Origin of the sequence: Devosia sp. YR412, assembly GCF_900110945.1 — a bacterium.
Lineage (GTDB): Bacteria > Pseudomonadota > Alphaproteobacteria > Rhizobiales > Devosiaceae > Devosia.
The window spans coordinates 566,625-622,571 of record NZ_FOFL01000001.1 but is presented as its reverse complement, the minus strand read 5'-3'; the positions used below and the strand labels follow the sequence as shown (position 1 = coordinate 622,571).

Below are 55,947 nucleotides of genomic sequence, written 5' to 3'. Positions count from 1 at the left end.
GTGCGAGATAGGCGGTCAGTCTCTTCATGCGCGTGGGTCTAGGGCTCCAATGCGGCCGGACCTTGGTGCAGTTCGCTTTGCCACACAAGCGCACAGCCTCTTGTGCACGGATTTGCGTGGCGGCTGTTGCGGGATTGACGCGCCGGACAAAGCCCTCAATGTAAAAGCCACCTTCCAATCGCTTTTTCCTGCGCCCAAGGCCCTTTATGTCCCAGTCCCTCACCATCCGCACGGCGCCCTTCGGTGCTGTTTCCGCCATGACGACCATTGTCTATGCCTTCGAGGATGCCGCGCCCGCTGGCGCTGCTGCCGAAGCCTGGTCGGCCACCGGTCTGGTCTGGGCCGAGACCGCCGCCGCCGGTGGCTTCAAGGGCAAGCAGGGTCATGCGCTCGACGTGCTTGGGGCAGGGGGCAAGCGCCTCATCGTCCTCGGCAGCGGCAAGGCCGGCGCGGAACCGCCGCTTAATGGCTGGACCGACCGCGGCGGCTCGCTGCTGGCCAAGATTGCCGCCAGCCGTGCCGAAACCATTGCCGTCATTCTCGATGAAGCCGGCGCTACCCCCGCCGCCATCGGTGAACTGGCCGCCGGCCTGCGCCTGCGCCACTACAGGTTCGACAAATACAAATCGGCCCGCACTGACGACGCGCCGGCCGCGCTCGACATTACGCTCCATGTCGCCGATCCCGCCGCCGCAGACCGCGCCATTGCCGACCGCAATGCCGTCGTCGACGGTACCCTGCTGGCCCGCGACCTGATCAACGAGCCGGCCAATGTGCTGGGCCCAGTGGAATTCGCTGCTCGCGCCAGCGAATTGGCCAAGCTCGGCGTCCATGTGGAAGTGCTCGAACCCGAAGCGCTGGAACAGCTCGGCATGGGCTCGCTGCTCTGCGTCGCGCAAGGGTCGGATCGTCCGGCCCGCCTCGTCGTCATGCAATGGCGTGGCGGCAATCCCGGCGATGCGCCGCTGGCCTTCGTCGGCAAGGGGGTGGTCTTCGATACTGGCGGCATTTCCATCAAGCCCGCTGCCTCGATGGAGGACATGAAGGGCGATATGGGCGGTGCCGCTGCCGTCACCGGCCTGCTGCACGCCCTGGCTGCCCGCAAGGCCCCGGTCAATGTCGTCGGCGTCATTGGTCTCGTCGAAAACATGCCCTCCGGCAAGGCGGTCCGTCCCGGCGATATCGTCAAGGCGATGAGCGGCACCACTATCGAAGTCATTAACACCGATGCCGAAGGCCGTCTCGTCCTCGCCGATGCGCTCTGGTACACGCAGGACCGCTTCAAGCCCAAGTTCATGATCAACCTGGCGACCCTGACCGGCGCCATCGTCGTCGCGCTCGGTCACGAACACGCCGGCCTCTTCTCCAACAATGATGAACTGGCCATCCAGCTGCTCAACGCCGGGCTCAATGCCAATGAAAAGCTCTGGCGCATGCCGCTCGGCGCCGCCTATGACAAGCTGATCGAATCCAAATTCGCCGACATCCGCAATTCCGTCGGCCGCCCCGCCGGCTCGATCACCGCCGCCCAGTTCCTGCAGCGCTTCGTCAACAATGTGCCCTGGGCCCATCTCGACATTGCCGGCACGGCCTTTGGCGCCGGCAATTCCGAGGTCAACACCTCTTGGGCGCCGGGCTTTGGCGTCGCATTGCTCGATCGGCTGGTGCGGGACTACTATCAGTGACGGCGCAGCATCGCCTGGCCACCTATGGAACGCTGGCGCCTGGCCGTCCCAATCACCACCAGCTCGATGGTCTGGCCGGCACCTGGCGCCAGGGACAGGTCACCGGTCATCTGCATCAGTCGGGCTGGGGCGCCGCCATGGGCTTTCCCGGCCTGGTCCCCGACCCCGCCGGTCCGCAGGTCGCGGTCATGGTGTTTGAATGCCCTGACCTGCCGGACCACTGGGCGCGCCTCGATGCCTTCGAGGGCGAGGGCTATCGCCGCGTCGTGGTCGATGTTCAGCTCGATGGCATGGCCGTCGCGGCATGCATCTACGTTCTGGCAGGGAACTGAAGCCGTGCAGTCAGCGCTCTTCCCTTGCCGGCCCGAACGGTCATAGTAGCGGCCATGACCGACGTCCTCTTCTATCACCTCGAACCGCGCCCGCTCGAAGCGGTCATTCCGCTGCTGCTGGAAAAGACCCTCGAACGCGGCTGGCGCGCGGTGGTGGAGGTCGGCTCCACCGAGCGAGCCGAAGCGCTCGACGCCCATCTCTGGACCTTCCGCGACGACAGTTTCCTGCCCCACGGTCTTGCCGGGGACGATACCGAAGCGCATCAGCCGATCCTGCTCACCACGGCCACCGACAATCCCAATAGCGCCAATGTCCGCTTTTTCGTCGACCGCGCCGTGCCGCAATCGACCGACGGCTACGAGCGCATCGTCTATATGTTTTCCGGCCACGATCCCGACGCCGTCGCCGAGGCGCGTTTAGCCTGGCGCGCGCTCAAGGGTAACAGTGTGCTAACCTATTGGCAGCAGGAAGCCGACGGCCGCTGGGTCAAAAAGGCATGACAAGTGATCTCGCGACGCCCAGCCGCCACACCCTGCCGGAAGACCTGTTCGCCATCCTGATAGGCACCATGCTGGTCTCGCTCGGCGTTGTGCTTTACGCCGAAGCCACGCTCACCACTGGCAGCACCGCGGGCCTGGCTTTGCTGCTGCAATATGGCACTGGCATTCCCTTCGGCTGGCTGTTCTTCGCCATCAACCTGCCGTTCTATGTCCTGGCGCTGCTGCGCATGGGCTGGCCCTTTGCCATCAAGACCTTCATCGGTGTTGGCCTGGTTTCGTATTTCACCGCCAACATCCCGCTGTGGCTCGATATTTCCAGCATCCAGCCGCTGTTCGCAGCGCTGCTTGGCGGCGGCCTGATCGGGCTAGGCATTCTCTCGCTGGCCCGTCACAAGGCCAGCGTCGGCGGCATCAATATCCTGGCGCTCTATCTGCAGGACAATTTCGGCATCCGCGCCGGCTATTTCCAGCTCGGCGTCGATGCGGTCATCCTCATCGCCGCCTTCTTCGTGCTGCCGGTCGACCGGGTGATCTATTCGATCCTGGGGGCTCTGGTGCTCAACATGATCATCGCCACCAACCACAAACCCGGTCGCTACGTCGGCTTCAGCTAGGCCTCACTCTTCTTCGAAAGAATGGCCAAGGATATCGACCAGATAGAGCTGGAACATATCGGCGGCGAGTTCGTAGCAATAGGTGATCTCGCTGTCGCTCGGGCTGTAATAGGCATTGGACTCGCCACATAGCGCCGCCCTGAAGGTCACTGGCCCCGGCAGCACATAGCGGCTCATCACCAGCTTTGCTGCCCGCTCCAGCACTTCGCGTTCTTTGAGCATTTCGGCAAAGGCGTCGAGGTCGCCGGCATCCTCATAGGTGACGGTGATCTCGGCGCCCGGCTCGTTTGCCACCGCATGCGGCTCGAGCAGATAGGTCCACGACGTATAGGCCTGGTCATAGGTATAGGCGCAGCTATCGACGCGATCCTGGTCGAGTTCATAGGCCTCGGCCGTCTGCGAAAAAGCCTCCGGGTCCTTGCCGACCATAAGGCAGACCATGGCATAGGCCCGCTGGATATCGAGGCTGTGCTCGTCATAATAGGAAAAGTCTTCGACGCCAGATCCGGTCGATTTCACCGCGTTGAAATACCAACCGTCCGAGGCATCGACCAGCGCATTATAGCTGTCCATGTCCTCGTCATCGGTCAGCAGCATGATCGTTGCTAGCGCGTCGGCGGCGTCCTCTTCCTTGCCCAGCACCGGAATGCCCAGCTCGCCGACCAGCATGTGGCCGATCTCGTGATAGAGGGTGAAGGTCGCGTCATGCATGGCAAATTCGACGGCTGCCGTCAGGTCTTCCTCGGGAATGTCTTGGGCATGGGCAAGCGAGACGGGCGCCGTGGCCAGGGCCAGGGCGAAGAGAGCAAGTGACGAAGCACGCAAGATGATCTCCCAAGCAGCGGCCCCACGCCGCGGCAAGCATCTAAGCATACAAAGATTATGACTTACTTGTTTTTTCGCTTGCTGTTTGCAGGCGGTATTTCGCCTTCTTCCAGATTGGCTGCGTAGAGATCCATATAGTCCTGCATCAGCTCGTAGCAGAAGATCACTTCCACCGTTTCCGGATCATAGAAGGCATTGGCCTCGCCGCAGCGCTTGGCATTGAACTGCACCGTCTGGCGCAGGCGATAGCGGCTGCGCAATTCATCGGCCACCGCGTCGAACACGCCGCTGGAGCGGAACGCGTCGGCGGCGGCCTTCAGCTGCCCGCTGACATGGTGATAGGTCACATCGACCTCGGTGCCGCTGTGCTTCTTGCTGCCGGCATTGGCCAGCAGGCCCTCAAGCGAGCGGTTGATCGTGTCATAGTCCGACTGGCAGCTTTTCTGGCGATCGCGCTCCAGCCGATATTCGCTGGCCACCGGCTCGAAGGCGTCGTCGTCCATGCCAACCATCAAGCAGACGATCTGGTAGGCCCGCTGCTTGTCGAGGCTATGCGCCGCCGCATAGTCGCTTTCCAGACCACCGCTGTCATAAGCAATGCCCGACAGGATCCAGCCCTGCGCCGCATCCTTGAGCGCCTGGTCGGCCTCGGCGGTCTTCTGCCGCAACAGCGTCCAGGTCGCCACATTGTCGGCAGCATCTTCCTCGCGGCCCAACACCGGCAGCTGCAGCTGGTCGAACAGCAGGTGCCCCACCTCATGGTAGAGCACGAAAAGACTGTTGTTATAGGCAAAGCGCCGCTGTTCGGCGCGCTGCTGCTTGGTCAGATCCTGCGCCTGCACGGCGCCGGACATCAGGGCGAGGCCCATGGCAGCAATGAAAATCAGCTTTTTGGACAAGGACATCGCGCGCTTTCGGCCGATCTTCATGACACCCATGAGACCGGCAAGCGCCGCCCCTGTCAACCGGCCGATTGCCCGGTTTGGTTACTGGCCGGTGTCCAGTCCGGCGCCGCCAGCTCGAAGCCGGCAAAGCGGAAGCCGGGCGACACCGTGCACCCCACCAGCGTCCAGGCTCCGGTGCTGACGCCCGATTGCCAGACCCGGCGCGGTACCACAACTTGCGGCCGCTGCCCGCGGATCAGGTCATTGCCCAGCATATGCTCGTTGACCGTCTTGCCGTCAAAAATCGACAGTTTCAGCGGTGCGCCGGCATACCAGTGCCAGACCTCCACTGCATCGACGCGATGCCAATGAGACACGTCGCCGGCCTGCAGCAGATAATAGATCGCCGTCGACCAGGCCCGGCCTTCGACCGTCTCCTCGTCCTTATAGGACTGCACATACCAGCCGCCCTCGGGATGGCGCTGCATCCGCAGCGAGGCGATGACGTCCTCGGCGCTGAGGTCGCTCATGCCTTTTCAGCCTCTTCCAGCTCCGCGCTCAGCGCCAGCCACTGCTCTTCCTGGCTTTCGAGCTCGCTGGTGAAACGCGCCTTGTCCTTGCCCAGGGCAATCATCTTGTCGGCCGGGCCGTTGTAGATCTTGGGATCTTCCAGCTGTGCGTCGACCTTGCCGATCTCGCTCTTGAGCCGGGCGATCTTGGTCTCGGCATCCTTGATCTTGCTCTTGATCGGCGCCACTTCCGCGCGCTTGGCCGCCGCTTCCTGCTTGGAAAGCTTTGCCGCGCCCTTGTTGCCGCCGCCACCACCCTTGCCTTCCTTGGTGGAAGTGATGCTGCGCTGATAGCTGTCGAGATCTTCGTCCAGCTCGCGAATGCCGCCATTTTCGGCAATCCATAGCGTATCGCAGGTCGCCTCGATCAGGTGGCGATCATGGCTGATGATCAGCACGGCGCCTTCATAATCGTTGAGCGCATGCACCAGCGCATCTCGGCTATCGATATCGAGATGGTTGGTCGGCTCGTCGAGGATCATCATCCCCGGGCCGCTGAAGGTGATGAGACCCATCAGCAGGCGAGCGCGCTCGCCACCCGAAAGGTTCTTCGCCTTGGTGTCCATGCGCGACTTGGTGAGCCCCATCTGGCTCAGTCGCGAGCGGCGCCGCGCCTCGCTCTCGGTCGGCATCAGGTCGACCACATGCTCGAATGGCGTCCATTCGGGCTTGAGCTTGTCCATCTGGTGCTGGGCAAAATGGGCGATCTCGAGCTTCTTGCCCTTGCGCAAAGTGCCGCCCATCGGCTCGATATCGCCGGCCAGGAGCTTGGCAAATGTCGACTTGCCATTACCGTTGACGCCGATCAGCGCGATGCGATCCTCGGGATCGATGCGCATGTTGATATTGCGCAGAATGGTCTTGTCGCCATAGCCGGCCGAAACGCCGTCCAGCGACAGCATCGGCGTCGCCGCCTCGGCCTTGGGCTGCTGGAAGGTGAAGGGCGCGGCATATTCATCGAACATCGCCGCCGGCGGCCGCAGTTTTTCGATCATCTTCATGCGCGACTGGGCCTGCTTGGCCTTGCTGGCCTTGGCCTTGAAGCGATCAACGAATTTCTGCAGATGCGCCACCTGGTCGAGCGCCTTGTCGCGGCCCTTATTGTTGAGCTCCATCTGCATGCGACGGGTGGTTTCGAACGTGTCGTAATTGCCCTTGTAGAAGGTCAGCTTGCGATGTTCGAGATGGATGATCGAATTGACCGACTTGTTGAGCAGGTCGCGATCATGGCTGATCATGAAGACGGTATAGGGATAGGTGGCGAGATATTTCTCCAACCACAGCGTACCTTCGAGATCGAGATAGTTGGTCGGCTCGTCGAGCAGCAGCAGGTCGGGCTGGGAAAACAGCACGCCCGCCAGCGCCACGCGCATGCGCCAGCCGCCCGATAGCTCATGCGTTGGCGAATTCTGCCGGTCCTGCTCGAAGCCCAGGCCCTTGAGGATCGACGAAGCCCGCGCCTCGGCCGAATAGGCGTCGATATCGGCCAGCCGTGTATAGATATCGCTGATCCGGTTCGGGTCTTCGGCCGTCTCGGCCTCGGCCAGCAGCGCCGTGCGCTCCTTGTCGGCCGCCAGCACCACGTCCAGCACGCTTTCATTGCCGGCCGGCGCTTCCTGCGCCACCGCGCCGATGCGCGCCTTCTTGTTGAGGTCGAACGAGCCGGAATCGAGCGAGATATGGCCCTGGATCAGGTGGAACAGCGTGGTCTTGCCGGTGCCGTTCTTGCCGACGAAGCCGGTTTTGGAGCCGGTCGGCAGCACCACGGATGCATCCTCGAACAGCTCGCGGCCCTGGATGCGATAGGTGAGATTGTTGATGGTCAGCATTGGTGCGGCAATCTGTGGAGAGGGCAGGGCGGCAGCAGGCGCAAGAGCGTCACAACCGGCCGGCAATAAAACTGTTGCCGTTCGATAGGGGCTCCCGAGGCCCATGGCAACCGGCACTTGCCGCATACGTGCCCCTTTGTCGCGCTACCGAAATGCCATCCACGCATTATCTCAAGCACTTGCACTGCAAAAAGGATGACGACATGAACATCGCCACACTCGGCCTTGCCGCCACAATCGCCCTGGCCAGCACCGGTTTTGCCGCTGCCCAGCAGGCCCGGCAACTCGACGACCTCGACGCCGATCGCATCAATGCCAACCAGATCACCATCACCTTCGAGTATGATGGCGGCGCCTGCGAGCAAGTCGCTCCTGCCGAAGTCGGCGAACTGGTCGATGGTACGCTCGCCGTCAATTTCCCGGTGATTTCCACGGCCGAAGTGTGCACCCAGCAGATCGTCGAAATCGAGGTCGAGCAGACGATCCCCGCCGAAAACATTATCTCGCGGATCGACGTCACGCTGACCGGTCCCGATGGCGTGGTCATCGCCACCGGCAGCACGGACGTCGACCACCACTGACCGCTTAAGCTAAAAGGCCGCGCATTCTTGCATGCGCGGCCGTCTTGCCTCCGTCAAAGTCTGACGCTACAAGGCGCGACCTTTCCAACAGACCCATTCAAGGATCGACCCCATGGCGCTCGAACGCACTTTCTCCATCATCAAGCCGGATGCCGTCCGTCGTAACCTCATCGGCAAGATCGTTACCAAGTTCGAGGAAGCCGGTCTGACCCCGATCGCCCTCAAGAAGATCCACATGACCCGCGCCCAGGCCGAAGGCTTCTACGCAGTACACAAGGAACGCCCCTTCTTTGGCGAACTGGTCGAGCAGATGATCGCTTCGCCCGTCGTCGTTCAGGTCCTGGAAGGCGAAGGCGCCATCCTCAAGAACCGTGAAGTCATGGGCGCAACCAACCCGGCCAATGCTGCCGAAGGCACTATCCGCAAGGAATTCGCCCTTTCGATCGGCGAAAACTCGGTCCACGGTTCGGACGCTCCCGAAACCGCCGCTGAAGAAATCAAGTATTTCTTCTCCGACGAAGAACTGGTCGGCTAATATGCCATTCATCAGCGTCCGCATTCTCGAAGGTGCCACCCCGGAGCAAAAGTCCGAGGTCATCGCCGGCATTACGGACGTCATGGTGAAGGTTCTCGGCAAGAACCCGGAGACCACCCACATCGTCATCGAGGATGTGCCGGCGGAAAACTGGGGTCACAAGGGAAAATCTGTCGCCGATGCGCGCAAGCAATCCGGCTCCTGACCTGCAAAGCCCTTCGTGAAATCGAAGGCCGCCCGCCGGGCGGCCTTTTGCTTTAATTGTGCTACGCTGTGTTCATCTCAGCATCACCCTGCCAATGCAGGGTTTCCTCTCCATCCGCTAAGCCAGCCTCCCTGCTGCTGCGGCCATGACGCCAAACGATTGGTCGGCGTCCAGAAAGCCAGACATGTCCCTGCCTGATACCATTCTGCCCCCTATTGCCCGCGCGCTTGCCGCCAAGGGCTACGAAACCCTCACCCCCGTCCAGGCCGCCATCATCGAAGACGAGACCGCTGGCCGTGACCTCCTGGTCTCCGCCCAGACCGGCTCCGGCAAGACCGTTGCCTTCGGCATGGCCATTGCGCCGACCCTGCTCGGCGATGACGACCGCTTCAATTCGCTCGGCGCGCCGATGGCCCTGGTCATCGCCCCGACCCGCGAACTCGCCCTCCAGGTGCAGCGCGAACTCGAATGGCTCTATGCCGAAACCGGCGCCAAGACCGCCTCCTGCGTTGGCGGTATGGACGCGCGCACCGAGCGCCGTGCCCTTGAACGCGGCGCCCATATCGTCGTCGGCACCCCCGGCCGCCTCCGCGACCACATCACCCGTGGCGCCCTCGACATGTCGGCGCTGCGCGCCGTCGTGCTCGACGAAGCCGACGAAATGCTCGATCTCGGCTTCCGCGAAGACCTCGAATTCATCCTCGACGCTGCCCCCGAAGATCGCCGTACCCTGCTGTTCTCGGCGACTGTTCCCAAGCAGATCGCCCAGCTGGCCAAGACCTTCCAGCGCGATGCCCTGCGCGTTGCCGCCACAAGCTCCGGCGAGCAGCATGCCGACATCGACTACAAGCTGATGCTGGTGCCCGCCGCCGAGCGCGAGAATGCCATCATCAACACGCTGCTCTATTTCGACAGCGCCAATACCATCGTCTTCGCCTCGACCCGCGAGGGCGTAAAACACCTCTCCTCGCGCCTGCATAATCGCGGCTTCGACGTCGTCACCCTCTCGGGTGAACTCAGCCAGGCCGAGCGCACCAATGCGCTGCAGTCCATGCGTGACGGCCGCGCCCGCATCTGCGTCGCCACCGACGTGGCGGCCCGCGGCATCGATCTGCCCAATCTCGACCTCGTCATCCACGCCGACCTGCCGACCAATCCCGATACGCTGCTACACCGTTCTGGCCGTACCGGCCGGGCAGGGCGCAAGGGCACCTGCGTTATCATCTCGCCGATGCATCGCCGCGCCGTCGCCCAGCGCGTCCTCAAGACCGCCAAGCTCGACGTCACCATGATGGCGCCGCCCTCAGCCGAGGAAATCGAAGCCCGCTACCGCGAAACCATTCTCAGCAATGAGATGCTGAGCCAGCCGATTGCCGAGGAAGAAGCCGCTTTCGTCGCCCAGCTGATGGAGCGCTATTCGGTGGAAGCCATTGCCGCTGCCTATCTGCGCCAGCAGATGGCTGCGCGTCCGGCGCCCGAGGACGTGTCCGATGCTCCGGTTTTCGACAAGCCCGGCGACAAGGATCCGCGCACCCGCGAGCGCTTCGAGGGTGGCACCTGGTTCAAGGTCTCGGTTGGCCGCAAGCACAAAGCCGAGCCACGCTGGCTTTTGCCCATGCTGTGTAAGGCCGGCAATGTCACCAAGACCGCCATCGGCTCGATCCGCATCTTCGATACCGAATCTATCTTCGAAGTCGCCGCCCAGAAGGCCGATGCCTTCACCAAGTCGGTAGAAAAGAACGGCTCCGGCGAACGCGGCGTCACCATTTCGGCCGTCGATGGTCCGGGCGAACGCCGTTCCGGTCCGCCGCCGAGCCAGCGCCGTCCGGCCGGTCCAATCGAACGCTACGATCCCGATGCCCCGCGTCCCGAGCGCAATGACCGCCAGCACCGTTACGGCTCGGCCGGTCTGCGCCCCGATGATCTCGAGGCACCGCCGAGCACCGGCTGGAATCCCGCTGGCGAAGAGAACCGTGTCGCCAAGCCCGATTTCGACAAGCCGCGCCCGCCCAAGGTAAGCAAGGCCCCGCCGAGCAAGGACAAGGGCAAGCCCAAATGGGCTGGCAAGCCGGCTGATGGCGCTGCCAAAAAGCCCAAGGACCACAAGCCCAAGCGCAAGCCACAGGTCTGAACGTGTCTGAACTCCCGACCATTTTCAGCTTCTGGCATGGTCCGATGAGCTGGTTGGAGGCGCTGTCGATCGCCTCCTTCCAGCGCCAGGGGCATCGGGTCGAGGTTTATTCCTACGATCCGATCTCCGGCCTTCCGGCCGGCGCCATTGCCCGCGATGCCGCCGAAGTGCTGCCGCGCGATCGGCTAATGTTCTACAAGGGCAGGGGAACACCCGGCGTCTTCTCCGACCTGTTCCGCCTGACCGGCCTTAGGCAATCGCGCGGCGTCTATGCCGATCTCGACGTCTATTGCGTCCGCCCCATTCCGGGCGAGATGGATTACCTGATGGCCTATGAGCGCCCGGGCTCGGTCAATGGCGCAGTGCTCTACCTGCGCCCCGACGCGCCGCTGCTGGCCGACCTGCTCTCGATCTTCGACAGCGGCCCGCGGCCGCTGCTCGAGCCGCATTTGCCGATCTTCCGGCGCCTTGAAGTCGCTGCCCGGCGCCTAATGGGCCAGAATGTCACGCCCGAATTCATGCAATATGGCGCCACCGGCCCCATGGCGCTGACCCACTACGTCGCCCGCCGGGGCCTCTCGGCAAAAGTCCTGCCAAGCAGCGCGCTCTATCCTATTCGCTATGAGAGCATTCCCACGCTGCTACAGCTCGGCTCCAGCGTCGATCCCGCGATCACGCCGGACACGCTGGCCATCCACCTCTGGCGCAGCCAGCTCACCAATCGCGGCCGTGCCGACATGCCCCCGCCACCACCCGGCAGCGCCATGGCCGAACTCTGCGCCCGCGAGGGCATCGCCACCACCTGATCATCCGGCGCGCGTCTTGCTTTTGTGATAGGTCAACGCCAGCGCAATCACATGGCGTAACGCGTCCTGATCCGGCGCTTCGCCCAGCACCACGCCGCGCTCGCCGTCATAGCCGAAGGCTTCGGGGTAGAGCGTGCGATACTGGCTCAACAGGTTGGTCTTGCAGTTCACATAGAGCGCCGGCTGGCCCGTCGCCTTGTCGCGGTCGATCCGCAAGGTGGTGCCGCTGCCGCTCTGCTGCGTCAGATAGCTGACCTGACCCCATTTGAGCGTCTCGTCCAGCGGCCCGACGCCCGCCGTGTCGCTGGCCGTTTCATAGATCAACGCCCGCAGCACCAGCAGACGGTCCTTCAATACGGCGGGATAGGTCTCGAACACGGCGACGACATCTGGCGTCATGGCTGGCGGCCTCATCCCGATCGATCGGGCTATCAGCAATACTAGACCGCGAAGCCGCACAAGCGCCATGGTCAGGCCGGCTGCTTGTCCCGAACCCGCGCAATCCGCTCCGCCAGTACCACGATATCCTCGGCAAACTTCTCCGCGCCCGGACCGGTATGCTCCGGCCATTGCCCGAACTTGCGCAACATTGGCGTAAACGCCGCCAGTTCCGCTGCCGTCCAGTTGCTGAGGAAATCCCCCATGATCAGGAATTTATAAGCCCGCACGGCTTCAACCACCGTCCGCCCGGTCTCGGTCAATTCGATGATGGTCCGCCGCGCATCGGCTTGGCTCACGGACCGCCGCGCATAGCCGGCCTCGACCATTTCGCTGACCACCCGGCTGGCCCGCGATGGGTCGATCGCCAGCCGCTCTGCCACCGATGCCACCATGGTCTCGCCACCTGCCGTCTCGCCGAACTCGTCTACCGGCGCCTCGATGGCGAACAGCACGTCGAGCTGCGCCAGATCGATGCCGATCTTGAGATCGATCAGCGCCCGGTGGCCCAATTCGCGCTTCAGCGCCCGCCGCCGCCAGTTCTGCAGCAGCGCATCGATTTCCACCACGGCCGTTACCGTGGCTTCGGCAATGCCAGCCTTGCGCAACAGGGCGTTGATGTCGGTCTGGGGCATGGCAGTCCTCGTAAATTCGCATGCTTCGCACAATTGCATGCTATTGACATGCAATTGCCTGGGGCAGATATATGCGGCAACACATCATACCGCAAGTGGCGCGACTTCACATCGCCCATGGCAAGAAGGATCGCCCAATGTCCCAAGCTGCACAATCCGGCGCTGCGTTGCAGCCGATCGCCGAGGCGCCACAGGCACAGTCGGTGGGCCTCATCATCGGCGCTGTCGCCGTGACACTGCTGCTGGCCTCGCTCGGCCAGACCATCGTCTCGACTGCGCTTCCCACTATCGTCGGCGAACTGGGCGGCCTCGATCACCTGACCTGGGTGGTCATCGCCTATCTGCTCAGCTCCACCGTCGTCGCCCCCATCTATGGCAAGCTCGGCGACCTCTATGGCCGCAAGATCGTGCTGCAGGCCGCCATCGTCATCTTTCTTATTGGCGCGTCGCTCTCGGCCTTCGCCTCCTCGATGACCTTTCTCATCATCGCCCGCACCGTTCAGGGCCTTGGCGGCGGTGGCTTGATGGTTGTCGCCATGACCGTGGTGGCCGACGTCATTCCCCCGCGCCAGCGCGGCAAGATCCAGGGCATTTTCGGCGCCGTCTTCGGTGTCGCCACCGTAGTCGGCCCGCTGCTCGGCGGCGTCATCGTCGAACATCTCAACTGGCAGTGGATCTTCCTGATCAACCTGCCGCTTGGCATCCTGACGCTGGTCGTCATCAGCGCCGCGCTTAAGACCAATCCCGACCGCGTCTCGCACAAGATCGACTATATGGGCTTCGTGCTGCTCACCACGGCGCTGTCGTCCTTCGTGCTGGCCACCAGCCTTGGCGGCAACACCTTCGCCTGGCTCTCGGCCCAGATCATCGGTCTCGTTGTTTTGTCGCTGGCCTCGGTCGCCGCCTTCATCTGGGTCGAATCCCGCGCCGCCGAACCGGTGCTGCCGCTGAAACTGTTCCGCAACAACACTTTCGTCATCACCAATGCCGTCGGCTTCCTCGTCGGCATGGCCATGTTCGGCTCGATCACCTTCCTTCCGCTCTATCTGCAGGTCGCCAAGGGCGTCACCCCGACCGGTTCGGCCATCCAGCTGATTCCGATGATGGTCGGCCTGATCGGCGCCTCGACCCTGGCCGGCTTCGCCATGAGCAAGACCGGACGCTACAAGCTGCTGCCGATCGCCTCGACGGCAGTGCTGGTCGTCGGCCTGACCCTGCTCGGCACCATGCACTTGGGCACGCCCGACTGGCAGATCGCTCTCTTCATGTTCATGGTCGGCGCCGGCATCGGCCCGGTCAACAGCGTGGGCGTCACCGCCACCCAGAATGCCGTGTCGCGCGATCTTGTCGGCGTCGCCACGGCGGGCAATACGTTGTTCCGCCAGATCGGCGGTTCCATCGGTGTTTCGGTGTTTGGCGCCATCTTCACCTCGAGCCTTGCCAGCCAGGTCGGCGGCGCCATGCCTGAGGGCGGTGGCGGTGCCTTCAATGCTGCGGCGATCAAGGCTCTCCCCGATGCTGTCCGTGTCCAGGTGGTGGAAGGCTTTTCGGCCGCCCTCCATCCGGTCTTCCTGACCGCAGCGGCGGCCGCCGTGATCGCCTGCGGACTTGCCTTCATGCTCAAGGAACTGCCCCTCGCGACGTCACTGCGCAAGGAGCCGGAGGCGGAGATAGACGCCGAGGAGCGGGCCATGGCCGCCGCAGCCGGCGCACCCGCCGAATAAGTTCAAGGGCGATCCGGTCAGCCGTGTCGCCCCAGCACGGCCCCCTCTGCGGACCGTCGCGCTATTGCAGGTCGACCAGCTCGCCCCAGTTCGGGTCCCAGTCGACATCCTCGTCCAGCTCCACCGCAATGCGCGCGGCGCCCAGGTGGTCGCTGAGGAACTTGGCATAGGGCAGGGCCTCTGCCACGCCCTGTGGCGGCGTCGAGGTCGGCGAAAACACCCGCAGGCCCGGCTCGGGCAGCGGCCAGCTCACCACGCAGGACAAGCCCTCCGGCAGCGAGAAGATGCGAACCGCGATGATGTTGTCCTGGTTCGAGACGGCGATATGGCGATAAAACATAGTCAAGCACTTCACTAAGACGACGACGCCTGCGCAGCTACGGCTGCCGCTCGAAAATTGTTTCAGCCTGACATGCAATAAACGACAATGAGATGGTCCGCCGCGGCACTTCACCTTTGCGCCAGGCTTTGCTAATCCTCTCCTGCGCGTGGACGACCTCGCGACTTCCAGACATTCCGGCCGGGACGACCCGCCACCACCAGACGCTCGAGGCTTCCGGCTGCGCCGCCGCCCGAGCGCCACAGGAGCAAAATCATGGCATGGGTCTATCTTGTCATCGCCGGCTTTTTTGAAATGGGTTGGGCCGTGGGCCTCAAATATACCGAGGGCTTTACCCGCCCGATCCCGACCGCCCTCACGGTCATAGCCATGATCATCAGCGTGGTGCTGCTCGGCGTCGCTTTGCGCGACCTGCCGGTCGGTACCGGCTATGCCGTCTGGACCGGCATCGGCACCGTCGGCACTGCCGTGCTCGGCATGTATCTGTTCGGTGATCCGGCCACCGCCGTCCGCATTGCCTGCATCGGCCTGATCATCGCCGGTATTGCTGGCCTGAAATTTCTGGCCTGACAATTATTTCAATACGTTACGGGCGGTGGCGGACTCAATCTGCCATCGTCTTGAATCAATCTGACAAGCCTTTGATTCAATCTGGCAAAGCCCGGATACTGTGACAAAAAAGTTGATGTTCCCGGCCAACATGGCCCGCTCCCGTTTTTGTTAATGGTCAAATCGGTAAAGCTTGCTAGATTCAAGGCCATAGGAATGCCGATCAGCGTCGCCGGCGCCCCCCATATCGTTGGAGAGCAGTAGTGCCCTTGCGCTGGCAGGAAGTGGCTGTGCCACTATTCGTGATCGTTTCCCTTATCGTCCTCAAATATGTGCCCTTTACTGCCGGCCTGCCGCTGGGCCGCGCCGCCGGTGTCGTCGCCTTTGGCTATGCCGCTTTCCTCGCCCTGCGCCTCGTGCAGGGCGAAGAGGCGGTCCACGTCGATGGCTGGTCCGAATTGCGCCCCTCGATGGTCGAATATTTCGCCTGCTACGGCGCGGCCGCCCTCGCCGTGGTGCTGATGAGCGCCATCATCGTCATCGGCGGCACCAAGCATGTTGAAGCCACCCAGATGGTCGCGACATTTATCGCCTCGCTGCTGCTCGGCGGCGGCGCCATCGGCATCGGCCTCGGTGGCCTCTTCACCAAGGTGCGCTGGAACAACACTTTGCTGGAACACCGCAACGCCTTCGGCCGCGAAACCAAGATCGCCTGGTCCGACGTGCGCTCGGTCCGCCCGAATTGGCGCGGCATTTCCATCGCCACCCACGACGCCCAGCGTGTCACCTTCTCCCAGTTCCACTCCGGCGCCGCCCAACTGGCCCTCCACGCCACCAACCGCGCCCGTCGCAACAGCGAGACCAGCACCAAGGCCTTTGCGACGCTCTGAGGTCTTTCAGCAGGAAGAATACCCCCACCCAACCTCCCCCTGAAAAGGGGGGGGAGGAGCCGATCCAGCTTGTGGCGCCATGTGCAACAACCACCGAACAGATTCCTCCCCCTTTTCAGGGGGAGGCTAGGTGGGGGTATCCTTGCTTTCTTGCAACTCTATCCACCTTATCCACGCCCCTTCAGCTGCGCGCATACTGCTCCCATTCCCGTTATACACGCGGTCCCGACGCAGGGCCGGGCGGGAAGGCTGAAGACGGGGGCGCCCGTTTGGCCGGGCAGAAAGTCGGCGACCGCGTTTGCAACACTAGCGTTGGTCGAGTTCCGGACCCGGTGAGGAAACTTCAGATCGTGATGGGCGGCCTTTGGCTCGTTCTTGACTAGTCGTTTCAGGGCTAAAGGCCGCTCATTACTCGTGTATCCGTGAGCCGAAAGGCAGGGCGGCGCTTCGTCACGCCCATTCGCCCCGCAAATACCCGCTATCACCCCAATTCAATTGAGCCTCACCGCCCGCTGCGATACCTTCACCCCATGAACCAAACCGTCGCCCTTCGCACCGCCCGCTCGGTCTGCCCGCATGATTGTCCATCCGCCTGCGCGCTGGATGTCGATATCATTGACGACCACACCATCGGCCGCGTGCGCGGCGCCAAGGATGATCCCTATACCGCCGGCGTGATCTGCGAAAAGGTCGCCCGCTATGCCGAGCGTGTGCATCACCCCGAGCGCCTGCTGCATCCCATGCGCCGCATCGGCCCCAAGGGGGCAGGGCGCTGGCAGCAGATTTCCTGGGACGAAGCGCTCGACGAAATCGCCGCCCGCTTCACCCAGATCGAGGCGGAGTTCGGCGCCGAGGCCATCTGGCCCTATTATTACGCCGGCACCATGGGCCATGTGCACCGCGACGGCATCGACCGCCTGCGCGCCGCCAAGGGCTATTCCCGCCAGTATGACACCATTTGCACCGGCACCGCATGGCCCGGCTATATCGCCGGCACCGGCATGCTCGGCGGGGTCAATCCCGAGCAGATGGCTGAAAGCGACTGCGTCGTTATCTGGGGCACCAATGCCGTGCACACCCAGGTCAATGTCATGACCCATGCCATGCGCGCCAAAAAGGAGCGCAAGGCCAAGGTCGTGGTCATCGACATCTACCAGACCGCCACCATGGCCCAGGCCGATCTCGGCCTCATCCTGCGTCCCGGCACCGATGGTGCCCTGGCGCTAGCCGTCATGCATATCCTGCTGCGCGACAATCTCGCCGACCGCGCCTATATGGCCAAATTCACCGACTTCGGCCCCGATTTCGAAGCCCATCTGGCGGACAAGACACCCGAATGGGCCGCCGCCATCACCGGCCTGACCGTGGCCGAGATCACCGAACTTGCCCAGCTCGTCGGCATCACGCCGCGCTCCTATTTCCGCCTCGGCTATGGCTTCACCCGCCAGCGCAATGGCGCGACCGCCATGCATGCAGCACTCTGCATTCCCGCCATGACCGGCGCCTGGCAGCACCGCGGCGGCGGCGCCTTCCACTCCAATTCCGGCACCTGGCGGCTCGACAAGTCGGCCATCACCGGCGACGCCATGCAGAAGGGCGATCCGCGCTGGCTCGACATGTCCGAGATCGGCCCGATCCTGACCGGCGACGCCAAGGCTCTGAAAAATGGCGGTCCGGTCAAGGCCATCATCGTCCAGAACACCAATCCGGCCTCGGTCGCCCCCGACCAGACGCTGACCCACAAGGGTTTTGCCCGCGAGGACCTGTTCCTCGTCGTGCATGAGCAATTCATGACCGAGACGGCCGAAATGGCCGATATCGTGCTGCCCGCCACCATGTTCCTCGAACACAATGATTATTACACCCGCGGCGGCCACACCCGCGTGCTCTATGGCCCGGCACTGATCCAGCGCCCCGGCGAAACCCGCTCCAACCACGAAGTCATCAATGCCCTGGCCGTCCGCCTCGGCCTAGACGACGAGAGCTTCCACACCGTCGACCGCGACGTCGTCGCCGAAACCTTCCGTCGCTCCAATTATCCCTCCCTCGACGAGGTCGAAAAGACCGGCTTCGTCGACCGCGAACGCCCCGACGCCGAGGCCCGCTTCGCCCAGGGCTTCGCCTGGCCCGACCAGCGCTTCCGCTTCGCCCCCAACTGGCAGGATGTCGCCGACAAGAAGGGCTATCTCTGGACCTGCGACCCGGCCGATATGCCGCGCTTCGCCGACCACTGGGCCATCACCGAGGAAACCTCCGCCGAGCACCCGTTCCGCCTCGCCACCAGTCCCGCGCGCGCCTTCCTCAATTCCACCTTCAACGAAACCCCCGGCAGCCAGAAGCGCGAAGGCGTCCCCTCGGTCTTCATCCACCCCGACGACGCGTCACGCCTCGGCATCGCCGAGGGTGAATTCGTCACCGTCGGCAATCAGCGTGGCCAGGTCGATCTCACCGCCCGCATCCGCCAGGGCCTGCCCATTGGCGTGCTGATCGCCGAGGGCCTGCACAACAACAAATCCCACCGAAAGGGCCGCGGGATCAACACCCTGACCAGCGCCACCCCCGCACCACCCTTTGGCGGCACGGTGTTCCATGACTGCGCGGTCTGGATCAGGCCAGCGGATCAGGCGTAGGCGCCCCAGAAGAAATAGCCTGTCATGAACACGCCATAGACGATCACTGCCACGCGGATCCACTGCGTCGGAATGCGATGCGCATTGCGCGCCGCCAGATAGCCCCCGGTGGTTACGCCGACCAGTGCGATGGAGCCGTGATACCAGTCGATCGACCCGCTCAGCGCAAACCGCGCCACCGCTACCAGCGCCACGATCGACGAGACATAGAGTTTCAGCCCATTCATCGCATGGATGTCGCTCATCCCGGCGGTGGCGAGGAACGCCAGCAGCAAGATGCCCAGCCCGGCATTGAAGAACCCGCCATAGACGCAAACGCCGGCGAGAAATGCCAGCAGCAGCACAGTCCCCGCCAGCTTCATCCCCCGCCGCCCGCCACTGCGCGCCGCGACAAAGGCATTGAGCCGATTGCCGAAGATGAACAGTGCTACGGCAAAGGCCATCAGCCATGGCACCACCAGCGAGAACAATTCGTCGCTCACAACCAACAGCAGCTCCGCCCCGACATAGCCAAAGAGCACGGCAATCACGCCATAGAGCACCAGCCGGTCCTTGTACTGCCCCACGGCATGCCAATAGCCAAGGGCGCCGCTGGCATAGCCGGGCAGGGCGGCAAAGGTATTCGACGCATTGGCCACCACCGGCGGCACGCCGACAAACAGCAGCGCCGGAAACACGATGAACGAGCCACCGCCCGCCAGGGAATTGAGCGCGCCACCAATCAACCCGGCCAGCAGCAGGAACAGCGTTTCGATCACGGCGGCGTCTCCAATTGGAATGTCAGGCCATAGCCTGCAAAGTGCCCGCCGCCCAACACAAATCGCTGATCCCGCCCATCACCCCGATTGATCGCATGGTGCCCATGCGTTGACAAAACCGGTCCTCGCGCTCATATCCCGCTCAGGTCGCTGGCACCCGCCGCTCGCCGGACGCAAGTCCGATGGTGAAGTCCAGTCTCCGTGCAGAACGAACTCCGGTTCATCCTTGCAAGGCGCCCATGGCAATGCGAGCTCCCGTGAACCAAGTCGCCTCATTGCATTGAGAGGACTGAAATGTCGTTTTCGCTCGATACCCCATCCGCCCAAACTCTGAAATCCGAAGCCAAGGCCCTGCGCGCCCAGCGCGAGCTGGCCGGCGAAAACCTGTCGCATGGCGCTGCCCTCGAAGCGGTCGCCAAAGCCCATGGCTATCGCGACTGGAACACCGCCCGCGCGGCTCTGCCCGATCGGGTCGTCTCGCCCTGGCAGGTCGGCCAGCGGGTCAAGGGGCTGTACCTCGACCAGCCCTTCACCGGCATGCTGATCGGCGTCCAGCTGCTGGGCAACATGCAGAATTATACCGTGACCATCACTTTCGATGAGCCGGTCAATGTCACGCCGACCTTCATGTTCGCCGCCCTGCGTCACCGCGTGGTCTCGACCATTGATATCCACGGCATCTCCAATGCCAGTCGCGGCAATGGCAATCCGCAACTGGTGCTGAAACGGGCATGACAATGCGAGATCGAAGGGCAGGGGAGCACAAGCTGCCTTGCCCTTCATCGTCATCCACCGATAGTCTGCCCCCAGCAAACCAACGATGGAACCGGCGATGACCACCCAGACCAAGCCGATCGAGGCCTATTCCCTGCCCACGCCTAATGGGCAGAAGGTCCATATCCTGCTCGAAGAGCTCGGCGTGCCGTGGAATTACCACCGCGTCGATATCGGCAAGGGCGAGCAGTTCACCCCCGAGTTCCTCGCCATCTCGCCCAACAACAAGATCCCGGCCATCGTCGATCCCGAAGGCCCAGGCGGCCAACCGATCTCGATCTTTGAATCCGGCGCCATCCTGAAATACCTCGGCCTCAAGTTCGGCCAGTTCTACCCCACCGACCCGCGCCAGCAGGTCAAGGTCGATGAATGGCTGTTCTGGCAGGTCGGCGGCTTCGGCCCCATGCTGGGCCAGAACAATCACTTCAACGTCTATGCGCCCGAAAAAATTCCCTATGCCCAGAAGCGCTATACCGACGAAACCCACCGCCTGTTCCGCGTGCTGAACACTCAGCTCGAGAGCAAAGAGTATATCACAGGCGAATACTCCATCGCCGACATCGCCTCCATCGGCTGGGCCCAGGGCTGGGAGCGCTACGGCATCACCCGCGCGGACTACCCCAATGTCCTGAACTGGATCGACCGCCTGGGCGCCCGCCCGGCCGTGCAGCGCGGCCTCAACTGGGGTAAGGATGTTCCACAACGGAGCCTCGCCGAGGACAAGGAAGCACAGAAGATTCTTTTCAACCAGCGCTGATTTTTGATGCCTGGGTTCGGGCTTGGCCCGGACCCAATCCCACAAACCGGGGATGTTTCCTTCAAGTCTGTGGCCGCTACCAAAAACCGCTTGCCATCCCCAGCCTCGCCCGCTATCCAGCCTCTGCCGGAGAGGTGGCCGAGTGGTCGAAGGCACGCCCCTGCTAAGGGCGCAGAGGTTTTATCGCTTCTCGTGGGTTCGAATCCCATCCTCTCCGCCATCTACCCCCAAATAGCTGTCCAAAAGCACTCCGACGCATCGGCCATGTGGGACGCGACGCGTTTCCCCGCCGCGCCATTGCTCAGCTCAATTCACCGTTTCGAGCCGGTCGAGGAAATAGTTCAGCGCTGCAAAGGTTGGTGGCGAGACGTGGAAGCGTGACCGCGAGATGAAGCGCTCATTCTGCACGGCCACGAGGAAATTCGAAGCGCCGGGCGCCACGGGTTCCAGCTCGGCCAGCGGCACGTCCTCGGTTTCGCCGCGATCGGCCATGTGACCCGCAAAGACATAGTCGGCATTCATCTCGCCGATCAGCTCAGCACTGACGCTGGTGCGCTGTTCATTGGCCGGCACCACATCCACCACGGGGTGATGGGTAAAGCCAATGTCATCCAGCACCGTCGTCATCGCGCCAAAGGTGCGATAGATCGAAATATCGCCGTCTTCTACATTGGGCCGCAGCCCCACATAGCTGCCCAGATTGGACTGGTCGGGATGCTGCGCCAGATAGTCGGCAATGCGCGCCTCATAGGCGGTATTCAACGCCTGGAATTCGACGTCGAGTCCCAGCCAACCGGCAAATTCGGCGTAATTCTCCAGCGGTTCCTTGCCGTTTTCCGTGTCGAACAGCAGGGTCGGCGCAATGCTGGCCAGCGTATCGCGATGGGCAATCGTATCGCTTTGCAGTCCGACGATCAGATCGCGTTCGAGTGCGGCGATCACCTCCATATCGAGCTGGCCGTGCACCGAAGCCAGCGCCATGTCGTCGAAATCCAGATCATAAAGCTCGCGGCCGGAGCGGATGTGGAACGTGCCGTCGCCACTGGCCCGGCCGACCGAGCCGACCGGCGTAACGCCGAGCTCATGGGCCATGATGGTCGTGGTCCAGTCGCTAAGCGAGACAATACGCATCGCCTTGGCCGGCACCTCGACGACATAGCCGGCGTGGTCGGTGACGCTGCGCATGTCCTGCGCCAGAGCCGGCAGGGCGAGGGTGCCCAACGCTAAAGTCGCTACCGCGGCTCTCCAGATCGTCTGCCTGGTCGGTCCTATGGTTGAGCGAGAAAGTTGTGCGTTATGATGGGGATAACCTGAAGCCAACAGTCACATGGTCAACCCTGTCCCGCCGTCAGCGGGCAGCCATATGGCCGACACGGCTACTTGGCCGCGATGATCTGGCCTGGCGCATTATCAGGCTGGGTTGTGAACATGTCAGTTTGGTCGCCAAACTGTCATCAAAGCCCGCTATCGCAGGGCTTTATCGCAGCACCAGCCAGAACTGTATCCGCTCATGAACACCGTCGCCCTTGGGGAACTCGTCCTGACCAATGCCAAGATCGTCCTGGCGGACGGGGTGTTTGAAGGCTCTGTCCGCGTTGATGGCGGCATGATCACCGATATTTCCGGAAGCACCCGAACCGGTATCGACCTAGAGGGCGATTACCTGATCCCGGGCCTCGTCGAGCTGCACACGGACCACCTCGAAACCCATTATTCGCCGCGCCCGAAAGTGCGCTGGAACCCGGTCGCTGCCGTCCAGGCGCATGACGCCCAGATCGCCGCTTCCGGCATCACCACCGTGCTCGATGCCATCCGCATCGGCCTCGACGAGCAGACTGATATCGGTGCCGACGACATGCGCACCCTGGCCGCCGCGATTGCTGCCGGCAGCAAGGCCGGCCGCCTGCGCGCCGAGCATCATATTCACCTGCGCTGCGAAGTCTCGGCCCCCGATTGCCTCGAGAGCTTTGAGGCCATGATGGATGATCCGCAGGTTCGGCTTGCCTCGCTGATGGATCATGCTCCCGGCCAGCGCCAGTTCGCCAGCGTGGATGCCTATAAGGTCTATTACCAGGGCAAGACCAAGATGACCGATGCGGAGCTGGACGCCTTCAGCGACCGCCGCAACCGTCAGTCGCGGGCCCATGCCGGCCCCAACCGTCGCGCTCTTTCCCAGATGTGCCATGACCGCGGCATTGTGCTGGCCAGTCACGACGACGCCACCCGCGACCATGTCGAAGAGGCCGTGGCGCTGGGCCTGCATATCGCCGAATTCCCCACCACGATCGAAGCCGCCAAGGCCTCGCGTCAGGCCGGCATGTCGATCCTGATGGGTGGACCCAACGTCGTGCGCGGTGGCTCCCATTCGGGCAATGTCTCGGCCCGCGCCCTGGCCGAGCATGACCTGCTCGACATCCTGTCGTCCGACTACATTCCCTTCTCCATGCTGCAGTCGGCCTTCTCGCTGGCCGACAATGTGGAGGGCATCAGCCTTGCCAAGGCGATCCAACTGGTCACCAAGCGTCCCGCCGAAGCGGCTGGTTTCGATGACCGCGGCGAGATCGCGGTGGGCAAGCGCGCCGACTTCGTGCATCTGCGGGTGGAAGATGGTATCCCCATCGTGCTGACCGTGTGGCGGCAGGGTAAACGCGTGATATGACCGGAATATTCGTCGCCGTCGTCGGACCGAGCGGGGTGGGCAAGGACAGCCTGATCGCCTTTGCCCGCGCCCGATTTGAAGGCTCCGGCCGCGTCACCTTCGTCAAGCGCGTGGTGACCCGCGAGGCCCATGGCGGCAGCGAAGATCACGACAGCATGGATGGTGCAGCCTTTGCCGCAGCCGAAGCAGCCGGCCAGTTCGCGCTGAACTGGGATGCGCATGGCCTGCGCTATGGTCTTCCCATTGCTCTTGAAAATGACCTTCAGGCGGGCAGGGCGGTGGTCGCCAATCTCTCCCGCGCGGTGATCCCGGCGCTCGTGGAGCGCTATCCCCACGCCGTCGTGGTGTCGGTCGTGGCCGATCGCGATGTCATCGCTCAGCGCCTCGCCAATCGCGGCCGCGAAACCGAGGAATCGATCCAGCGCCGCCTCGACCGCAGCGTCGGCGACCGCCTGCCGGCCAGCACGGTGCGGATCGACAATTCCGGTGATCTGGCCGTGGCCGGCGAACAATTTGTCCGGCTGCTGCAGGACGTTACGGCGGCGGTCCGCGCCTAGACCACCAGTTCCATCCGCTCCGCCGGGAACCGGCTCAGCGCATAGGAGATCGGTGTGCCCCCGGCATCGACGTCCACCGCCTCCGACACCAGCACAATGGCGCCGGGCACCAGCTTCAGCAGCTTGGTTTCCTCGATATCGGCATGGCGCGACGAGATGCGGGTCGAGGCGCGGGAATAGTCGGCAATGCCATAGCTTTCGAAGGCTTTGGTGAAGGACTTCAACTGCTCCAGCTGCTCCCCGAAATCGGCAAAGCGGCGATAGTCCAGCCAGGTCGTCGAGCGGGACATGGGAACGCCGTCGGCAGAGGTGAGACCTTCAACGCGGACCACCTTGGCACCCGCCCTGATGCCGAGAGCCTTGGCCGCCGCCGCACTGGCGTTTTCGAGGCGGTGACCAAGCCGGATGGTAGAGAAGTCCTCGACCTGACCTTTCAGCCCTTCACGAAACCGCGTGCGCTTGCCGATCGGGTAACTGAGCCGTTTTGCATTGCGCACGAAAGTGCCGCGGCCCTGTTCGGCGCCGACGACGCCTTCCTCCGCCAAGACCGCCAAGGCCCGCCGCACGGTATGGCGGTTGGCCGAAAATCGTTCGGCGAGAACCGCTTCGGTGGGCAGGCGATCACCGGCCGCCAGCTTGCCGCCGACAATGTCGAGGCGGATGGCATCAACGATCTGCCGCCACAGGGCGACCCCGCCGGAAACGTCTTTCAAAACTGTCATTGCATTTTCACACGAGAAGCGTAGGACCGGATTCAGGACAGTAGTTGTCTAGTACATTAGACAAATTTACGCCATCGAAAAATGAGGCAAGCATGCAGACGCAAACTTCCCTTCCAGACACCGACCGCAAGGCGGCGCTCGACGTGCTGGCCCATGCGCCCGCCAAGGCCTTGGCTACCCTCTGGGACGCCTGGGCCGACAAGCCCCAGCATTCCAAAGTGCGCGGCCCCGAAGTCGGCCTTGTCATGCTGCGCGGCCGGGCCGGTGGTGGTGGCACGCCATTCAACCTGGGCGAAGCCACGGTCAGCCGCGCCAGCGTGCGCATTGTAACGGGGCAGGTGGGGCACGGGTATTGCCTGGGCCGCGATCTGGCCAAGGCCGAGATCATCGCGGTGATCGACGCGCTGTGGCAGCGCGATGCGGCGCCGGTCGAAAGCCAGATTATCCAGCCGCTGCGTACACTTGCCACTCAGGCCGACCAGCAGCGCCGCGAAGAGTCGGCGGCGACGCGGGTGGACTTCTTCACCATGGTTCGCGGGGACAATTGAGATGGACAGCTCTTTCGAAGGCGGTTTCGCCGATCCGGTTCTCGATGCGCAGACCGCATTCCGGGCCATCATGGACGCGCTGGCCAACCCCGGCACGCCCCGAACCTTGGGTGAAAACGCGCTCTCACAGGCGCCGCTACAGGCTGAATTGGTTAGCACACTGTTAACCTTGAGCGATGCCGACACGACAATCTGGCTCTCGGCGTCGCTGCGCAGTGCGCCCGTCGAAGCCTTCATCGCCTTCCACACCGGCGCCCCGCTGACCCGCGATCCAGCCAAGGCCACCTTTGCCTTGGTTGCTGATGTGACCGAGCTGCCGGCGCTGGCCACCTTCAACCTCGGCACGCAGGAATATCCCGATCGCTCGACCACGATCGTGCTCGCCGTTCCTGCCCTCAGCGGCGGCGACGACCTCGTGCTGCGTGGACCGGGGGTCAAGGATCATCTCCATTGCAGCCCCAAGGGCCTGCCGGAGGATTTCACCGCGCAATGGTCCGACAATCGCGAGGTCTTCCCACGCGGGATTGATCTCCTGCTGGTCGCTCACGGCCAGGTTTTGGGCCTGCCGCGCTCGACGCGTATCGGGGAAGGACACTGACATGTATGTAGCCGTCAAAGGTGGCGAAGCCGCCATTGCCAATGCCCATGCCCTGCTCGCCGACCGCCGTCGCGGCGACCGCTCGGTGCCGGCGCTCCGTCTCGACCAGGTGGTCGAACAGCTCGGCCTCGCCGTCGACCGCGCCATGGGCGAGGGCTCGCTCTATGACAAGGAACTCGCCGCGCTGGCGCTGCTGCAGGCGCGCGGCGACCTGATCGAGGCCATTTTTCTCGTTCGCGCCTATCGCACCACGCTGCCACGCTTCGGCTATAGCCAGCCCATCGATACCGCCGCCATGCTGATCGAGCGCCGCATTTCGGCGACCTTCAAGGACTTGCCCGGCGGGCAGATGCTGGGGCCGACCTTCGACTATACACACCGCCTGCTCGATCCCTCGATCGTCGGCGATGACGTCGCTGCCCCGATTACCCGCGAAGCGGAAGCCGAACAGGCGCCGCGCGTCACCGACCTGCTCGGCCGCCAGGGCCTTATGGAGCCCGATGGCGAGACTGGCCCCGACCATGAAGTGGGCGACCTGACCCGCGAACCGCTGGATTTCCCGCTCAACCGCGACCTGCGCCTGCAGGCCCTGGCCCGCGGCGATGAGGGTTTCCTGCTCGCTCTGGGTTACTCGACCCAGCGCGGCTATGGCCGCACCCATCCGTTTGTCGGCGAAATCCGCATCGGCGAGGTCGAAGTCGAATTCGACGTGCCCGAACTTGGCTTTGCCGTCAGCCTGGGCCGGGTGAAGGTCACCGAGTGCCAGATGGTCAACCAGTTCAAGGGCTCGGCGAAAGTGCCGCCGCAGTTCACCCGCGGCTATGGCCTGGTCTTCGGCCAGGCCGAGCGCAAGGCCATGGCCATGTCGCTGGTCGACCGGGCGCTGCGCGCGCGTGAGTTCGGCGAGGACATTGTCGCCCCGGCGCAGGACGAGGAATTCGTCATTTCCCACTCCGATAACGTCCAGGCCACCGGCTTCGTCGAACATCTGAAACTGCCGCATTACGTCGACTTCCAGGCCGAACTCGACCTGATCCGCCGCATGCGCGCCGAGCATGATGCCGCCAATCTGAAGGAGGCCGCGGAATGAACGCCGTTGCCAGCTATAACTTCGCCTATCTCGACGAGCAGACCAAGCGGATGATCCGCCGGGCGATCCTCAAGGCCATCGCCATCCCCGGCTATCAGGTCCCGTTTTCGTCCCGCGAAATGCCCATGCCCTATGGCTGGGGCACTGGTGGCGTGCAGGTAACGGCGTCGATCATCGGGCCGGACGATGTGCTCAAGGTCATCGACCAAGGCGCCGACGACACCACCAATGCCGTTTCCATTCGCGCCTTCTTCGCCAAGGTGGCGCAGGTGGCAACGACGACGCACACGGCAGACGCCACCATCATCCAGACCCGCCACCGCATTCCGGAAAAGGCGCTGGGTGAGGGGCAGATCCTCGTCTACCAGGTGCCGATCCCCGAGCCGCTGCGCTTCCTCGAGCCGCGCGAAACCGAAACGCGCAAAATGCATGCGCTGGAAGAATATGGCCTGATGCATGTCAAGCTCTATGAGGACATCGCGCGCCACGGCCGTATCGCCACGACCTATGCCTATCCGGTGAAGGTCGAGGGTCGCTACGTGATGGATCCGTCGCCGACGCCGAAATTCGACAATCCCAAGATGCATATGAGCGCCGCGCTGCAGCTGTTCGGGGCAGGGCGCGAGCATCGCATCTATGCCGTGCCGCCCTGGACCGAAGTGGTGAGCCTCGACTTCGAGGACCATCCCTTCGAGATCCAGCATTTCGAGGAACCTTGCGCCCTGTGTGGCGCGGAACAGGTCTATCTCGACGAGGTCATTTTGAATGACCGCGGCGGGCATATGTATGTCTGCTCGGACACCGACAATTGCGAGGAACGCCGCGAAGCCGGCCATGTCGGCAGCCTGGGCGTCAAGGAGGCGGCGGAATGAGTCACGACCTATCCAACCAAGAACCTCTTCTGCGCGTCGAGGGCCTGACCAAATATTACGGCGCTCGCCTCGGCTGTGCCGATGTCAATTTCGAACTCTGGCCCGGCGAAGTGCTGGCCATTGTCGGCGAGAGCGGCTCGGGCAAGACGACCTTGCTCAATTCGCTGTCGGCGACGCTTGAGCCCACATCGGGCCGTACCCTGTACCGGATGCGCGACGAGCAATGGCGCAATATCTATGAGCTCAGCGAAGCCGAGCGGCGCTTCCTCGTCCGCACCGACTGGGGCTTCGTGCACCAGAACCCGGCCGACGGCCTGCGCATGACCGTCTCCGCCGGCGCCAATGTCGGCGAGCGGCTGATGGCGGTGGGCGATCGCAACTATGGCCACATCCGCGAAACCGCGCTCGACTGGCTCGGTCGGGTGGAAATCGCTGCCGACCGCATCGACGACCAGCCGCGCAGTTTCTCCGGCGGCATGCGCCAGCGCCTGCAGATCGCCCGCAATCTGGTCACCGGCCCGCGTCTGGTGTTCATGGATGAGCCGACAGGCGGCCTCGACGTTTCGGTGCAGGCGCGCCTGCTCGACCTGTTGCGTGGCCTTGTCGGTGAACTCGGCCTTGCCGCCATCGTCGTCACCCACGACCTCGCCGTAGCGCGTCTCCTGTCGCACCGCATGATGGTGATGAAGGACGGCCGCGTCATCGAGGCGGGCCTCACCGACCGCGTGCTCGACGACCCGCGCGAGCCCTATACGCAGCTTCTCGTCAGCTCGATCCTGCAGGTGTGATGATGACCGCTCTTTCTGTCCAGAACCTCTCGAAAACCTTCACCATGCATCTGCGCGATGGTGTTGTGCTGCCCGTTGTCGCCAATGTGAATTTTGACCTGCATCCCGGCGAATGCGTCGTGCTTGGCGGGCCTTCGGGCGCCGGCAAGTCGTCCATTCTCAAGATGGTCTATGGCAATTACGGCGTCGATGCCGGCGCCATCCGCCTGCAGCATCATGGCGAAGTGGTCGATCTCGCCACGGCCGATCCACGCACCGTTCTCACTTTGCGCCGCGACTCGATCGGCTATGTCAGCCAGTTCCTGCGCACCGTGCCCCGCGTCTCGGCGCTCGATGTGGTGGCCGAGCCACTGGTCATCCGTGGCACCGACAAGGCTGAGGCCCGGCAGCGCGCAAGAGAACTGCTCGCCCGGCTCAACCTGCCGGAACGGCTGTGGTCGCTGCCGCCCGCTACTTTCTCGGGTGGCGAACAGCAGCGCGTCAACATCGCCCGCGGCTTCATCACCCATCACCCGGTGCTGCTGCTCGACGAGCCGACCGCGTCGCTTGACGCCACCAATCGCGCCGTGGTCGTCGCCATGATCGCCGAAAAGAAGGCCGAGGGCGTCGCGCTGCTCGGCATTTTCCACGACGAGGATGTCCGTAACGCCGTCGCCGACCGCATCGTCGACGTTACCGCTTTTGCCCCGAAAGTTGCCGCATGACCCGCCTCAGCGAAACGCCCTATATCCACCCCACGGCCCAGGTCAGCAATTCCATGCTCGGTCGCTACACCGAAATCGGCGCCGGCAGCCACGTGGCTAAATCCGCCATCGGCGACTATTCCTACTGCGTCGAAAACACCCAGATCGCCTATGCGACCATCGGCAAATTCGCCAATATCGCCAGCCACGCCCGCATCTATGCCTCGATGCATCCGATGGAACGCGCGTCGCTGCATCACTTCACCTATCGCTCGGCCTGGTATTTCGAGGGCGAGCAGGACGACCAGGACTTCTTCGACTGGCGCGCCGGGCAGGGCATCACCATCGGCCACGACACCTGGATCGGCCATGGCGCGGTGATCATGCCGGGGATCAGGATCGGCAATGGCGCGATCATCGGCTCCAACGCGGTGGTGACCAAGGATGTGGCCGATTTCGCCATTGCCGTGGGCGTGCCGGCACGGACCATCAAGCAGCGGTTTTCCGACGATGTGGCAAGCAAGCTCGATGCCATGGCGTGGTGGGACTGGGACCACGACAAGCTGCATGTGGCGCTGCCGGATTTCCGCAAGCTCGGGATCGAGGCGTTTCTGGAGAAGTACGAAAACGTCTAATTGCACGCCTAACTTTTGTGGCCAGCACACGCACCGCATATGGACCTGATACCATCTTGCTGATCCCATGGTTGGGCTTGAAACCATCGAGGGGCGGTATGGGCTGGTTGGCTGGGTTTGCAATTGCCGCAGTGCTTCTTTGGAGCTGGATTAGGCACCTTCGAAAGCGGAATGGCCCGGACGAAACTCTCGATCGGGCTGCCGCTCCTCATATGGATGGCGACGGTTCGTTCGATTTCGATATCGTGGGCGAGGCAAGCTATCAGGAGGCGCTAGACACCATAGCTGGCGGGAAAACCAAAAAGGGTCATGAGATCGAAGTGCTGGCAACACTTGTGCGCGAACCAAGCAATCCGCACGATGGCAACGCGATCGCAGTTATTATCGAGGGCCGCAAGGTCGGATATGTTGCCCGGGCAGAGGCCAAGGCAATTTCCAAAATGATTGATAGCTGTGGTTATAGCCAGTTCACGGCGGACGCTATGATTGTCGGTGGATGGGTCGATCGAAAGGGCGAAGGCCACTACGGCGTTAAGCTCGACCTGCCCAGTTAGCGACCCGCGACAACCCACCGCACCAAACCGGTTCACAGTCATGGAACCGTCATCCAACCGTTACGTCAGCGTTACGCCACCGCCCTAGGTCTGCCGCAGTTGAGCAGCGAGGGCGCCTGATGCTGAAGATTTCCAATGTTTCGCGACGTTTCGGTGACAAGCTCGCCGTCAGCGACGTGAACCTTGAGATCCCGCAGGGCCAGATGGTTGGCATTATCGGTCGCTCTGGCGCCGGCAAGTCGACCATGCTGCGCATGATCAATCGCCTCAACGACGTCTCGTCGGGTTATATCGAATTCGATGGCGTCAAAACCTCCGAGCTGCGTGGCGCGGCCCTGCGCAACTGGCAGCGCGATTGCGCCATGATCTTCCAGCAGTTCAACCTCGTGCCACGCCTCGACGTCATCACCAATGTGATGCTCGGCCGGCTCAATGGCCGCAATCCGGTGCTCAACCTGTTGCAGGTGTTCGGCTCTGACGAGCAGCTCGCCGCCCTCAAGGCGCTGGAGCGCCTCGACATCGCCCAGACGGCCACGCAATGGGCGCAGACCCTCTCCGGTGGCCAGCAGCAGCGCGTCGCCATCGCCCGCGCCCTGATGCAGGGGCCGCGCATGATTCTAGCCGACGAGCCGATCGCTTCGCTCGACCCGCGCAATGCCCAGATCGTCATGGACAGCCTGCGCGACATCAATGCCGAAGGCATCACCGTCATAACCAATCTGCACACGCTCGATACGGCGCGTGCCTATTGCGAACGCATCATCGGCATGAGCGCCGGCAAGGTCGTCTTCGACGGCACGCCTGACGATCTGACCACCGATGTCGCCCGCACCATCTACGGCGCCGATGGCCTGAAAGAGGCATTCTCGGAGGCCATGACCTCGACGTCGATCGCGCCGATCGCGCTCAAATCCTCGGCTGCGCCTAGCGCGCCGTAACACTCGTTCCGCGGCCGGACTTCCGGCCTGCCGACAAACCGCGTCACAAAGGAAGAAACCCATGACCGCGCTCCGCACAATCCTGCTGGCCTCCGTGGCCCTCTCCATGTCCACCGCCGCTTTCGCCCAGGATGGCCTCGTCCTGCGCATCGGCCTTGATGGCGGCGAAAACGAAGCCGACCAGCTCCGTCGTTCGGAATGCGTTGCCGAGCCGCTGAAGGCCGCAACCGGTGCCACCGAAGTGCAGTTCTTCCCCTCGCCCGACTATAACGGCATCATCCAGGGCCTGCTTGGCGGCACCATCGACATCGCCATCATGGGCGCTTCGTCCTATGCAGCCATCTACCTGCAGGACCCGGAAGCCGTTGATCCCGTGCTGACCACCCAGCAGGAAGACGGTTCGACCGGCTACCACACCATCATGGTTGCTCGCGCTGACTCGGGCATCACCGATCTCGCTTCGACCAAGGGCAAGAAGCTCGGCTTTGCCGATCCGGATTCGACCTCGGGCTTCCTGATCCCCAACGTTGCCCTGCCGACCGACATCGGCGCACCGATCGCTGAATTCTACAGCGAAACCGGCTTCGGCGGCGGTCACGAAAACCTCGTCCTCGGCGTCCTCGACGGCACCTGGGATGTCGGCACCACATTTGGTTCGGGCCAGGGTGAATTCTCCGAAGGCTACACCTCCGGCAATCTGCGCATCATGGTCGACAAGGGCCTGCTCGACATGGACGACCTGGTGGAAGTCTGGCAGTCGCCAATCATCCCGAACGGCCCGCTGATGGTTTCGAACAAGCTCGACGCCGACATCAAGGCCAAGGTCACCGCCTTCTTCAAGGGCCTGCCGGAAGCCGACTTCGAGTGCTTCGACGCCTTCACCGCCGGTGGTTACACCAACTTCGTCGACGCCGGTCAGCCTCTTTACCAGACCATCATCGACGCCCGTAAGTCCGTCATCGGCGGCTAATCTCTGAACTGAAGACGACGGCGGCGCCCCATGGCGCCGCCGTTGCCACATGGGGGCGCATATGGCCGATATTTCTGAACCCGCAGGCTTGAGCCCGGCGTCCGCGACGCTGCTGCGCCATTATCGCGCCCAGGTCATGACGCGCCGCGTCTACTCCATCCTGATCGGTCTGGGCGTGCTGGTCGCGCTGGCCCTGGCGATGAACTATGCCAATGCCGCCAATTCGGGGAAGTTCTTCGACCGGCTTCCCTATATGTTCGACTTCATCAAGAACTTCGTGCCGCGTGATCCCTTAGAGATCTTCCGCGCTATGTTCGATCTGCCGTCGCCCTATTTCGACGGCTCGGCCAAGTATGATTATACCTCGGCCCGGGTCTATATCACCGACAGCCTCTACATTCCCAATTTCATCTATCAGCTGATCATCACGGTCAATATCGCCATCGTCTCGACGATTATCGGCGGCGGCATCGCCTTCTGCCTGTGCTTTTTCGCAGCCACCAACCTCGTTGGCGCCGGTGCCGTACGCTGGTTCATGCGCCGCACCATGGAAGTGCTGCGGGCCTTCCCCGAAATCGTCATCGCCGGCCTGCTCACCGCCGTTCTCTCCATCGGCCCCATCGCCGCCGTCGTCGCGGTGTCGCTGCACACCATCGGCGCGCTCGGAAAACTGTTCTTCGAAGTGGTCGAAAATGCCGATATGAAGCCCGACGAGGGGCTGAAATCAGTGGGCGCTACCTGGCTTGAGCGCGTGCGCTACGCCATCGTGCCCCAGGTCATGCCCAATTTCGTGAGCTATGGCCTGCTGCGGCTGGAAGTGAACGTCCGCGCCTCGACCATCATTGGCGCAGTCGGCGGTGGCGGCATCGGCGAGGTGTTCCGCCTGTCGATCGGCCGCGACTATGCCGCCCAGACCTATGCCATCATCATCATGCTGCTGGTCACCATCATCGTCATCGACCAGTTTTCGGGCTGGCTGCGCCGCAGACTGGTGGGCAATCAGGGCTTCAATATCGCCAAGGAGAGCGTGTAAATGACCGCGATCAGTGCGGCCGAACGTCTTCGGCTCGAAAAGAAGTTCCCCGACGTTTTCAAGCAGAGCTTTTTCAAGCGCTTCGGCCTGCTCATTGGCCTCGTGCTGACGGTGGTCTACCTCATCTTCTGCTATTTCTTCTTCAACGTCGGCCCCGCCTTCCAGAATGGCAAATGGGACCGCGCCGCCATCTATGTGCAGGACTGGTATAGCTGGCGCGCCCAGCCACGCTTGCGCTTCGAGGACGGCGCCGTGGTGCCGCAATGGTCGAGCCGCGGCCAATATGCGCAGGGCGCCACCATCGACTGGCTGACGCCTCAGGCCGACGGCAGCATGGTCGCGACCTTCAACGGCGACGCCAATCGCCTCGATATTTCGACCACCCAGGTCGACGTCTATGTCGATGGCGTCGCCTATCCGGTGACCATCACCGCCGACGGTGCCTTTGCGCCGGCCGATGTGCCCGCCGCCATCGTGCAGGACCGCCAGAAGGTTTTGGTGAACTACGGTTTCGCCGGCCAGGCCGAAATCCGCGACAACCAGGTCGCCGTACAGCGCCGCTTTTTCGGCTGGGCCAATTTCCTCTACGATCCCAAGTCGCCGCTCTGGGGCAATGACCTGTTCTCCTCCATTGGCTTGGTCTTCTCCGGCGATCGCGTCAATCCGGACATGTCCAATGCCCAGTATGTGCTCAACCAGTGGCTCAACAACCAGGCCTGGCAGCATGGCGATATCCTGATCAAGCTGCTGCAGACCCTGGTCATGGCCTTTGTCGGCACGCTGCTGGCCACGCTGATCGCCTTCCCGCTGGCCTTCATCGCCGCCCGCAACATCACCCAGAACCGCCCCTCCAACTGGTTCATGAAGCGGTTCTTCGACTTTCTCCGCTCGGTCGACATGCTGATCTGGGCGCTGTTCTTCACCCGCGGCTTCGGCCCCGGCCCGATCCCCGGCATTGCGGCGATCTTTTTCACCGACACCGGTGCGCTCGGCAAGGTCTATGCCGAGGCGCTGGAAAATGTCGACGACAAGCAGCGCGAAGGCATGCAGTCGGTCGGCGCCAGCCCGCTCTCGGTCAACCGCTATGGCGTGGTGCCGCAGGTGTTGCCGGTGTTCGTTTCGCAGTCGCTTTACTTCTGGGAGAGCAACACCCGCTCGGCCACCGTCATCGGCGCGGTCGGGGCCGGCGGCATTGGTCTGAAACTGCTCGAATCCATGGGCACCAATTCCGACTGGGACAAGGTGGCCTATATGGTGCTGCTGATCCTGCTGGTGGTCTTCATCTTCGACAATATCTCCAATGCCATCCGCTCGCGCCTGATCGGCCCGGCTGCGCATTGACGGCTCTTTGCCTCTCCCCTCGAGCGAGAGGCAAGGAAGGCCTCGATTTCGGCGCATCGACACGATATTCCCAGATATCGACGCGGCTTTGAATCGCGCCGCGGGGACAGCTTATGACGCCAGACTTCGACCTGCAGGCCCACAATACCTTTGGCCTGCCGGCGCGCGCCCGCTTTGGCACCACGGTCACGACGGCGGACGACCTGGTCCCGCTCCTCGCGGAGGCCAAGGCCAAAAACCTGCCGCTGCGCATTCTCGGCGGCGGCAGCAATGTTGTGCTGCGCCCGTGTTTTGACGGCATCATTGCCCTGATGGGCATTGCCGGCCGCGACATTATCGGTCGCCACGGTGACCAAACTCTGGTCCGCTTCGGCGCCGGCGAAAACTGGCACGCGATTGTAGAATGGAGCATCGCGCAGGGCCTGTCGGGGCTGGAAAACCTCGCCGCCATTCCGGGCACGGTTGGCGCCGCGCCGATCCAGAATATCGGCGCCTATGGGTTGGAACTGGTCGATCGCTTTCATGCCTTGGAGACCTTCGACACGCTGGAAGGCACCACGCTGACCTTTGACCGCGACGCCTGCCAGTTCGCCTATCGCCAGAGCTTCTTCAAGCGGGCGCCGGGCCGCTATGTCGTGACATCGGTAACCTTAGCCTTCCCCAATGCGTGGCAGCCGAACCTCGCCTATCCCGGCCTCAGCGATATCCCCGCTGATGCCGATGCGAAAACCATCATGGACCGCGTCGTCGCCGTCCGCGCCAGCAAGCTGCCCGATTGGCGCGTCACCGGCAATGCCGGCTCGTTCTTTCACAATCCGATCGTCGAAAGCGCCGTCGCGGACGCCATCGCAGCCTACCATCCCGAAGCACCGCGCTATCCCGGCGGAGCAGGTCGCGTGAAGCTGTCGGCCGCCTGGCTGATCGAGCGCTCTGGCTTCAAGGGTTTCCGCTACGGCGCCGCGGGCGTGTCGCCCAACCATGCGTTGGTGCTGATCAACACCGGCGGTGCAACGCAGGCTGAGATCAGTGAATTGGCTGGGCAGATCGTGGCGGGCGTGAAGTCGCGGTTCGGCGTCGAGCTGGTTCAGGAACCGGAGCTGCTGTGATGTGGCCATTCGCTTGAAAGCGGATAACCCCTCCTAGCTTCCCCCTGATAGGGGGAGGGACTGATGCAGTTCTGGGGACTATTGTGCCAACCACCAGCCGGATTCCTCCCCCTTTTCAGGGGGAGGTTAGGTGGGGGTATTCTTGCTTCTTGATAAGGACGCATCCCACCCCTGCGCATCCCCGCGGAACCTCTTCCCACCGCACCCATTTCTCCCCCGCCGGTTCCCGTCCGGCAGGGGTAATCCATGACGTTCCAGACCATTGTCCGCAGCCACAAGATGCGCTTTGGCGCCGAACTGCGGGAGAACAGCACGCGCTTCAAGATCTGGGCGCCCAAGTGCAAGAGCATTCAGCTCAAACTCAAGGGCAAGCGGACTTTGCTTGATCTTGAGGCCCGCAAGGACGGCTGGCACAAGATCGAGGTGGAAGGCGTCAAGGCTGGGGCGCTGTACAAATATGTGCTGCCCGACGGAATGGAAATTCCTGATCCGACCTCACGCTTTCAGCCCGAGGATGTGCATTCCTGGAGCGAGGTGGTCGATCCGCGCAAATTCGACTGGACCGATGCCGAATGGCGCGGAAGGCCGTGGGAAGAGGCCATCATCTATGAGCTGCATATCGGCACCTTTACGCAGCAGGGCACGTTTCGCGCTGCGATAGCCAAGCTCGACCATCTGGTGATGCTGGGCATCACGGCCATTCAGGTCATGCCGATTGCCGATTTCTACGGCCGCTTCAACTGGGGCTATGACGGCGCCATGCTGTTCGCCCCCGAAAGCGCCTATGGCCGGCCCGAGGATGTGAAGGCCTTCGTCGATGCCGCGCATGAACGCGGGCTGATGGTGTTTCTCGACGTGGTGTTCAACCACTTCGGCCCGCATGGCAATTACCTGCCGTCGGTCTCGCCCATCTTCACCAACCGCCATTCCAGCCCCTGGGGCGCCGGCATCAACTATGATGACAAGGGCGCTGACGTGGTGCGAGAGCTGGTCATCGAGGCGGCGATCTATTGGGTGACCGAATTCCATTTCGACGGGCTGCGACTCGATGCGGTGCATGAAATCCAGGATGACAGCACGACCCATATTCTCGAAATCATCGCCGCCCGCGTCCGCGCCGCCAATCCCTATCGCTTCCTTCATCTGATCGTTGAAAATTCCAAGAACCAGGAGCGCTGGCTTCGCCGCACATCCGGCCGCCATCCGGTGCATTACACGGCGCAGTGGAATGACGACGTGCATCACCTGCTGCATGCCGCGGCAACCGGCGAAAACACCGGTTATTACGCCGATTTCGACAATCTCGAAGAGCGCTGTGAGCGTCTCGGCAAGGCCTTGGCCGAGGGCTTTGCCTATCAGGGCGAAATCCGCCCGCGCAAGGGCGAGAAGGTCGGCGAACCCAGCGTCGGCTTGCCGGCCACCGCCTTCGTTTCCTATATCCAGGACCACGATCAGATCGGCAATCGGGTGTTTGGCGACCGTATCACCAAGCTGGCCAATGTGGATGCGGTCAAGGCGCTGACAGCGGTCTATCTACTGCTGCCGCAGATCCCCATGCTGTTCATGGGCGAGGAATGGGCCAGCACCCAGCCGTTTCCCTTCTTTTCCGACGTCCCTCCCGATTTGCGCGATGCGGTGCTTGGAGGCCGCCAGGAAGAGCTCAAGAACACGCCCGAGCATGACGACCCCAGCAAGCCCAATGTGGAAGACACCGTCGATCCGACGCTGGTCAGCACCTTTGAATCCGCCAAGCTCGACTGGAAAAACCTGAGCAAGCAGGAGCATGCCGACTGGCTCTGGCACTACCGGCAGCTGATCGATATCCGCAAGATGGAGATCATTCCGCGCCTGCCGGGCCTGGAGGGCTTTTCCGCCCATTACGAAATCTTGGGCATGAAGGCGGTGTTGATTTCCTGGCGCATGGGCGACGGGAAGATGCTCAGGCTTTATGCCAATCTCGACAATGACAGCCAGTCCGGCGTGCCGCCGGTGATCGGCCGTCGCGTGCATTTGCAGGGCTTTGCCGAGGAGGGCGTGCTGGGGCCGTGGTCGGTGCTGTGGACGGTGGAAATCTGAGGCACCCGGCGCCGCCAAACTGTCACACGCGGCTGTTACCCCGACCCGGCCTTTGCTAGAAAGAGCCGACCCGGAGCCTGCCATGAATTATGAAGCCGTCCTTGCCGACATGATCGCCGTCGCCCGTGAAGCGGGCGCCCTGACGCTCAAACATTTCAAACGCTTTCGCGAGCTGGAGATCGGCATCAAGGGCCCGGCGGATTTCGTCTCCGAGGCGGACAAGGAAAGCGAACTGCTGATCCGCAAGGTTTTGGGTGAGCGCTATCCGGAGTGGAATTTCACCGGCGAGGAATTCGCCCCCGACGAGCGCGGTGGCGACCACCGTTGGCTGGTCGATCCGATCGACGGCACCACGAATTTCATCAATGGCATGCATTACACCATCTCGATTGCACTGCGCCGCGGCAATGAGACCATCTGCGGCGTGCTCTACAATCCGCCGGCAGACGAAATGTTCTGGTCGATCGCCGGGCAGGGCGCCTTCATGAATGGCGAGCGCCTCAAGGTCAGCGACCAGACTGATATTGGCCTGATGAATATCGGCACCGGCCTGCCCACCCCGGGCCTGCAGCTCTATCCCGGCGCCTATGAGCGCCTCGACGCCATCCGCGCGCCAATCAGCTCGGTCCGCGTTGTTGGCAGCGCTGCCAATAGCTGCGCCTATGTGGCGATGGGCCGGCTCACCGGCTATTACGAAGAGACCGGTTTTCTCGATACTGCGGCCGGCATTCTTTTCGTGCAGGAAGCCGGCGGCGTGGTCACCGACTGGTGGGGCCGCGGGCCAGAGGTCTATGAGCGCACCGGCACGCTGATCGTCGCCAACAAGGCGACGCATGCCTATCTGATCGAGAGGCTGAAGGATGTGCCGCGGAAAGAGCCTAGGCTCTGAGCCGTCCCACGAACGCGATGTCATCCCGGCCTTGAGCCAGGATCCATCTCGAGATGTCTGTCTTGCCGCAAGGTGGACCGTTCGATCGACCGTGCGGCCGTGGCTTGATCTCGGGATGGGCCCCGGCTCAAGGCCGGGATGACACCGTGGCTGGGCTACCCCATCAACGCCACCAACCCCTCCGGATCATCCGTCGTGATCTGATCCACCTTCAGCTCCAGCAGCCGCGCCACCGTCGCCTGCGTCTCGGCATTGGCGACCTGGATCGTCCAGGCATCCACCCTTTTGCCCTGCTGGTGAAACGCCTCGACAATGTCAAAGCCCACATCGGCCGAGAGCGTGACGATCTGCCAGGCGAGGTAGATCATGTCCGAACCGGGCAGGGCGGCGACGGCGTCATCGACAAAGCCCTGCAATGTCCCATCCGCCAGTGCGGCCTTGAAGACATGCTCGTCGCTCGGATCAAAGCCGATCTGCATGCCCGGCACGGCGTCGGTCAGCATGCGGATCGCTGCCGCCGAGCCCGACGAGACTATCATATTGCGGGCCACCGGCCCGGTGGCGCGGGCAAAATTCTCCAGCGCGCGGGCGTCGAGGACGGTTTCGTCCTCCTTGTAGTCGAGCTGCAGCAGCGCATCGGGATGCACCGTGCCTTGCGCCATCAGGGCGCAGAGGTCGTCGAGCAGCATGACTTTGTCAGCAATTGGCGCGCCGTCATTGTCGCGCAGCTGCAGGGTGCGCAGCATGGCATCGCTGCTTGCGGCCACTGCGCCATGCCCGGTGGTCTCGCGTTCAAGCGTCAGGTTGTGCAGCACAGCAAAACCCTTGTCGGCCGTGACAACCAGATCGACCTCGATACTGGCACCCAGCCGCATGGCTTCCAGAATGCGTGCGCCGGTGAACACCGGATCGCTCGCCTTGCGGCGGCCGCGATGCCACTTCAGCCAGGTGCGATGGCCGTTGCGTTCGATCAGTATCGGATCGCTCATGCGTCGACCAGTGCCGGATGGGGGGCGGGAGCGACCGCGCTGGTGCGATGGATCACCTTGCCGTCGCGATAGGCGGCAATGGCGCGCGGCGCGAGGCTGACGCCCTGGCCGGGCTGGAACAGGTCGGGATGCGACACCATCGCCTTGACCCGCGTGCCGTCCTTGAGCTCGAGATCCACCAAGCCATGCGTGCCATAGTCGGTGACGCGATGCACTTTGCCCTGGCCAGTGGTGCTGGCGGTCAGGTCCAGCGCCTCGGGACGCACGGCAAGAATGGCCGGACCATCGCTCACGGGCAGCGGGGTGGAATAGCCGGCCTTGCTGAACACGCCATTGCTGACGACGCCCTCGATCAGGTTCATCGTGCCGATGAAGCCGGCCACGAACGGCGTCTGCGGCTCGCGATATACCACATCGGGGCGGTCGATCTGCTCGGTCTTGCCGTCGCGCATCACCACAATGCGGTCGGCCATGGAAAGGGCCTCGTCCTGGCCGTGGGTCACGAACAGCGTGGTGATCTTGAGGCGCTGCTGGATGTCGCGCACCTCTTCGCGAAGTCTTTCGCGCAAGTGCTGGTCGAGACTCGCAAAAGGCTCGTCGAGCAGCAGGATTTTCGGCTCCAGCACCAGCGAGCGCGCCAGCGCCACGCGCTGCTGCTGCCCGCCCGACAGCTGCGTCACGGCGCGCGTGCCATAGCCACCTAGGCCCACCAGCTCGAGCACGCCTTCAACGCGGCGCTTGATCTCGGGCGCCGCGACCTTGCGCAGCTTGAGGCCAAAGGCCAGGTTCTTGAACACATTCATGTGCGTCCACAGCGCATGGCTCTGGAACACCATGCCGGTCGGGCGCTTCTCCGGCGGCACATTGGTGATGTCCTCGCCATCGATGGTCATCAGGCCCGAAGTTGGGGTTTCAAAGCCGCCCACCATGCGCAGCAGTGTCGACTTGCCGGAGCCCGAGGGGCCGAGCAGGCAGACCAGTTCGCCATCGGCCACATCGAGCGAAAAGCTGTCGACGGCCGTGGTGCCATTGGGAAAAATCTTGGAGACGTCTTTGATCTTGAGAACGGACATTTAAAAATCCTAGCCGCCGAAGCCGCGGGCAAACGAGCCGGAATTCACCACCTTGCGGGCAAACAGCAGCGCGATAAAACTGGGAACCCAGAGCAGCACCGAAAGCACGGCGCCATACTGGATGACGGGCTGGTTGTTGATGAAGGAGATCATCAGTACCGGCAGCGTGCGCACCTGCGGCGCGCCGATCAGCCAAGCGCCCTCGGTCTCGTAGAAGGTGCCGACAAAGCTGAGGAGAATCGCCGCCGCAATGGTCGGTCCGGCCTGCGGCAGGGTGATCGACCAGAACACCCGGAAGGGCGAAGCGCCCACGTCACGCGCGGCTTCTTCCATGCGCCGGTCAACGGCCTGGAAGGCGGCCACCGGGATCCAGATCATGAACAGCAAAGTGCCCACCAGCTGGATCAGCACCACGCCCCAGAAGGTGCCGATGAGATTAAGCTGCAGGAAAATGCCAGCAATGGCGACCAGCAGGCCGAATTTGGGGAAGGCATGACCGGCTAGGAACGAGAAGAACAACAGGTTCCGGCCCGGGAAATCCAGCCGCGCGAAGGCATAGGCCGCCGGCAGGCAGATCGCCGCCGAAAGCGCCGTCACGGTGAAGGACAGCGTCAGGCTCATCGATATGGAACTCCAGACGTCGGCCCGCGCCAGCGTCTGGTTCCAGAAGCGCAGGCCAAATTCCTGCGGGATGACCGAAGGGTAGCGCCAGACATTGGTAAACGCCCAGGTGCCGACCACCACCAGCGGCAGCACGATGACCAGGGTCAAGACCGCTGCCAGCACGATGCCGGTCCAGTCGAGCTTGCGATAGGCGAGAGTGGCGGCCATTTACGCTGCCCTGTTCTTGGCGACGGAGCGCACGTAGAAAAGTCCGAAGACGATGCAGAAGCCGAAGGTGACGACGGCCTGCGTGATGGCGGTTTTCGGTTCCAGCAGTTCGCGGAAGGTGCGCTGCATGAAGGGGCCCATCATTTCCGGCGCTGCCGGCCCCAGGATATAGGGCAGGGTAAAGGCCGAGAAAATCCCAAGCACAGCAAAGGAAATCGCCACGAGGATCGAATTGGAAATGCGCGGCAGGATGATGTGCCAGAGCAGGGCCAGCGTGCCGGCGCCGACATCGCGCGCCGCCTCGACGGCCTGATTGGAGACGCTGCCCAGACCCGACAGCAGGATGAGAACGGTCAGCGGGATATTGTCCCAGACCAGACCGATTACCGGTCCCCAGGGGGTCAAATAGGGCGAGCGAATATGCGGCAGACCCACGGAATTGAGCAGCAGATCGACGGTGCCATTGGGGCCGAGCACACGGATAAAGGCGAAGCTCAGGATGATCGACGGGACGAACATCGGAAAAATGGCGAGGCCCTGCACATAGACTGCCACGCGCGTATTGGAAAAGCGCAGGTAAAGCGCGATCGGCAAGCAGACCACCAGCAACAGGACAGCGCAGACCCCGGTGGTCCACAGCGTCATCGAGAGGTTGGAAAGGCTATAGCCGTCGGAAAAAAAGAAGCTGTAGGTGTCGAGCGAAACGGCGCCCTGGCCTTGGGGCGTGGTGGTCCAGACGGTCTGGATCACGGCGGAAATGATCGGCCAGATCACCAGCCAGGCAACGAGCAGCACAGGCGTGGCGACGAGCAGGAGGCCATAAGGCCTCCTGCGAACTGGCGTGACGGACCCGATCTGGTCCGAGGCTGTCATGGTCACGAAGCGGGATCCACATTCGGAGCCACGGCACGGTACCAGCCGTCGTTGACGGCCTTTTCCCAATCACCGCCGGGGAAGGTCGGGATGGTGGTCGGGATAATGTCGGCGAAACGCTCGCGCAGTTCGGCCGAAACATGGTCCCACGACACGCCCGGATAGCCACCGAGTTCGGTCAGCACGGCCGACTGGATTTCCTCCGTGAGGAGGAAGTCGGCGAGCTTGAGGGCGGCGTCCTTGTTGGCGCCATTGCTCAGCACGGCCAGCTTGGTGAAGCCGCCAGGCAGGCCGAGGTCCTGCAGCTGCACAAGACCGGTGGTCTCGGGCAGGGCGCCCTGGGCGATTGCCGAAAGGGTCTGGTCCGACCAAGCGGGGATCATGGTCACGGCCGACTGGCTGAGCAGCTGGATCGACTGGGTGTTGCCCGACGTATAAGCGCCGCCATCGAACAGCGACGGAGCGAGATCCTTGAGGATGTCCCAGGCTGGGTTCAGCATGGCATCGCCGGATTCCTGGGTGTAATTGTCCACCGAGAACTTGGTCGGATCATTGCCATTGGCTTCGAAAATCGCGCGACGGACGAAGTTACCGCCCGAACCGCCCTTGTTGGGACGGTTGTAGATGAACTGGCCAGGATTGGCCTTGATCCAGGCGACGAGGTCGGCCCAGGTCTTGGGAACATTGGCCGGGTCCAGCTTGGTGGTGTCATAAGCCAGAAGAACCTGCGAACCGCGGTAAGGGAGGTTGGTCGGGATGTCGAAGGCCAGCGGGTTGATCTTGGAATAGTTGGACAGACCAGCCTTTTCGAAGTCGACATAGAGGCCCTTGGCAATGCCATCGACCGTAACGCGGCTGTCGAAGCCTTCGAACAGGTCGGCCTGCGGATCACTGCCCGATGCGAGCGCGGCGAGAGCGCGATCGGCAATGGCCGAAACACCGGCGCCGTCGCCGCCGTCCACCAGATTCAAGGTAATGCCCGAATTGGCCGCTTCGAAAGCCGGCTTCACGGTATTGGTCCAGAAGTCGATAACGTTCTGGTCCGAGGTGAAATAAACGTCGATGACGCCTTCTGCGCCAAAGGACATGCGAGGCAGCATCAGAGCACCGGCAGCAAAGCCAGTTGCGAGCATGAAATCACGCCGTTTCATTAGTATCTCCCAAAGCCCGTTCAATAGAACGGATGTTCCGCAGTGCGGCACGCGCCGCTCGCAGGTTTCATCGATCTTGCGTCGACCTCTCCCGTAGGGGAGCTAACTACCGCAATGGAAATTAGGCAAGGGGGGAGCCCCAGGATCAGCGACGCATCGATGCGCCGGTACCAATCACAGCTTTACGACAGTCATATAACAGGCGGGGAGATGCCGGTGGACGGGGGCTGCGCCGCTGCACAGTGTTCTAGGTGTGGAACAGAAATTCCAAAATGACCGTTTGGCATCGTCATAATGCTGCTGGGCCGCTTTAGTCGAGCGGCCCCAAAGCTAAAGTATTAGATGCGGGCTGCCAGTTCTTCGAGCTGGCCTGCACACAGGCCCCAGCCTTCGTGGAAGCCCATCTTCTTGTGGTTCTCGGCGTCTTCTGCCGTCCAGTGCCGGGCGATGGCGGTATATTTGGTCTTGCCCTCACCCGCGTCTTCAAAGGTCAGCACCGCCGTGAAGAACGGCTTTTCCGACGGCGCCCAGTCGCCGATAAAGGCATCGGTGAACACCAGCTTCTCATTGGGCACGATTTCCAGATACTGGCCCGGATTGGGATATTCATTGCCGGCCTCGTCAGCCATGGTGATGACGCTGCCGCCGCCAACCCGCAGGTCGATTTGGGCCTTTGGCGTCGACCACGGCTTGGGCGCAAACCACTGGGTGATCAGTTCAGGCTGGGTCCAGCACTGATAGACCTTGTGGCTCGGCGCATTCAGCACGCGAGTCAAAACGAGGTCGCGATCGGTGTCTGCGGTGGGAAGGGCATTGCTCATTATCGTCTCCTGTCAGTGACTTGCTTCATACACGCTACGAATGACGGGCGGATGTTTCGACAGGGGAGTGGGAGAAATTTTTGGTGGGACATCGTGGCCAAACCACCCCCACCCGACCGCCTGCGGCGGACACCCTCCCCACAAGGAGGAGGGACAAGAAGCATCGAGACCGCTGAACTCGCCCATCCCTCCCCTGAATGGGGAGGGTTGCCCCGAAGGGGTCGGGTGGGGTGATGGTTCGAGTGGAGTGCTACCGCCCCAACACCGCCAAAGCCGGCCGCAGCCGCCCACCAAATTCATCCAGCAGCTCCCGCGCCCGGCCCACATCCGCCCCGGCCGCAATCAGCACCGCCAGCTTCACACCACCCTCAGCCTGCTCCAGCGCCGCCGCAGCAACCTCATCGGACACGCTGGTCACCGCCATCACAATGCCCTTGGCCCGGCCCTGTAGTTTCAGATTATCCGCCACTAGATTGACCATATAGCCGTCATGCACATGGCCCAGCTGCACGGCCATCATGGTCGACAGCATATTGAGGGCAATCTTTTGTGCCGTGCCCGCGCCCATGCGGGTCGAACCGGCGATAACCTCCGGCGGCGTCGGCAGGCAGATGGCGACATCGACCCGATCGAACAGCGGCGCGCCGCGATTATTGCTGATGCCAATGGTGCTCGCCCCCGCAGCGCGCGCGGCTTCAACCGCCGCCATCGGGTAGGGCGTGTAGCCGCTCGCCGTCAGCGCAATGACGCAGTCGCCGGGACCAACCTGCACCGCCGCCAACTCGGCCCGCGCCGCATCACCATCATCCTCCGGCCCGCCGCGCATCTCGCGCAGCATCTCCATGCCGCCGGCCAGCAGCACCTTGATGCGATCACCGGCAATTCCATAGGTGCCGGGCAATTCCAGCGCATCGGCAAGCGCCATCAGCCCCGAGCTTCCCGCCGCTGCATAGATCAGCCGGCCGCCCGCGCGCAGGCTGTTGGCAGCCCGATCGGCCGCGGCACGAATGGACGGCACGGCGTCCTGCACCGCCTCTGCCGCCTCGACCTGCGCCCGGGACAGAATCGCCAATGCCTCTTCGGCCGGCTTCATGTCGAAGCCCCTAGCGCTGGCATGGGTCATCTCGGTCCGTGTCGCGCTCATGGGCGTCTCCTCCTGCCGGGCGATAATGCCAAAATCATACCACTTGTCCAGACGCGCGGCATCCAACTGCCTCTCCTGATAAAACCGAAATCTCAAATGCCCAATACAAGCAGGGCTATGCGACCAAAGTGCAGAATTGCGTTTTGGCTCTTGGTGAATGGTATTTTATTGGTATCATGTGGTGGCGCGGCCATGTCAGCCGCGTATCCGATGATGGGCAATGCGCCGCTGACCGCAACAGGGGGAAGAGTGGCAGACGCGTCGAACAGTTTCTTCGCCGATGGTCCGGTGGTGCTGCCCTCGGGCGGGCCGCTTTATCTCCAGCTCAAGCGCTGGATCGAGGATGCCATTCATTCCGGCGCCGTCAATCCCGGCGACGCGCTGCCCTCCGAGCGCGATCTCGCCACCAAGGTCGACGTCTCCCGCGTCACCGTGCGCAAGGCGGTACTGCAGCTGGTCAAGGATGGCGTGCTGGTGCAGCGCCATGGCTCGGGCACTTTCGTCGCCCCGATCACCCAGCGGGTGGAACAGTCGCTGTCGCAGCTGACCTCCTTTACCGAAGACATGGCGCGGCGCGGCATGGCCGTGCGCGCCGAATGGCTCGATCGCGGTCTTTATATTCCCTCGCCCGAGGAAACCGTCATCTTGGGCCTGAGCTCGGGCGAGCAGGCCGCGCGTATCTCTCGGCTGCGCCTCACCGGCGAAACGCCCCTGGCCATCGAGCGCGCCAGTCTTTCCTCACATGTGCTGCCCGACCCGGCCAGCATTGGCGACAGTCTCTACAAACACCTCGATAAATTCGGCAATCGCCCGGTCCGCGCCATCCAGCGCATCCGCGCCGCCAATCTGGGCGCCGAGGATGCAGCGCTGCTGCATGTGCCGGAGGGCTCGGCCGGGCTCAATATCGAGCGCACCTCTTATCTGGCCTCGGGGCGGGTGATCGAATTCACCCGTTCGATCTATCGGGGCGATACCTATGATTTCGTCGCCGAGCTGCGGCTCGGCGATCCTGCAGGAGCCAAGCCGTGATTTCGAACCAGACCTTCATGCGCCAGGAAGTCGACGCCATCCCTGATGTCGTCGCCGGCTTTCTCGATCAGAGCGGCGCCGTCCTCGATGCCGCCGCCGCCGCCCTGCGCGAGCGCGATCCGGCGCTGGTCGCGACGGTTGCTCGCGGCTCCTCCGACCATGCCTGCGCCTATCTCAAATATGCCATCGAACTGACGCTGGGCCTGCCGGTCGCCTCGATCGGTCCGTCCATCGCTTCCATCTATGGTAAGGATCTCAAACTCGACCGCGCCGCCACCATCGCCATTTCGCAGTCTGGCAAGAGCCCCGACATCGTCGGCATGACCCAGTCCGCCCGTCGCTCGGGCGCCACCACCATTGCCATCACCAATACCGCCGGCTCGCCGCTGGCCGAAGCTTCGGATTTCACGGTCGACCTGCATGCCGGCCCGGAAAAATCGGTGGCCGCCACCAAGACCTTCGTCACCTCAGTCGTTGCCGGCCTGTCGCTGGTCGCCCGCTGGAGCGGTGATGACGCGCTCAACGCCGCGGTCAATGACCTGCCCAACTCGCTGGCCAAGGCCGTCGCCTGCGACTGGTCCGAAATGATCACCGCGCTCGACGGCCACAACGCGCTCTATGTGCTCGGTCGCGGCCCCGGCTTTGCCATCGCCAATGAGGCAGCGCTGAAGTTCAAGGAAACCTGCAATATCCAGGCCGAATCCTACAGCGCCGCCGAAGTCATGCATGGCCCGGTCGCCATCGTCACCAAGGGCTATCCGGTACTGGGCCTCGCCGCGCGCGACGCCGCGGAAGCCTCGGTCGCCGATATGGCGCATAAGCTGGCCGGGCAGGGCGCACTGGCCTTCCTCACCAGCGACCATCCGGGTGCCGCCAAGGCCTTGCCCTTTGCTGCCACCGGCCATCCGATCACCGACCCGCTGTCGCTGATCGTCTCCTTCTATGGCTTCGTCGAAGCTCTCTCCCGTCATCGGGGCCTCAATCCCGACGTACCGCCGGCGCTCAAGAAGGTCACCGAGACCACATGAGCGACCTGACGGCCATCACTGGCGCCCGCATTTTCGACGGGCATGACTGGCACGACGATGCGGCGCTTCTGGTCGAGTTCGGCCATGTCAGCGGTATCGTTAGTTTAGATGCCGTCCCGCAGCGTTCAGAATCCTTTCATCTGGACGGCGGAATGCTGGTCCCCGGCTTCATCGACCTGCAGGTCAACGGCGGTGGCGGCGTGCTGTTCAACAATGCGCCGACCGTCGAATCCATCCGCACCATCTGCGCCGCCCATGCCCAATTCGGCACCACGGCGCTCTTGCCGACGCTGATCACTGACACGGTCGAGATCAACGTCGCCGCCATCGCCGCCGGAAAAGCTGCGGCAGATCAAGGCGTTCCGGGCTTCATCGGCCTTCACCTCGAAGGCCCGCACCTCTCCCTCGCGCGCAAGGGCACGCACGACCCGGCGCTGATCCGCCCGATGGATGACGCCGACCTTGCTCGCCTCATCGCGGCGCGGAAAGACCTGCCGAACCTGTTGATCACCGTAGCCCCAGAAACCGTAAACCCCAGCCAGATCAAGGCTCTAACTGACGCTGGTATCGTGGTCAGCATCGGTCATTCCGACGCCGGCATCGATATGGCCAGCGCCGCCTTCGCCGCCGGCGCCAGCATGGCCACGCATTTGTTCAACGCCATGAGCCAGTTGGGCAATCGCGAACCCGGCGTCGTTGGCGCGGTCCTGCATCACCCCAATGTCCACGCCGGCCTGATCGCCGATGGCATCCACGTCCATCCCGCCGCCATCAAGGTCGCCCTCGCGAGTAAATCCGGCCCCGGCCGCCTGTTCCTCGTCACCGACGCCATGTCGCAAACCGGCACCGACATCGAGACCCTTACCCTCAACGGCCGCACCATCACCCGCGCCGACGGCGCCCTGCGCCTCGCCGATGGCACATTGGCCGGCGCCGATCTCGACATGATCGACGCCGTCAATTTCATGCATGAAACCATCGGCTTGCCGCTGGAAGAGGCCATTCGCATGGCCTCGCTTTATCCAGCTGAGGCCATGGGCATTGAGGCAGAGTTCGGCCATCTCCGCCCCGCTGCCATGGCCAGCTTCGTGCATCTCTCCAACGACCGAAAGATGCGCGCCACCTGGATCCGGGGCGCCGAAGTCTGGCGCGCCTAGACTAGCCGCGCCCGATATAGGGCATGGTCGTCGCCATCACCGTCATGAACTGCACATTGGCCTGCAGCGGCAGGCCCGCCATATAGAGAATGGCATGGACCACATGGGCCACATCCATGGTCGGCTCGGGCATCATGGTGCCATTGGCCTGCAATGAACCGGAGTTCATGTTGCTGGTCATATCGGTCGCGGCATTGCCGATGTCGATCTGCCCGCAGGCAATGTTGAACGCCCGCCCATCCAGCGAAATCGCCTTGGTCAGGCCGGTGATCGCGTGTTTGGTCGCGGTGTATGATGCAGCGCCCGGTCGCGGCGCATAGGCCGAGATGGAGCCATTATTGATGATCCGCCCGCCCTGGGGGCTCTGGTCCCGCATCGCCCGAAACGCCTCGCGCGCGACATAGAAGGCGCCATTGAGATTGGTGTTGACCATTTCCTGCCAGGTCAGGACATCAAGGTCGCCAAACGATACCGCGGGAGCAAAGCGGCCGGCATTGTTGAAGACCACATCCACGCGACCATATCTCTCTTTAACGCCAGCAAAGAATTGAGCCACGGCATTGGGGTCGGTAACGTTGCACTCGCTCCAGTACCCGCCGGTTTCTTGCGCAACGGCCTGCAGCACGTCGGCGCGGCGGCCGCATATGGCCACGTCATAGCCGGCTTTCGCCAGCCCAAGCGCCGCTGCCTTGCCGATGCCGGAACTTCCGCCCGTGACCACTGCCACATTACCCTTGCTGCTCATGCGTCCTCCAAATGTGGCAACGTCCCTCTAAGGCGCCGACTATCTTCTCATTGTCTGCACAATTGCGCCACATCCGCTGCCTGCCCGCGGCGATGCAACTTTGGGACTTCCGGGCTGCAAATGACGTTAAAAAGCGTTCGATTGCCGTGTAACCCAGTAAAACCAAAGGATTTTAACCTCGCATTCAGCCGGGTTAACAAGTGGTTTCCAGCTGTGTGCTGAATCTGCAACATCCACCTTGCAACCATATTGCCGCCCCACCAAAACGGCCTTTGCGTGATTGCGTCCTGTTTCACCATGCGTAGAGTGGGTCTTGCGAATCCATGCATGGGATCGTTTGTCGGTCGCAGCGCGACGGCAACACACTGCACCACGATAGTGTGGTCGCGTTACGACAAACCGCTGGGTAACCGGCACCAAGAATGACTGACTTTGGAGGTCAACCAATGAAACTCAAGAGCCTTATCCTCGGTTCTATCGCTGCTGCCGGTCTGTCGACCGCTGGCTTCGCTGCCGATCTCGGCGTGCTCACCTCGCTCGACGTTTGCGACGAGCTCGGCCTGTCCGGCCTGACCATTTCGTCCGACACCAACTGCCTGCAGATCTCGGGTTCGGTTTCGTACACCTACGAATATGGTAACTTCAACAACTCCGGCGTTGTTGCTGCTCCGGTTATCACTGCCAACTTCGGTGGCGTGAACGCTGACGGTAGCACCAGTGTTGACGCTCCGAGCTTCCTCGCTGGCGTTTCGAACCAGGATTGGAACTCGAAGGTTGAGACCCTGCTGAAGTTCGTTGGTACCGCTTCGAGCGACTTCGGTCCGGCTCGCGTCGTGATCAACCTGCGCCAGCGTGACTACACCCGTGCTCGTGACGGCATTGCTGCTGTTGACGGCGATGCGCATGCTCTGCGCGCCCAGGACGCCTACGTCCAGGTCGGTGACACCACCATCCTGTCCGCTGGTAAGAAGGGTTCGATCTTCAACGAAGGCGACGACGAGCCGTTCAACTTTACCGGCCTGTTCATCTCCAAGGACGCTGACGCCGGCGTTTGGGAAGGCCCCGTCCGCAAGGGTGGCCATGTCATCCAGCTCGAGTCGCAGTTCGGCGAAGGCATTGTCGGCAAGATCGGTCTCGAAGCTCTTGACCGTGTTGACGTCGAAGCTGGCAGCCTGATCGGCGTGCTGGAATATGCTGGTGAAGGCGTCACTGCCCACGTCAGCGGTTCGGTTGGCGGTCTCGCCAATGGTTGGGGTTCGATCGGCGACAGCTATGCTGTTCATGCTGGCGTGACCGGCACCTTCGACGCGTTCAAGCTGCGTGCAGCTGGCTCGTTTGGCGGCCTGAACAACGGCGGCGCACAGTACGCTCGCTTCTTCAACGGCCTCGTCTCCGGCGAAGCCAAGTTCGACATGTTCAAGGTTGCGCTGTCGGCTGAAATCGCTGGCGGTAACGACAACGTCGGCGCAGACGTCGGCACCGACTACGGCTTTGGCGGCTCCATCGGCGCCACCGTTGCTGAAGGCGTCGAAATCAACCTCGGCGGTCGTTACTTCAACGACGGTACCGCTGGCGTTGCTGACGGCTACCAGGTTGCTGCCCAGATCGTCGCTGCTCTGACCGAAACCGTGAAGCTCACGGGTGAAGTTGGCGTGTTCGGCCTGACCCCAGCTCCTGCTGCTCCGGCCTTCTCGTCCGACTTCTACGCAAAGGCCGAACTCGGCTGGACCCCCGGCGGCGGTTTCTCTTCGTCGGTTGGCGCAACCGTTCAGCAGAACGGCGCTTACAAGGTTACCTTCAAGGCTGCCAAGGCCTTCCAGTAATCCTCGGATTACGACCTGCTACGGAAAGGCCCGGCTCACGCCGGGCCTTTCTGCTTTTGAGCGATACAAAGCCGATTGCCTCGACCTGAACATTGATTCTCTCGCCCGAGCGAAACTGCTTCTTGCAGCCGACGCCCCGCGTTAAAGTCATCCAGCAATATCAAGAGTTTAGATCCAGAAATTTCCGTGCTTTGCGGAGCGGAAATGCTCTAGCCTTGCGTCAAACGCGGATATTGACTGGATTGCGAATGATCAGGGACCTCCTCAAGTGGGTCATGCCGGGACTGGCCACTGTCCTCGGCGGCACGAGCCTTTGCCTGGCGATGACGTCGGGCGAAATCGCCAGCGATTTGACGGCCAGAACGACGGTCGCGATGGCGGCAGGCGGGTACGATTGGGCCGAACTGTCGCTTGATGCGCGCGATCTGAAATTGACCGGCACCACGACGGATCAGGCCGTTTTGCAATCGGCGGTTGCGCGGCTTGCGTCAGTGCCCGGAATCCGCAGCGTCGTGAGCGACGTCACGCTGGCACCTGTCGCCAAGCCCTATCTTTTCACTGCCACCATGACGCCGGAGGGCAGCAGCCTCAGCGGCGGTGTGCCGGATGAAACAACGCGGCAGCGATTGCTTGATCGCGCCGGGCAAATGGAAGCTAAACTCGATTTGCGTTCGGGCATGCCGGAGCGGGAGGCTTGGTTGGCGGGTGCCAGCTTTGCCATCGATAATCTGAAATATCTCGATCAGGGCGCGATCACGCTGTCCGACACGACGCTCAGTCTCGAGGGCCGCGCCAAATCCGAGCGGGACTATCGCGATCTGCTGATCGTCATGCGGGCCGGTGCGCCTTCGGGGCTGACCTTGGGCGCGATCGAGATCGCTCCGGCGCTGGTCGAACCTTATCAGTGGAGCGCCAGTTTCGATGGCAAGCGCATCGAGGTCACAGGCTTCGTGCCCGACGATGCCACGGCCGAACGCTTCCGAACGGCTGATGTCTCCGGCATTCCGGTAGCAACGGGGCTGGCTCTCGGCTCGGGAGAACCACAAGGTTTTGCAGAGCTTTCGCAGCGTTTGTTGGAGCAGTTAGCGAAGCTGGAATATGGTGCTGTGACCATCAATGGCGAGCAAAGCACGGTGACTGGCGCACCTCCGACGATCGAGGTCGCCCAAGCGGTGACCGATACGCTGCAGTCTGCCGGCAGTATCATCACGCTCGAGCCGCCACGCATTGCCGATTACTGGATGAGTGCCTCGCAGCAGGCCGGCGGCGCCTTGGTGTTCGATGGCTATGCGCCAGACGACGACACGCGCCAGGCTTTCGCGCAGCGCACAGGCGCCGACATCACCTATCTCAAACTGGGGCGCGGTGCGCCGGAGCGCTACCAGTCGGCGGCAGACTTCGGTCTCGCCGCACTTGACCAGATGAGCGAAGGCCGCTTTGCTCTGCGCGACAATATCATCACCCTGTCCGGCATTGCCGCTTCGCTGGCCGACTATGACGCCCTGCGCACCAGCCTGTCGGATGGCGCACCGCAGGGCCTAGTGCTGGCCCAGGCCGAAATCCGCCCGCCATTTGCAGAGGCCTACACCTGGCAGGTGATCAAGGACGGGGCAGGGGTAATTACGCTCTCCGGCCTCGTGCCGAACGCCGAGGCGAAGGCGGCTTTGTTGGCGTCTGCCGGTACTGACGCGAAAGATAGTTTGACCTTTGCCTCCGGCGAGCCGGGCAGTTTCCTTGCCTCGGCCGAGACTGCGCTCGACCTGCTGCCATTGCTGCGCGACGGCTCCATCAGCTTCGATGGCCGGGGCTGGACCTTGACCGGCACGGCAAACTCGCCGGCCGACCGCGCCGCGCTGGATACCGCTTTTGCCGACCAGAAACTTGCCGCCGCCGGCTGGTCCATGGCCGTGGCGGATGCGCCGGTGGTTGCTGTTGCCGTAGAGCCAGAACCTGCGCCGATTGCCGAGCCAGCGCCCGTGGTAGAGCCGCCGCCAGAACCAGCGCCCGAGCCAGTGACACCGGAGATCGTGGTGGCCGAGGCGCCTGCCGTCGCTGCAGAACCGGTGGTCGAGCCAGAAGTCGAGGCTGCTCCCGAGGTCGAGGCTCCGGAAGCCGAGCCGGAACCAATCGCTCCGATCCAGACATCCGAAGTTGTTCCACCTGTAGAGCCCGCGCCGGCACCGGCCGCTGCCGTCTCGCCTGAGGTCATCGCCTGCGCTGCGCCGGTGGCGCAGTTTTCCGCGCGCAATGCCATTTTCTTCCGCTCCGGTGCGGCGGCCATTGCTGCGGAATCCAATCAACCGCTCGACGAGTTGGCCATCGATCTGGCGGCCTGTCCAAGCGCCACGGTGCATATCGAGGGCCACACCGATTCCGATGGTGACGAGACCCAGAACATGGCCCTCTCGGTGGCGCGGGCCGAGGCCGTGGTCAGTGCATTGGTGCAACGCGGCGTCGCCGCCGATCGGCTCTATGCCGTGGGCTATGGCGAGACGGCGCCGATTGCCGACAATGCGACGCAAGAGGGTAAGCGGATCAACCGGCGCATCGTGGTGACGGTCAAGGCGGGAGAATAGGGCGGGCGATGGATTGGGGTTCAATCACCTATCTGCTGGGCGTCTATTGGCCATACCTAGCCGGTGCGGGGCTGATCGGCCTCGTCGTCGGCTGGCGCAGCTTTACCCCGAAGGCCTGATGCAATGACCTTCAACACGGCACATCTGATCGAGACGGCATCGCTGATCCTCGTGGCCTATCTGCTCGGCTGTGTCCTGGGCTACAGCGTCAGGCGTATCCTCCATGCCGGTCGCGGCACCCGCGAGGTCGCCCCGATCGCCGTGCCGGTCGTCATCGCTGCACCGCCCGAACTCAAGCGCCCCCGTAGCCCAGCCGCGCGTCTCGCCGCGACGGTTGAGGAGCCGGCGCCAAAGCCTGTAGAGCTTGCAAAGGCCAAACTCACCAGCCCCAGGCCCGCAGCTCTGTCCGCGCCGCGCAACGGCACGGCCGACAATCTCAAGCAGATCAAGGGCATCGGTCCAAAGATCGAAGCTTCGCTCAATGGCCTTGGCATATACCACCTCGACCAGATCGCCACCTGGACCAAGGCCAATGTCGATTGGGTCGATGGCCAGCTAGCCTTCAAGGGCCGCATTCGGCGCGAGCGCTGGGTGGAGCAGGCAGCCGAAATGGCCCGCGTGAAAGCCGACGCCTAGGCGGCCTTGCCCAGCAGTTGATTGCTGGTGCGGATGACGAATTCCGCCACGGCTTCAATTTCCTCGCGCTGGTCGAACAGGGCGGGCGAGCCCTGGCCGGCAATGGTCAGCGCCACGGCGTCCGGGCAACGGCGGGTCATTTCCTCGAAGGTTTCGCGGCGCAGCTGGTCGGTCAGCTGGGTGCGCAGCAGCATCAGCGGCCCGCAGGTCAGGGCGTCGAACAGCGGCCATTGTGCCGCGAGCACGTCGTCGAAATTGATGCTGGCCAAGGCCTCGATCAGCCGCTTGTCGTAGAGCGGGCGGGCCCGGCCGCGCGTGTCGATATAATGGGTCCGGCCCATCAGGCTGTCGAGCCGCGCTTCGGGCAGGCCGGGGTAATCGCCGCCGAGCATGCGCTTGAACCCGGCCGTGACCAGCCTGGCGCCGCGCAGCGCCTCGATATGTTCCACATTGTTGCGCAGGCGGACGATGCCGCGCGAATCCGTCACCGGTCCCGAATCCAGCAGCACCGTGCCCGCCACCAGCAGTGGATGCGCTGCGGCCAGCGCCATCGCCACCTGTCCGCCGTGGCCTTGGCCGAGGATAACCGCTGGACCGATGCCCAAAGCCGCCATCACCGAGGCGACATCGCGCGCATCGGCGATGGAACTGTAGTCCTCCGCCTTCTTCCGGTCATCGGCACGGCCCCGACCCGGCAGGTCGAGCAGCACAACCGGCCATTCGCCGCCACTGGCGCGGCGGAAATAGCCGGCGAAATCGGTGAAATCGCTCATGTTGCGCTGATAGCCGGGGATGCAGACCACCGGCAGGCGCCGGCTCGACAGCGTGCCCGCCACATGCACGGCGGCGCTGACCCCGGCCGCCAACGCGACCTTGGTGACGGGCAGGCCGGAAAAGGCGGGATGATCGGCGGGAACGAAACGCTTGCGGGCCATGGGGTCAGTCTAGAGGCAGGCTCGTTGCGGCCTCAAGCCGACAAATGCAGTTACCCTCTAGCGAATTGTCCGCAGCGCCTGTTGC

The 55,947-nt window shown here is 63.0% G+C and carries 59 protein-coding genes and 1 tRNA gene (2 of these 60 running past the window's edge); 39 read left to right on the top strand and 21 right to left on the bottom strand.

Annotated features, from left to right (window positions below; all coding sequences use genetic code 11):
• Positions 1-28 carry the beginning of an LptF/LptG family permease gene (locus BM045_RS03050; protein ID WP_170848344.1) on the bottom strand. 1,043 nt of this gene lie to the left of the window's left edge, so only the first 28 of its 1,071 coding nucleotides appear in the window; its start codon is at positions 26-28; its stop codon lies beyond the left edge, outside the window.
• Positions 29-206: 178 nt separating this feature from the next.
• Between BM045_RS03050 and BM045_RS03045 the strand changes: the two genes are divergently transcribed.
• The 4 genes from BM045_RS03045 to BM045_RS03030 are packed head-to-tail and all read left to right on the top strand — an operon-like array spanning position 207 to position 3,132.
• On the top strand, positions 207-1,685 hold the full coding sequence (locus BM045_RS03045; protein WP_092179545.1) for a leucyl aminopeptidase: 1,479 nt from the start codon (positions 207-209) through the stop codon (positions 1,683-1,685).
• A complete protein-coding gene (locus tag BM045_RS03040) occupies positions 1,682-2,017 on the top strand; it encodes a gamma-glutamylcyclotransferase family protein (RefSeq protein ID WP_092179543.1) in 336 nt (111 codons plus the stop codon). The genes BM045_RS03045 and BM045_RS03040 overlap by 4 nt, the downstream gene beginning before the upstream one ends.
• Before the next feature lie 54 nt (positions 2,018-2,071).
• Complete coding sequence (locus BM045_RS03035) at positions 2,072-2,518, top strand: DNA polymerase III subunit chi (RefSeq protein WP_092179541.1); 447 nt, start codon at positions 2,072-2,074, stop codon at positions 2,516-2,518.
• The gene (locus BM045_RS03030) at positions 2,515-3,132 is read left to right on the top strand and encodes a DUF6198 family protein (RefSeq protein ID WP_092179539.1); all 618 of its coding nucleotides are present in this window, start codon (positions 2,515-2,517) and stop codon (positions 3,130-3,132) included. The genes BM045_RS03035 and BM045_RS03030 overlap by 4 nt, the downstream gene beginning before the upstream one ends.
• 3 nt (positions 3,133-3,135) lie before the next feature.
• Here BM045_RS03030 and BM045_RS03025 read toward each other — a convergent pair whose 3' ends face one another.
• From BM045_RS03025 to BM045_RS03010, 4 genes are all read right to left on the bottom strand, one after another.
• Positions 3,136-3,957 (bottom strand): DUF4344 domain-containing metallopeptidase, encoded by an 822-nt coding sequence (locus BM045_RS03025; protein ID WP_170848343.1) that lies wholly within the window; start codon positions 3,955-3,957, stop codon positions 3,136-3,138.
• A gap of 62 nt (positions 3,958-4,019) precedes the next feature.
• A complete protein-coding gene (locus BM045_RS03020) occupies positions 4,020-4,862 on the bottom strand; it encodes a DUF4344 domain-containing metallopeptidase (protein ID WP_170848342.1) in 843 nt (280 codons plus the stop codon).
• Between the two features lie 56 nt (positions 4,863-4,918).
• On the bottom strand, positions 4,919-5,371 hold the full coding sequence (locus tag BM045_RS03015; protein WP_092179533.1) for a cupin domain-containing protein: 453 nt from the start codon (positions 5,369-5,371) through the stop codon (positions 4,919-4,921).
• A complete protein-coding gene (locus BM045_RS03010; RefSeq protein ID WP_092179532.1) occupies positions 5,368-7,239 on the bottom strand; it encodes an ABC-F family ATP-binding cassette domain-containing protein in 1,872 nt (623 codons plus the stop codon). Before BM045_RS03010 ends, BM045_RS03015 begins: the two co-directional genes overlap by 4 nt.
• A 203-nt stretch (positions 7,240-7,442) precedes the next feature.
• Here BM045_RS03010 and BM045_RS03005 point away from each other — a divergent pair, with 203 nt between their 5' ends.
• The 5 genes from BM045_RS03005 to BM045_RS02985 all read left to right on the top strand — a co-directional run bounded on the left by BM045_RS03005 (position 7,443) and on the right by BM045_RS02985 (position 11,497).
• Positions 7,443-7,820 (top strand): hypothetical protein, encoded by a 378-nt coding sequence (locus BM045_RS03005; RefSeq protein WP_139198683.1) that lies wholly within the window; start codon positions 7,443-7,445, stop codon positions 7,818-7,820.
• A gap of 112 nt (positions 7,821-7,932) precedes the next feature.
• Positions 7,933-8,355, top strand: coding sequence for a nucleoside-diphosphate kinase (ndk, locus tag BM045_RS03000; protein ID WP_092179528.1), 423 nt, complete (start codon positions 7,933-7,935; stop codon positions 8,353-8,355).
• Between the two features lies 1 nt (position 8,356).
• Positions 8,357-8,560, top strand: coding sequence for a tautomerase family protein (locus tag BM045_RS02995; protein WP_092179526.1), 204 nt, complete (start codon positions 8,357-8,359; stop codon positions 8,558-8,560).
• Positions 8,561-8,744: 184 nt separating this feature from the next.
• Complete coding sequence (locus BM045_RS02990; RefSeq protein ID WP_092179524.1) at positions 8,745-10,691, top strand: DEAD/DEAH box helicase; 1,947 nt, start codon at positions 8,745-8,747, stop codon at positions 10,689-10,691.
• A gap of 2 nt (positions 10,692-10,693) precedes the next feature.
• Positions 10,694-11,497 carry a hypothetical protein gene (locus tag BM045_RS02985; protein ID WP_139198682.1) on the top strand — a complete coding sequence of 268 codons (804 nt, stop codon included), beginning with the start codon at positions 10,694-10,696 and terminating at the stop codon, positions 11,495-11,497.
• On the opposite strand, the gene BM045_RS02980 is transcribed toward BM045_RS02985, so the two are convergent.
• Entirely contained in the window at positions 11,498-11,896 is a 399-nt protein-coding gene (locus tag BM045_RS02980) for a DUF1801 domain-containing protein (protein WP_244522855.1), read from the bottom strand.
• Positions 11,897-11,967: 71 nt separating this feature from the next.
• Entirely contained in the window at positions 11,968-12,570 is a 603-nt protein-coding gene (locus tag BM045_RS02975) for a MarR family winged helix-turn-helix transcriptional regulator (RefSeq protein WP_092179518.1), read from the bottom strand.
• A gap of 137 nt (positions 12,571-12,707) precedes the next feature.
• Here BM045_RS02975 and BM045_RS02970 point away from each other — a divergent pair, with 137 nt between their 5' ends.
• Positions 12,708-14,294 carry an MDR family MFS transporter gene (locus BM045_RS02970; RefSeq protein WP_092179516.1) on the top strand — a complete coding sequence of 529 codons (1,587 nt, stop codon included), beginning with the start codon at positions 12,708-12,710 and terminating at the stop codon, positions 14,292-14,294.
• A gap of 61 nt (positions 14,295-14,355) precedes the next feature.
• Here BM045_RS02970 and BM045_RS02965 read toward each other — a convergent pair whose 3' ends face one another.
• Complete coding sequence (locus BM045_RS02965) at positions 14,356-14,634, bottom strand: hypothetical protein (RefSeq protein WP_092179514.1); 279 nt, start codon at positions 14,632-14,634, stop codon at positions 14,356-14,358.
• 255 nt (positions 14,635-14,889) lie between these two features.
• Between BM045_RS02965 and sugE the strand changes: the two genes are divergently transcribed.
• From sugE to BM045_RS02950, 3 genes are all read left to right on the top strand, one after another.
• Positions 14,890-15,204 carry a quaternary ammonium compound efflux SMR transporter SugE gene (sugE, locus tag BM045_RS02960; RefSeq protein WP_092179512.1) on the top strand — a complete coding sequence of 105 codons (315 nt, stop codon included), beginning with the start codon at positions 14,890-14,892 and terminating at the stop codon, positions 15,202-15,204.
• Between the two features lie 242 nt (positions 15,205-15,446).
• Entirely contained in the window at positions 15,447-16,073 is a 627-nt protein-coding gene (locus tag BM045_RS02955) for a hypothetical protein (RefSeq protein ID WP_139198681.1), read from the top strand.
• Positions 16,074-16,603: 530 nt separating this feature from the next.
• Positions 16,604-18,703: a molybdopterin-containing oxidoreductase family protein gene (locus BM045_RS02950; RefSeq protein ID WP_092179508.1), complete on the top strand. Its 2,100-nt coding sequence runs from the start codon at positions 16,604-16,606 to the stop codon at positions 18,701-18,703.
• On the opposite strand, the gene BM045_RS02945 is transcribed toward BM045_RS02950, so the two are convergent.
• Positions 18,694-19,461, bottom strand: a complete 768-nt coding sequence (locus BM045_RS02945; RefSeq protein ID WP_244522854.1) for a sulfite exporter TauE/SafE family protein — start codon at positions 19,459-19,461, stop codon at positions 18,694-18,696. The two genes, BM045_RS02950 and BM045_RS02945, sit on opposite strands and share 10 nt — an antisense overlap.
• A 294-nt stretch (positions 19,462-19,755) precedes the next feature.
• Here BM045_RS02945 and BM045_RS02940 point away from each other — a divergent pair, with 294 nt between their 5' ends.
• From BM045_RS02940 to BM045_RS02930, 3 genes are all read left to right on the top strand, one after another.
• On the top strand, positions 19,756-20,196 hold the full coding sequence (locus BM045_RS02940) for a glyoxalase superfamily protein (protein ID WP_092179506.1): 441 nt from the start codon (positions 19,756-19,758) through the stop codon (positions 20,194-20,196).
• 97 nt (positions 20,197-20,293) lie between these two features.
• Positions 20,294-20,992, top strand: a complete 699-nt coding sequence (locus BM045_RS02935) for a glutathione S-transferase N-terminal domain-containing protein (protein ID WP_092180845.1) — start codon at positions 20,294-20,296, stop codon at positions 20,990-20,992.
• A gap of 128 nt (positions 20,993-21,120) precedes the next feature.
• Positions 21,121-21,212 (top strand) — tRNA-Ser (locus tag BM045_RS02930).
• 86 nt (positions 21,213-21,298) lie between these two features.
• Here the strand turns inward: BM045_RS02930 and BM045_RS02925 are convergent.
• Positions 21,299-22,213 (bottom strand): ABC transporter substrate-binding protein, encoded by a 915-nt coding sequence (locus BM045_RS02925; protein ID WP_092179504.1) that lies wholly within the window; start codon positions 22,211-22,213, stop codon positions 21,299-21,301.
• A 289-nt stretch (positions 22,214-22,502) separates the two neighbouring features.
• Between BM045_RS02925 and BM045_RS02920 the strand changes: the two genes are divergently transcribed.
• Positions 22,503-23,651: an alpha-D-ribose 1-methylphosphonate 5-triphosphate diphosphatase gene (locus BM045_RS02920; RefSeq protein WP_092179502.1), complete on the top strand. Its 1,149-nt coding sequence runs from the start codon at positions 22,503-22,505 to the stop codon at positions 23,649-23,651.
• A complete protein-coding gene (gene phnN, locus BM045_RS02915) occupies positions 23,648-24,208 on the top strand; it encodes a phosphonate metabolism protein/1,5-bisphosphokinase (PRPP-forming) PhnN (RefSeq protein WP_092179500.1) in 561 nt (186 codons plus the stop codon). Before BM045_RS02920 ends, phnN begins: the two co-directional genes overlap by 4 nt.
• Here the strand turns inward: phnN and phnF are convergent.
• Positions 24,205-24,930 (bottom strand): phosphonate metabolism transcriptional regulator PhnF, encoded by a 726-nt coding sequence (phnF, locus tag BM045_RS02910; protein ID WP_092179498.1) that lies wholly within the window; start codon positions 24,928-24,930, stop codon positions 24,205-24,207. The genes phnN and phnF overlap by 4 nt on opposite strands.
• A 92-nt stretch (positions 24,931-25,022) precedes the next feature.
• Between phnF and phnG the strand changes: the two genes are divergently transcribed.
• The 15 genes from phnG (at position 25,023) to BM045_RS02835 (ending at position 39,051) form a co-directional block, all read left to right on the top strand.
• Positions 25,023-25,478, top strand: a complete 456-nt coding sequence (phnG, locus tag BM045_RS02905; RefSeq protein ID WP_092179496.1) for a phosphonate C-P lyase system protein PhnG — start codon at positions 25,023-25,025, stop codon at positions 25,476-25,478.
• 1 nt (position 25,479) lies between these two features.
• The gene (gene phnH, locus BM045_RS02900) at positions 25,480-26,076 is read left to right on the top strand and encodes a phosphonate C-P lyase system protein PhnH (protein WP_092179494.1); all 597 of its coding nucleotides are present in this window, start codon (positions 25,480-25,482) and stop codon (positions 26,074-26,076) included.
• Between the two features lies 1 nt (position 26,077).
• A complete protein-coding gene (locus BM045_RS02895; protein ID WP_092179492.1) occupies positions 26,078-27,166 on the top strand; it encodes a carbon-phosphorus lyase complex subunit in 1,089 nt (362 codons plus the stop codon).
• On the top strand, positions 27,163-28,038 hold the full coding sequence (locus BM045_RS02890; RefSeq protein WP_092179490.1) for an alpha-D-ribose 1-methylphosphonate 5-phosphate C-P-lyase PhnJ: 876 nt from the start codon (positions 27,163-27,165) through the stop codon (positions 28,036-28,038). The genes BM045_RS02895 and BM045_RS02890 overlap by 4 nt, the downstream gene beginning before the upstream one ends.
• On the top strand, positions 28,035-28,826 hold the full coding sequence (gene phnK / locus BM045_RS02885; protein ID WP_092179488.1) for a phosphonate C-P lyase system protein PhnK: 792 nt from the start codon (positions 28,035-28,037) through the stop codon (positions 28,824-28,826). The genes BM045_RS02890 and phnK overlap by 4 nt, the downstream gene beginning before the upstream one ends.
• Entirely contained in the window at positions 28,826-29,530 is a 705-nt protein-coding gene (phnL, locus tag BM045_RS02880) for a phosphonate C-P lyase system protein PhnL (protein WP_092179486.1), read from the top strand. Before phnK ends, phnL begins: the two co-directional genes overlap by 1 nt.
• The gene (locus BM045_RS02875; protein ID WP_092179484.1) at positions 29,527-30,144 is read left to right on the top strand and encodes a DapH/DapD/GlmU-related protein; all 618 of its coding nucleotides are present in this window, start codon (positions 29,527-29,529) and stop codon (positions 30,142-30,144) included. The genes phnL and BM045_RS02875 overlap by 4 nt, the downstream gene beginning before the upstream one ends.
• Before the next feature lie 98 nt (positions 30,145-30,242).
• Entirely contained in the window at positions 30,243-30,698 is a 456-nt protein-coding gene (locus BM045_RS02870) for an HIRAN domain-containing protein (protein WP_092179482.1), read from the top strand.
• A 119-nt stretch (positions 30,699-30,817) separates the two neighbouring features.
• The gene (gene phnC, locus BM045_RS02865; RefSeq protein ID WP_092179480.1) at positions 30,818-31,636 is read left to right on the top strand and encodes a phosphonate ABC transporter ATP-binding protein; all 819 of its coding nucleotides are present in this window, start codon (positions 30,818-30,820) and stop codon (positions 31,634-31,636) included.
• Positions 31,637-31,697: 61 nt separating this feature from the next.
• Positions 31,698-32,606, top strand: coding sequence for a phosphate/phosphite/phosphonate ABC transporter substrate-binding protein (gene phnD / locus BM045_RS02860; protein WP_092179478.1), 909 nt, complete (start codon positions 31,698-31,700; stop codon positions 32,604-32,606).
• Positions 32,607-32,667: 61 nt separating this feature from the next.
• The gene (gene phnE / locus BM045_RS02855) at positions 32,668-33,639 is read left to right on the top strand and encodes a phosphonate ABC transporter, permease protein PhnE (RefSeq protein WP_170848341.1); all 972 of its coding nucleotides are present in this window, start codon (positions 32,668-32,670) and stop codon (positions 33,637-33,639) included.
• Positions 33,640-34,980 (top strand): phosphonate ABC transporter, permease protein PhnE, encoded by a 1,341-nt coding sequence (gene phnE, locus BM045_RS02850; RefSeq protein ID WP_092179475.1) that lies wholly within the window; start codon positions 33,640-33,642, stop codon positions 34,978-34,980.
• Between the two features lie 113 nt (positions 34,981-35,093).
• Positions 35,094-36,086, top strand: a complete 993-nt coding sequence (murB, locus tag BM045_RS02845; RefSeq protein WP_092179473.1) for a UDP-N-acetylmuramate dehydrogenase — start codon at positions 35,094-35,096, stop codon at positions 36,084-36,086.
• A 246-nt stretch (positions 36,087-36,332) separates the two neighbouring features.
• Complete coding sequence (gene treZ, locus BM045_RS02840) at positions 36,333-38,162, top strand: malto-oligosyltrehalose trehalohydrolase (protein WP_244522853.1); 1,830 nt, start codon at positions 36,333-36,335, stop codon at positions 38,160-38,162.
• Positions 38,163-38,244: 82 nt separating this feature from the next.
• A complete protein-coding gene (locus BM045_RS02835; protein ID WP_092179471.1) occupies positions 38,245-39,051 on the top strand; it encodes an inositol monophosphatase family protein in 807 nt (268 codons plus the stop codon).
• A gap of 155 nt (positions 39,052-39,206) precedes the next feature.
• Here the strand turns inward: BM045_RS02835 and BM045_RS02830 are convergent, their stop codons facing one another.
• From BM045_RS02830 to BM045_RS02800, 7 genes are all read right to left on the bottom strand, one after another.
• Positions 39,207-40,040: a glycerophosphodiester phosphodiesterase gene (locus BM045_RS02830; RefSeq protein WP_092179469.1), complete on the bottom strand. Its 834-nt coding sequence runs from the start codon at positions 40,038-40,040 to the stop codon at positions 39,207-39,209.
• The gene (locus BM045_RS02825) at positions 40,037-41,113 is read right to left on the bottom strand and encodes an ABC transporter ATP-binding protein (RefSeq protein WP_092179467.1); all 1,077 of its coding nucleotides are present in this window, start codon (positions 41,111-41,113) and stop codon (positions 40,037-40,039) included. The genes BM045_RS02830 and BM045_RS02825 overlap by 4 nt, the downstream gene beginning before the upstream one ends.
• Positions 41,114-41,122: 9 nt before the next feature.
• Positions 41,123-41,944 carry an ABC transporter permease gene (locus tag BM045_RS02820; protein WP_092179465.1) on the bottom strand — a complete coding sequence of 274 codons (822 nt, stop codon included), beginning with the start codon at positions 41,942-41,944 and terminating at the stop codon, positions 41,123-41,125.
• Positions 41,945-42,817 carry an ABC transporter permease gene (locus BM045_RS02815; RefSeq protein ID WP_092179463.1) on the bottom strand — a complete coding sequence of 291 codons (873 nt, stop codon included), beginning with the start codon at positions 42,815-42,817 and terminating at the stop codon, positions 41,945-41,947.
• Between the two features lie 2 nt (positions 42,818-42,819).
• Complete coding sequence (locus BM045_RS02810; protein ID WP_092179461.1) at positions 42,820-43,968, bottom strand: extracellular solute-binding protein; 1,149 nt, start codon at positions 43,966-43,968, stop codon at positions 42,820-42,822.
• Positions 43,969-44,306: 338 nt separating this feature from the next.
• Positions 44,307-44,789: an SRPBCC family protein gene (locus tag BM045_RS02805; RefSeq protein WP_092179459.1), complete on the bottom strand. Its 483-nt coding sequence runs from the start codon at positions 44,787-44,789 to the stop codon at positions 44,307-44,309.
• Positions 44,790-45,039: 250 nt separating this feature from the next.
• Positions 45,040-45,933, bottom strand: a complete 894-nt coding sequence (locus tag BM045_RS02800) for an N-acetylmuramic acid 6-phosphate etherase (RefSeq protein WP_092180839.1) — start codon at positions 45,931-45,933, stop codon at positions 45,040-45,042.
• A 192-nt stretch (positions 45,934-46,125) separates the two neighbouring features.
• Here BM045_RS02800 and BM045_RS02795 point away from each other — a divergent pair, with 192 nt between their 5' ends.
• Genes BM045_RS02795 through nagA form a run of 3 tightly spaced genes read left to right on the top strand, consistent with a single transcriptional unit; the run spans position 46,126 to position 49,147 of the window.
• A complete protein-coding gene (locus tag BM045_RS02795) occupies positions 46,126-46,962 on the top strand; it encodes a GntR family transcriptional regulator (protein ID WP_244522852.1) in 837 nt (278 codons plus the stop codon).
• Positions 46,959-47,990 (top strand): SIS domain-containing protein, encoded by a 1,032-nt coding sequence (locus BM045_RS02790; protein WP_244522851.1) that lies wholly within the window; start codon positions 46,959-46,961, stop codon positions 47,988-47,990. The genes BM045_RS02795 and BM045_RS02790 overlap by 4 nt, the downstream gene beginning before the upstream one ends.
• Positions 47,987-49,147 (top strand): N-acetylglucosamine-6-phosphate deacetylase, encoded by a 1,161-nt coding sequence (gene nagA, locus BM045_RS02785; protein WP_092179458.1) that lies wholly within the window; start codon positions 47,987-47,989, stop codon positions 49,145-49,147. The genes BM045_RS02790 and nagA overlap by 4 nt, the downstream gene beginning before the upstream one ends.
• 1 nt (position 49,148) lies before the next feature.
• Here the strand turns inward: nagA and BM045_RS02780 are convergent, their stop codons facing one another.
• The gene (locus tag BM045_RS02780; RefSeq protein ID WP_092179457.1) at positions 49,149-49,892 is read right to left on the bottom strand and encodes an SDR family oxidoreductase; all 744 of its coding nucleotides are present in this window, start codon (positions 49,890-49,892) and stop codon (positions 49,149-49,151) included.
• Between the two features lie 446 nt (positions 49,893-50,338).
• Here BM045_RS02780 and BM045_RS02775 point away from each other — a divergent pair, with 446 nt between their 5' ends.
• The 3 genes from BM045_RS02775 (at position 50,339) to BM045_RS02765 (ending at position 54,927) form a co-directional block, all read left to right on the top strand.
• Positions 50,339-51,715, top strand: coding sequence for a hypothetical protein (locus BM045_RS02775; protein WP_092179456.1), 1,377 nt, complete (start codon positions 50,339-50,341; stop codon positions 51,713-51,715).
• Positions 51,716-51,963: 248 nt separating this feature from the next.
• Entirely contained in the window at positions 51,964-54,291 is a 2,328-nt protein-coding gene (locus tag BM045_RS02770) for an OmpA family protein (protein ID WP_092179455.1), read from the top strand.
• Positions 54,292-54,414: 123 nt separating this feature from the next.
• Positions 54,415-54,927 (top strand): hypothetical protein, encoded by a 513-nt coding sequence (locus tag BM045_RS02765; protein WP_092179454.1) that lies wholly within the window; start codon positions 54,415-54,417, stop codon positions 54,925-54,927.
• On the opposite strand, the gene BM045_RS02760 is transcribed toward BM045_RS02765, so the two are convergent.
• Positions 54,924-55,862, bottom strand: a complete 939-nt coding sequence (locus tag BM045_RS02760; RefSeq protein WP_092179453.1) for an alpha/beta hydrolase — start codon at positions 55,860-55,862, stop codon at positions 54,924-54,926. The two genes, BM045_RS02765 and BM045_RS02760, sit on opposite strands and share 4 nt — an antisense overlap.
• A 57-nt stretch (positions 55,863-55,919) precedes the next feature.
• Positions 55,920-55,947 carry the 3' portion of a lytic transglycosylase domain-containing protein gene (locus tag BM045_RS02755; RefSeq protein ID WP_092179452.1) on the bottom strand. Its footprint extends 1,997 nt past the window's final position, so only the last 28 of its 2,025 coding nucleotides appear in the window; the start codon falls outside the window, past its right edge; the stop codon is at positions 55,920-55,922.

Bases quoted from the DNA above. Each gene is read 5' to 3' on its own strand.
- BM045_RS02935 (WP_092180845.1), top strand. From the start codon at position 20,294: ATGACCACCCAGACCAAGCCGATCGAGGCCTATTCCCTGCCCACGCCT.
- BM045_RS02815 (WP_092179463.1), bottom strand. From the start codon at position 42,817: ATGACAGCCTCGGACCAGATCGGGTCCGTCACGCCAGTTCGCAGGAGG.
- phnE (WP_092179475.1), top strand. From the start codon at position 33,640: ATGACCGCGATCAGTGCGGCCGAACGTCTTCGGCTCGAAAAGAAGTTC.
- phnN (WP_092179500.1), top strand. From the start codon at position 23,648: ATGACCGGAATATTCGTCGCCGTCGTCGGACCGAGCGGGGTGGGCAAG.
- BM045_RS03005 (WP_139198683.1), top strand. From the start codon at position 7,443: ATGAACATCGCCACACTCGGCCTTGCCGCCACAATCGCCCTGGCCAGC.
- BM045_RS02835 (WP_092179471.1), top strand. From the start codon at position 38,245: ATGAATTATGAAGCCGTCCTTGCCGACATGATCGCCGTCGCCCGTGAA.
- BM045_RS02795 (WP_244522852.1), top strand. From the start codon at position 46,126: ATGTCAGCCGCGTATCCGATGATGGGCAATGCGCCGCTGACCGCAACA.
- BM045_RS03030 (WP_092179539.1), top strand. From the start codon at position 2,515: ATGACAAGTGATCTCGCGACGCCCAGCCGCCACACCCTGCCGGAAGAC.
- BM045_RS03015 (WP_092179533.1), bottom strand. From the start codon at position 5,371: ATGAGCGACCTCAGCGCCGAGGACGTCATCGCCTCGCTGCGGATGCAG.
- BM045_RS02820 (WP_092179465.1), bottom strand. From the start codon at position 41,944: ATGGCCGCCACTCTCGCCTATCGCAAGCTCGACTGGACCGGCATCGTG.
- BM045_RS02940 (WP_092179506.1), top strand. From the start codon at position 19,756: ATGTCGTTTTCGCTCGATACCCCATCCGCCCAAACTCTGAAATCCGAA.
- BM045_RS02975 (WP_092179518.1), bottom strand. From the start codon at position 12,570: ATGCCCCAGACCGACATCAACGCCCTGTTGCGCAAGGCTGGCATTGCC.
- BM045_RS02765 (WP_092179454.1), top strand. From the start codon at position 54,415: ATGACCTTCAACACGGCACATCTGATCGAGACGGCATCGCTGATCCTC.
- sugE (WP_092179512.1), top strand. From the start codon at position 14,890: ATGGCATGGGTCTATCTTGTCATCGCCGGCTTTTTTGAAATGGGTTGG.
- BM045_RS02995 (WP_092179526.1), top strand. From the start codon at position 8,357: ATGCCATTCATCAGCGTCCGCATTCTCGAAGGTGCCACCCCGGAGCAA.
- BM045_RS02875 (WP_092179484.1), top strand. From the start codon at position 29,527: ATGACCCGCCTCAGCGAAACGCCCTATATCCACCCCACGGCCCAGGTC.
- ndk (WP_092179528.1), top strand. From the start codon at position 7,933: ATGGCGCTCGAACGCACTTTCTCCATCATCAAGCCGGATGCCGTCCGT.
- BM045_RS02895 (WP_092179492.1), top strand. From the start codon at position 26,078: ATGTATGTAGCCGTCAAAGGTGGCGAAGCCGCCATTGCCAATGCCCAT.
- BM045_RS02870 (WP_092179482.1), top strand. From the start codon at position 30,243: ATGGGCTGGTTGGCTGGGTTTGCAATTGCCGCAGTGCTTCTTTGGAGC.
- BM045_RS03035 (WP_092179541.1), top strand. From the start codon at position 2,072: ATGACCGACGTCCTCTTCTATCACCTCGAACCGCGCCCGCTCGAAGCG.
- BM045_RS02760 (WP_092179453.1), bottom strand. From the start codon at position 55,862: ATGGCCCGCAAGCGTTTCGTTCCCGCCGATCATCCCGCCTTTTCCGGC.
- BM045_RS02950 (WP_092179508.1), top strand. From the start codon at position 16,604: ATGAACCAAACCGTCGCCCTTCGCACCGCCCGCTCGGTCTGCCCGCAT.
- BM045_RS02805 (WP_092179459.1), bottom strand. From the start codon at position 44,789: ATGAGCAATGCCCTTCCCACCGCAGACACCGATCGCGACCTCGTTTTG.
- phnK (WP_092179488.1), top strand. From the start codon at position 28,035: ATGAGTCACGACCTATCCAACCAAGAACCTCTTCTGCGCGTCGAGGGC.
- BM045_RS03010 (WP_092179532.1), bottom strand. From the start codon at position 7,239: ATGCTGACCATCAACAATCTCACCTATCGCATCCAGGGCCGCGAGCTG.
- BM045_RS02920 (WP_092179502.1), top strand. From the start codon at position 22,503: ATGAACACCGTCGCCCTTGGGGAACTCGTCCTGACCAATGCCAAGATC.
- BM045_RS02970 (WP_092179516.1), top strand. From the start codon at position 12,708: ATGTCCCAAGCTGCACAATCCGGCGCTGCGTTGCAGCCGATCGCCGAG.
- BM045_RS02825 (WP_092179467.1), bottom strand. From the start codon at position 41,113: ATGTCCGTTCTCAAGATCAAAGACGTCTCCAAGATTTTTCCCAATGGC.
- BM045_RS03045 (WP_092179545.1), top strand. From the start codon at position 207: ATGTCCCAGTCCCTCACCATCCGCACGGCGCCCTTCGGTGCTGTTTCC.
- BM045_RS02810 (WP_092179461.1), bottom strand. From the start codon at position 43,968: ATGAAACGGCGTGATTTCATGCTCGCAACTGGCTTTGCTGCCGGTGCT.
- BM045_RS02980 (WP_244522855.1), bottom strand. From the start codon at position 11,896: ATGACGCCAGATGTCGTCGCCGTGTTCGAGACCTATCCCGCCGTATTG.
- phnE (WP_170848341.1), top strand. From the start codon at position 32,668: ATGGCCGATATTTCTGAACCCGCAGGCTTGAGCCCGGCGTCCGCGACG.
- BM045_RS02800 (WP_092180839.1), bottom strand. From the start codon at position 45,933: ATGAGCGCGACACGGACCGAGATGACCCATGCCAGCGCTAGGGGCTTC.
- phnC (WP_092179480.1), top strand. From the start codon at position 30,818: ATGCTGAAGATTTCCAATGTTTCGCGACGTTTCGGTGACAAGCTCGCC.
- phnF (WP_092179498.1), bottom strand. From the start codon at position 24,930: ATGACAGTTTTGAAAGACGTTTCCGGCGGGGTCGCCCTGTGGCGGCAG.
- phnL (WP_092179486.1), top strand. From the start codon at position 28,826: ATGATGACCGCTCTTTCTGTCCAGAACCTCTCGAAAACCTTCACCATG.
- BM045_RS02830 (WP_092179469.1), bottom strand. From the start codon at position 40,040: ATGAGCGATCCGATACTGATCGAACGCAACGGCCATCGCACCTGGCTG.
- phnH (WP_092179494.1), top strand. From the start codon at position 25,480: ATGGACAGCTCTTTCGAAGGCGGTTTCGCCGATCCGGTTCTCGATGCG.
- BM045_RS02775 (WP_092179456.1), top strand. From the start codon at position 50,339: ATGAAACTCAAGAGCCTTATCCTCGGTTCTATCGCTGCTGCCGGTCTG.
- BM045_RS02780 (WP_092179457.1), bottom strand. From the start codon at position 49,892: ATGAGCAGCAAGGGTAATGTGGCAGTGGTCACGGGCGGAAGTTCCGGC.
- phnD (WP_092179478.1), top strand. From the start codon at position 31,698: ATGACCGCGCTCCGCACAATCCTGCTGGCCTCCGTGGCCCTCTCCATG.
- BM045_RS03020 (WP_170848342.1), bottom strand. From the start codon at position 4,862: ATGTCCTTGTCCAAAAAGCTGATTTTCATTGCTGCCATGGGCCTCGCC.
- BM045_RS02990 (WP_092179524.1), top strand. From the start codon at position 8,745: ATGTCCCTGCCTGATACCATTCTGCCCCCTATTGCCCGCGCGCTTGCC.
- murB (WP_092179473.1), top strand. From the start codon at position 35,094: ATGACGCCAGACTTCGACCTGCAGGCCCACAATACCTTTGGCCTGCCG.
- nagA (WP_092179458.1), top strand. From the start codon at position 47,987: ATGAGCGACCTGACGGCCATCACTGGCGCCCGCATTTTCGACGGGCAT.
- treZ (WP_244522853.1), top strand. From the start codon at position 36,333: ATGACGTTCCAGACCATTGTCCGCAGCCACAAGATGCGCTTTGGCGCC.
- BM045_RS02890 (WP_092179490.1), top strand. From the start codon at position 27,163: ATGAACGCCGTTGCCAGCTATAACTTCGCCTATCTCGACGAGCAGACC.
- BM045_RS02770 (WP_092179455.1), top strand. From the start codon at position 51,964: ATGATCAGGGACCTCCTCAAGTGGGTCATGCCGGGACTGGCCACTGTC.
- phnG (WP_092179496.1), top strand. From the start codon at position 25,023: ATGCAGACGCAAACTTCCCTTCCAGACACCGACCGCAAGGCGGCGCTC.
- BM045_RS02965 (WP_092179514.1), bottom strand. From the start codon at position 14,634: ATGTTTTATCGCCATATCGCCGTCTCGAACCAGGACAACATCATCGCG.